We start from the raw sequence: 42,283 nt of genomic DNA, 5'->3' as shown, positions 1-42,283 counted from the left end.
CAAGCCAAGAACATCGGGAGCCGTGTGCGGTGAAAGTCGCACGCACGGATCTAACTGAGAGGTGCGGGAGATAATACTCCCCATCGACTCAACCAGTCGATATGAATATTACTGTAGAGAATACAGCAGAAGAAGCTGCATCCTATGCTGTGATGGAGGTCTTTATAGATTCTGCTATAAAATTATCTAACTTTGCTGGTTTAAAGATGACAGATAATGTCTTTCTTAGTTCCGAGGACGATCAAAAAATAGCTGTTACACAGCTTAGTCAAAACTGGGCTATTCCCGCAAAGATGCCTATATTCAAGGGAACTGAATTTAGAATTACAGATACACCCATTAAGCTTGCTATTCCAAAAGAACATGCTGATTCAGAGATAATGTATTATACCTGTGTATGGCAAATTAGATCACCCGGAATGATTAATAATGGTTCTTTTATATTTGTCCTTAAGAATAATTGTTTGACAGTAACTAAACTTTAAGTACTGCTGATAGAATTTAGCGATCGCTCAACTAAAATGAGGTGATAGAGCCACATGGAGAAGGTGTATAAATTAACAGCGATCGCTCTACTCCAAAATATGTCCTTTCATATCTTCCAACTTTATGTAGTATAATGTATTATATGAATATCCTGCGTGCCCCAACTCTTGGAGCCTACATACTAGTACGAGAGGAAAAGTAACACTGTCAAATACAGTGGGCGTGTGTGAACGGGGAGTACGAAGAACCTGGGAGGTAGGCTTAAAAGTAGCCATCCTTAAAAGAGTGTGTAACAACTCACCAGCAGAGTCCCTCTAGTAACTGAGAACACGCAATGCTCCACCAACTTGCACGCAGAATTATATTAATTCGTAATTCGTAATTAAGAAAGTCAGATTTTATAGGGTTGCATTGGTAGCCTTATTTTTGAAAATTGGTATTAGTTATGACTAACGTATTCAAGCTAATCAACCAAATTGCGATCGCAGAAGCGCAATTACATACCACCCAATTCCTAGCGCCCTGTGTCAAAGGTGGACGAGTTCGCACACGGGTAGCCGGGATGATTTACACTTTCACGCCAAAGCCTAGTAAATTTGAAGGTTGGGGCATCTTTCAAGCTGTGGATGAAAAAACAGCAACGGTTGTAGAAGAAGCAGACTTACCCCAAATTGGGGAATACCTGCAACACTTTCCCCAAATACGACTGCGTTTAGCACACCAACTGCGGGGACAAACTTGGTTAGCATACCCTGTAAATGAAGTAGATATGCGTCAACGGTTGAAGGTAGTTAAGCCGATCGCAGTCCACTTAGTAACCGAGGGTATCGCCTTTGAGCAAATTATTGCCCGATGGAATGGGCATTATTGCTGGTTCGAGGAAGTAGATCGCCGTACCGATCCGGCAATTTCTGAAACTCTGCAATCTGCTGTTAAGCAACTCATTCCTGCTGAAGAATTACAGTTTAAAGGCATGACTCCAGAAATCCGCACAGTGTATCAATTAGCAACTCGGCGCATTGAGGGATTTACTCAACCCCAACAGGATGAAAAGCGATTGAGAAAAGCATTGCAAATGGGTGGCGGGACCTTAAACCAATTCCACGATCGCAACGATTATTGGACAGTCGATTGGACAACTGCTGATGGTGTTCGTCATAGTAGTGCGATCGCAAAAACTGATTTGACTGTTGTCAGTTCTGGTATTTGTCTGAGTGGACGCGATCGCGATTTTGACTTGCAATCCTTAGTGGGTGTCATGGAACAGCAAGAGTAGTGAGAACAATCTGATTAATTAATTACGAATTATTATGAGTATCTTTTTTCACGAACAGCTTTACCGCAGCAATGCTGTGATGACAAAACTAAAAAACTATCCTGTAACAATTTGTGGGGCTGGAGCATTAGGAGCTAACATTGCAGAAAACTTAGCTCGGTCTGGTTTTGATAAACTTACAGTGATAGATCGCGATCGCATTGAGGAGCGTAACCTTTCTACTCAGCCTTACTACCGTTCCGATGTGGGAGCGTTCAAAGCGAAGATTTTAGCGAACAATTTATATCGAGCAATTGGTACTAAAGTTGATGCTAAAACAAAAGAGTTAACACCAGCAAATACAACTCAACTACTCCAAGACAGCCAGCTAATTATCGATGTTTTTGACAATAGTGTGGCACGTCAAGCAGTGAAAGATTATGCTGAAAAATTCAGCCTACCCTGCCTTCATGCTGGACTATCAGCAGATTATGCAGAAGTGATTTGGAATGACGTTTATCGCGTTCCTTCCAAGGTTAATGATGATGTCTGTGATTATCCCCTAGCACGAAACCTGGTGATGTTAACCGTTGCTGTGACGTGTGAAGCGATCGTTTCATTCGTTGCCACAGCAGAACAGCGTAACTTCAGTATTACCCAGAAGGATCTGACTGTTCAATCTCTGTTTTTGTAGCGCTCTTCTATGACTCTGGAGAGAGAATAATCCAGGCGATTGGAAATCGCGGCTACACAAGCGAAGTCCGCCTGCGCGGACTAACGTCAAAATAGGGTTTCAAATTTAATCTGACGAGAGTAATAAAAGAGCGCTATACGCCACAAGGGGAAGCGGTTGATATTGGGGAAATGATGAGGCGGTATCCACTACAGGAGTAACACTACAAAGAATGTCGCACTTAAAACAATCATTTATTCCTCAGCGTAGCTCTGCGCTTACCTCAGCTTGCCTCTGCGTTTAAAAAATAAAAAAGGTGGGCATTACCCACCCGACCAATTTATCCCTTAACACAAAGAACCTGCTTAAGTGTTGCTACAACCTCAACCAAATCTGCTTGATTTTCCATAACTTGTTCTATGGGTTTATAAGCACCAGGAATTTCATCTAACACACCCTCATCTTTGCGGCATTCTATGCCATTTGTTTGCTCTATTAAATCATCAAGTGTATAGACATTTTTTGCCTTATTTCTAGACATCAAACGCCCTGCACCGTGAGAACAAGAACAAAAACTATGGGCATTACCTTTCCCCTTAACGATGAAAGACTTTGCCCCCATCGAACCAGGAATAATCCCATAATCTTCAGTCTGGGCGCGGACTGCACCTTTACGAGTAACGTATACATCCTCGTCAAAATGCACTTCTTTTTCGGCGTAATTGTGATGACAATTAACCTGCAATAAAGCTTTAGTTGCTTTCCCACCTACTAAATGCTTCTCAACTATATGCTTAAAACGCGCCATCATCACATCACGGTTGACACGCGCATAGTTTTGTGACCATTGCAAATCGTGCCAATATGCTTGGAATTCTGGCGTACCAGCCACAAAGTGAGCCAAATCAGGGTCAGGTAATTTATTACCTGCCATTTTTGCTAATTCTCTGGCTGTGTGAATATGACACTGGGCGAGTTTATTGCCGATGTTACGCGAACCAGAATGCAGCATCAGCCAAACTTGGTTCTCTGTATCAAGGCACACTTCAATAAAGTGGTTTCCTCCACCGAGAGAACCCATCTGTTTCATTGCTTTACTTTGTAGGTCTTGCACGCCGCGATGCAAGTCTTTAAAATCATCCCAGTGTTGCCAATTGCTGACAGATTTTTCAACGTCTTTGTTTTCGTTGAATCCAGTCGGAATTGCTGCTTCAATATCCAAGCGGATTTTCTTCAGTTTACCTTCTAGTTGTTCGGCGGTAAATGCTGTTTTGATAGCGCTCATACCACAACCAATATCCACACCGACAGCAGCAGGGATAATTGCCTCTTTCGTCGCAATTACAGAACCGACTAAGGCACCTTTTCCTAAGTGAACATCTGGCATCAAAGCTATGTGCTTAAACACAAATGGTAATGATGCCATATTCTTTGCCATCTTGGTTTCTTCTGAACCCAAAGAGTGATTTGCCCAAGATAAAACGGGTGTTGGTGTGGTAATTTCTAACTTTTCGTAAGGCATAATTTTTCTATTTTTGATTTTAAATTTTAGATTGGGTATAGGGCACTGATAATTATCGGTATGACTTATAACCCATTACCTAGTTAGTTGTAGCAATTTAAATGTTGCATTGTCTTTCATTTGGCTAGCTCAATTTTCGGGGAGCTGAAGAACTACTTTTAGGGAATAGCACGTTTATACTACAAGTGTACTACAGAATCTATAAGTGTCAAGTTGATGCCACTGAAAGAAAATATGTATTAAAATTTGTAAAGAAAATAACGATGATTGAAATAATCCTTTACAAAAACTGACACAACACCTATGGCAGTGCGTCAAGATACAATCTGGGAACGTTTTTTATCCCCTGTAGTGCGTCTTTTGATTGATGAAGACGGGTTGCAGCGTTACGCTGATAGTATTGACTGGGAGAAAGAGTGCGATCGCTTCCAACGAGATGATGTCACAATTCCGCCATACTACAGTAATCAAAACTTTCACGGGATTACAGGTGGATATCTCAACTCCGATGCAGCAGTGACTTACGATCCCATTACCCAATACGTTCTACCGCCGAATGAAACTATTGTCCGTCAGGCTTTAGTTGATGCTGTCAAGGTGAAACCACGGCGCATACTCGATTTAGGTTGCGGTACAGGTTCTACTACTTTCATGTTAAAGCAGGCTTTCCCCGAAGCGGAAGTTATTGGTTTAGATTTATCACCCTATATGCTGGTAAGGGCAGAAGATAAAGCGAAAAATGCTGGTTTAGATATAGTCTGGCGACACGGAAATGCTGAAAAAACTGGTTTGAGGGATGCAACATTTGATCTGGTGACAGCTTCTTTACTATTTCATGAAACACCAGATGCGGTGTGTCTAGCGATTCTGCGGGAAAGCTTCCGGTTGCTGGTAACTGGAGGGCAAGTATTAATTCTGGATGGGAATCAAAAAACTCTGCGTCAGTTAGAATGGCTTAATGATGTTTTTGAAGAGCCATATATTCGTGAGTATGCTGCTGGTAGTATAGATGCGAACATGGGTGCAGCCGGATTTGAAGCTGTGCGATCGCAGGATGTATGGTGGATAAATCAGGTAACTAGCGGCGTTAAACCAATAGCAACTGAAAATGTCCGCCAGTATGCTCCCACATCAATAGATAATAATGATTTGGAGGGACTTGGATCTCCAGTATTTGGCATAATCGCATGAGTTTAAAGGCAGTTCTCTTTGATTTTAATGGTGTCATCATTAACGATGAGCCAATCCACCTGCAACTGATAGATGAGATTCTCGTTAAAGAAAATCTCCAACCTCAAAAAGTGAGTGAGCGTCAAGCTTCTTTAGGACGTAGCGATCGCGCTTGTTTTGGGCAACTACTCGCTAATCGTGGTAGAGTAGCTAACGAAAGCTATTTAACTCAGTTGCTATACCGGAAAGCCCAAGCTTATGCGGTGGAATTAGAGAAAATAGAGAAACTGCCTTTATATCCAGGTGTAGAAGATTTAATATTTAAAGTGCGATCGCGGAATCTGAAACTAGGATTAGTCAGTGGCGCTATTCGCCAAGAAATAGAATTGGTACTGCACCGCGCTAAACTAGCCGAGCATTTTGCAATTATTGTTGCGGGTGATGACATCACCACCAGTAAACCAGAACCCGATGGTTATCTGCTGGCTGTGAAACGCCTAAATAAAGAATATCCTGAATTGAATCTTCAACCATACGAGTGTTTGGCAATTGAAGATACTCCAGATGGTATAGCAGCAGCGAAGCGATCGCAAATGCAAGTTGTTGGGGTAGCGAATACTTACCCATTCCATATACTCCAGCGCTGCTGTAACTGGACTGTTGATTATCTCAGTGAGCTGGAACTCGAACGCGTCCAGAAAGTTTATTCTCAAAAACAGCCTCAGCCATCGGCAACTGAATGTTAAAATAGTTTATGGCGATCATGTATTGAGTTAATGAGTAATATTACTCTTGACTTAGCGCAGATTTTGGGGAATTAGCTCAGTTGGTAGAGTGCTGCGATCGCACCGCAGAGGCCATCGGTTCGAATCCGTTATTCTCCATTTGTCCTGTACATTAACTAATTATTTGTCACTGTTAACAGATTGATGTCAATCTTAACAAATTAATGTCCATTATGCATTCTGGATCAGCCATATCAAAGATGAACTCCTGTGGTAACAATACCAGTTTACAATGTATGACTTATTAACTAAGGATGTCGGCGCAAATGAACTGTACTGGTGAACGAAAGTGCGTCTCCGACCAGAGAGGGTCGTAATTTGTCATTTCTCAATAGTAAGCGTTTGGAGGATATTTGCGTTTCGTAATACAGTTACCTAATTTACCTGCAATCTTCTGTATCCTATAGGCGAAGAAAATTGACAATATTTTGTTAGAAGTATTTTCAGGTAAATAGACCACTTGATAGGGGCGCAAGACCTTACCCCCTACGAGAATTTGTGGTTCAAAGAAATGAAAATTGCTGTAAGTTGACAAGTTTTTGTCCCATTAGTCCAAGAATTCCATGACTTTTACCAATCTTTCAACCCACCTATTTTTAAGAGAAATTTGTAAAACTCTCCCCAAAAAAATTGTCAATTTTCAGAGTTTTCTTTCAGCCCATCTCTAGCTAGGAATGCTTTTGAAACGTAAAAAAGTATTATCGTGCAAAGTCTTATTTTTCCTGATTTTAAACCATCTTTAACTGAGAAGGGTGTTGAAATACTTCTGATTGCTTTTGTTTTTTATGTGTCCACTTCTTTCAAATCGCCTCTAGCTGGGAGGGGTGTTGAAACCGTTGCGGGTCAATGGATCGCCCACAGCTACCGCTTTCAACCCGCCTCTAGCTGGGAGGGGTGTTGAAACTTATAGTCTCAACTTGCTTTCCATCTGCTTCTACTGTCTTTCAACCCGCCTCTAGCTGGGAGGGGTGTTGAAACCATACTTCATTGCGATCGCTACATCCATCTATTTTCTTTCAACCCGCCTCTAGCTGGGAGGGGTGTTGAAACTATTCAAGAAATAAGTCATAAACAATAAAGCCGTTCTTTCAACCCGCTAACCATTTGGCAGATGTTAAATCTCGACCTTTGGGAATTCTTGTTTCTAGCTGTTCTCTGAGGCGTTCAATCTGAATTTCAAGTTTACGACGGCGTTGAGCAAATTTTTTAGCGTCTTCTTCTTTATCGTTTATTTTGCAACCATTTTTGAGCAAATAGCTGATGGCGCAACGAGTCAAGTTATCTTCTGTCTTAGGATAGGACTCAAATAAGTTCTTTGATAAACTCTTGCTATCTGAATTTTGAGCTTTTTTGCGCTTTTTAGCTTTTTTTACATTTGTTGATGGAGTTTCAGCAGTATTGAGGGAAGCAAATTGAGCCAAAATTTCAGCAGCTTTAGTGCGAAGACTATCTAAGCTGACACCACTACTTTCTACCAATTCAACATCACTGTTGAGCATTTCCAACCAGCGAATTTTGCCTTCTAGTTGGAACTGCGATCGCTTCATTAGTGCAAACCATGATTTATATATGTAGTTCACCAATGCGATCGCACTCGTGTAAAACCGTCCAGGCTGACCGATAAAGCGAGGGTCAGTTTTCAAAGGTTCGCAGAGTTCTTTGACAACACTAGTCGGGTGTTTGCCCTTTTGTCGCCAAGTTTCAAACTCTGGATGTTGATTTACCCGATGCAATAGTTCATTAATCAGTGGCGTATTTAACTCCGCCATCAACTTCCATAGTTGGTGGCGTGATGACTCTGAGGCTACAAGACGACACTGAATAGTGATTTGGCTCATTGGCTTAAAACAATATTGTCTAATACTAACACATTTGTATTAAACAAGTCTTCTGTAAAATAAATTGTATGCAGGAGACATTTTTTACAAGCAAGGAAGCTGCTGAAATCACAGGCTGCACCCTTCGTCAGCTACAGTATTGGCGAGAGAGAGGGGTGATTGTTCCTGTAATCAGTGATACTGGGACAGGACGTAGTATTTATTACTCAAAGTCTAATTTGCTGGAACTGGCTGCAATGTCATATTGGCTATCTGTGGGGTTAAGTTTTGACATAGCCAGCACCACGTTGAAAAAGCTGAAAGACCAAGAGCCGGAGTTATTTACTTCAGGTAAAGGTAAGCGGTTTATGTTGTTGTCCCAAGTGCAGGAGCGATCGCCCTCCGGGTTCGGCAGTCCCCCATCGACGGAAACCGCCAAGACGGGGACTGCCTCACTTGAGCTTGTGGAGTTTGACAGAAAAAAAGCGATCGCATCTTTGGATGCAGGTAAACCTGTAATTCCGGTGTGGTTGGACGAAATTTATCAAAAGTTGGCGCTGAAGTTGGGAAAAAGTTAAAACTTCTGGGATAAAGCGGAAAAAGCACTGACGCTGAGGGCTTCGTGCTAACTTTGGTAAGACAGGAGTGATTTGATGAGCGACTTTAGCAAAGAAACAGATGCACGCATTAATATTGATGATCTTCTCCGCCAAGCAGGATGGAACCCGGCTGATAAATCTCAGGTAATGACTGAGGTTTCGGCTCAAATGGCAGATGGAAGGAGAGGTAGAGCCGATTATCTACTGCTTGACCAAAGAGGTCGTCCCTTGGCTGTGATTGAAGCTAAGAAGCGTGCTATTGAGCCTTATGTTGCTAAGAACCAAGCACTTCCCTACGCCCAGCAACTTCAAGCACCATTTATTTTTCTCAGTAACGGCGAACTGATTTATTTCTGGGACTATCAGAACGATGATGCCCGGATTGTCAATTCATTTTTCTCACAGCGAGATTTAGAACGATTGGTTGAAATGCGCTCAACCCGTCAACCTCTGGCCACTATCGAAATTCCTGAGTATTACACTCGACAAGGAGAAATTCGCTTAGTTCGTCCCTATCAAAGGGAAACTATGCGAGCCATTGATCATGCGGTTGAATTGGGCAAACGGCGATTTTTACTCGAACTGCCAACTGGGACAGGTAAAACTGATTTAATTTGCCTGCAATTAAAACGCTTGATTCAATCGGGATATGCAGAAAAAATCCTGTTTTTAGTGGATAGGGAGCAATTAGCAAAACAGGCATTAGAAGCAATTCAAGATGTTTTAAATCAGTATGGTAGCTACTGGCTGAAGCCGAGTGTGATCCGGCAAGAGCAGCAAATTACAGTTTGCTTACTCCAAACAATGATTAGCCGTTATCGGGAGTTTACTAGCGGCTATTTTGATGTTGTTGTGGCTGATGAATGTCACCGTTCGATTTATGGTGTTTGGCAGACGGCACTTACTCATTTTGATGCGTTTCATATTGGTTTAACTGCTACACCAGCAGCTTACATTGAACGTAATACTTTTGATTTTTACAACTGCCGAAATGAGCAGCCAGATTTTACTTACTCTATTCAAACGGCATTTGAACAAAAGTATCTTGTTCCCTATCGTTTCGCTACTGGCATCACTGAAATTATTGCTGAAGGTGCTGAAGTTGATGAGGTTTATTATGACCCAGCAGCCTTTGAACGCAAGTGGACTAATGAGGCGAGTAACCGCCTAATGATGCAGGAGTTTGACAGGCTGGCTTGGGAGAATTATCAAGAATTAGCACCAGGACAAAAGATTGGGCCTGGTAAGTCGATAGTATTTGCTTTGACCAAAAATCATGCGGCGCGGTTGACAAGATATCTGAACGAATTACATCCAGAATGTAAGGGGCGTTACGCTGAAGTAATTACAAGTGATGTTTCTAATGCTGATGATTTAATTCGCCAGTTCAAATATGAGGATTACCCACAAGTTGCAGTCAGCGTTGATATGCTCAATACTGGCTTTGATTGTCGGGAAGTTTTGCATTTAGTTATGTGTCGTACAGTGCGGAGTCCAATTCTTTATCAGCAGATTCGTGGACGGGGGACAAGGACTGCGCCACATATTGATAAACGCAAGTTTGTTATTTATGATTTTTTCAGAAATCACGAATATTTTAATGATAGCGATACTGATATTTATGCTGAAACTGGTCGAGGTCATGTATCAATTAGAAGCAACCAGCAACAATCCTTTCCTCGGTCAGAATTAATTGAATTAGGACTCAGGGATAGATGGCAGCAATATGTCAATTATGTAGAAGTAGGAACAGAAGGGGAACGGGTTGATAGACGGGATTATGTCACTAACTGGGAGCAAACGATTCAATCTGCTGTAACTAATGATCCAATACTCCAGAAAATCCGGGATGGAGAATTGTTGACGGAAACAGAAGAAACGGAACTGGTGCGGCGTTTGAATGCACCGCGATACTACTTTAATGAAGAAAACTTGCGGCGAGCTTACCGCAATTATAATGGCAGCTTGATTGATTTTATTCGGGCTGCATTGGGAACATTAAAGATTAAAAGTCACGAAGAATTACTAGAAGAAAACTTTAGAGCTTGGTTGGTTTCTCATTCTTTCGCACCAGCCCAAGCTCAGTATCTTTCTTTGTTGAAAAATCGGGGTATTGCCAAAGGTCAGCTAACCATAGATGATTTATTCTTGCCACCCCTCTCAGTTCTCAATGCTGCTGGTTTAGGTATAGAACTGTTTGGTGAGCAGGGATTGCGGGATATTTTTGATGAACTAAACCGCTCTGTGTTCGCGGTGGATGCTACAGGTACAGAGGGTTAAGAGAAAAATATGGATTCAGAAATTCGTCGCAAACTCAAGCATATTACTGATACTTTATGGGCTGGTGGGGTAACAAATCCTGTCACCTACATTGAACAGATTTCTTACCTGATATACCTGAAGCTGTTGGATGAAGAGGAAGCAAATCGGGAGTTACGCGATCGCCTCACAGGTAATAATGGTAATGCTAAATTACTATTTCCCCAGCAAGCAGAACGTTATCGCTGGTCAAAATGGCGTTTCAAGAGTGGTACTGAACTGCGTGACTTTCTGCGGGATGAAGTTTTCCCCTACATGGCGAATTCTTTGCTGAAAGATGAGCCAAAAGTGGCAGAGTATTTCCGGGATGCGGTTTTAGAAATTAATGACCCGAATGTTCTCAAGTTGGTAGTTGATGAACTCGATACCTTGGATTTCCTCAAAATGGGTCAGGATGTCAAAGGTGATATTTTTGAGTACCTGTTAACCCATTTAGGTCAATCTGCGCTCAATGGTCAATTCCGTACTCCGCGACAGATACGGGCGTTTATGGTGGAGATGGTTGACCCTGATTTGGGGGATACTATCTGTGATTTGGCTTGTGGAACAGCAGGATTTTTGATTGATAGTATTGAGTATATTTTAGCTAAGTACAGCGAAAATCCCATAGAAGTGCCGATTTACGGTGAAGATTGGCTGGAAAAACGGGGACTGACTTTAGCTGAAGCAAAACAGCAAATCCCCAATCTCCAGACTTATCGCAAAGGAAATGGGGATAGATTACCTGACTGGAAACTGTTGGAAGAGTCGATTTATGGCTTTGATGTCTCCCGCCAGATGATGCGAATTTCGATGATGAACTTGGTGCTGCATGGAATTCGCAATGCCAAGCTGAAAGTAGCAAATGTGTTGTCAGATATGGGGGGACTGACAGAAGATGATTTGCGCCGTCGCTATAAGGTGATGTTTGATAATCCCCCTTTTGCGGGAACGTTACCCAAAGATTCTATCCGTGCGGATTTACCGACGAATTCCAAAAAAAGTGAATTGCTGTTTTTGGCTGCAATCATGAAGTCTTTGGTAGCGGGTGGAAAGTGTGCGGTGGTTGTACCAGAAGGGTTACTATTTGGTTCTACTGGCGCTCATGTGGATTTGCGGAAAAAACTGGTGACAGAATTTGATTTATTGGCGGTGGTTTCTTTACCTGCGGGGGTGTTTAAGCCATATACGGGGGTGAAGACGGCGGTGCTGGTAGTTCGCAATCCAATGGAATCTGCGGTGCGTCAGGTGAATCAAGTTTGGTTCTATGAAGTTAAAAATGATGGTTACGATCCTGATAAGATTTCCGGCGGGGGTAGACCGGAAACGCCAGAACTTAACGATATTCCCAATTTATTAAAGCAGTGGAAGGTTTATCGGGAGTCGGGTTTTGTGCAACCTCCAGGTTTTGAAAAGGGGGAGTTGCTGAAGCCGGGAAGTGATGAACCCCGATGCTGGTGGGCATCTTTGGAAACTATTGCCGAAAATGATTACAATTTAGCTGCTGGGCGTTATAAGCCACAGTTAACTGAGGCTATTTCTGATGATGATCCGGTTGAGTTAATTCGAGAAGTGTTGGAAATTGAGAAGGGTATTGCATCTGGGTTAGAAAAGCTGCTTCATGATGTGGAGGCAGTTTCATGAAGTGGCTTGAAGTCAAACTATCTGATATTGCCGTTATCAATATGGGGCAATCACCTCCTGGCAATTCTTACAACGAAGATGGGAAAGGAATTCCATTATTTCAAGGCAAAGCTGAGTTTGGTGATATGCACCCTACCCCTGTTAAATGGTGTAGTGAACCAACAAGAATTGCTGAAAGTGGTGACATTTTGATGTCTGTAAGAGCGCCAGTTGGGCCTACTAATATTGCTGATCAACTTTGCTGTATAGGTCGTGGACTGTGTGCTATTCGAGCTAATAAAAAACTAGCTGTTCAAAAATATCTGTACTTTTTATTCAAGTACATTGAGCCTTCTATATCTCGTCAAGGTCAAGGAAGCACATTTCAATCTATTAACCGTTCTACTCTTGAATCTATAAATATTCCACTCCCTCCTGTCTATGAACAAAGTCGCATAGTCAAGATTTTAGATCAAGCTGATACACTGCGAAGAATGCGGGCTGAGGCTGATGTAAAAGGCGATCGCATTTTGCCTGCGCTATTTATCAAAATGTTTGGTGATCCGGCAAAAAATCCGATGGGGTGGGATATTGTATTAGTAGAAAAATTATTTTCAAGAGAACGCGCAGGTACTAAGTGCGGCCCCTTCGGAAGCGCACTTAAAAAACATGAATATGTTGATAAGGGTATACCCGTTTGGGGAATTGACAATATAAAGCCGAATCAGTTTGTGGAATCAGGTTCATTATTTATAACTCCAATTAAATATGAAGAACTTAAAAGTTATTCAGTAGAACCCGGAGATATTATAATTTCCCGTGCAGGGACTGTTGGACGTATGTGTGTAGCCCGACCACAACAGTCACATTCCATTATTAGCACAAATCTAATTCGTCTTACTTTAGATAAAAAAGGTATTTTTCCTGAATATTTTACATCTCTTCTTTCATACTTTCCAACATCAGTTAATCAATTGCGTGCAAGTGGTGATGATGGAGCTTATTCATTCATGAATACTACCATTTTAAAGTCATTAAAAATTCCATTGCCACCATTCGATCTTCAAAATGAATATACCCGTCGTATGGCAGAGATCAGAAGATTGAATGAAAAGCAAATTGAATCTCAAGCTAAATTAAATAATATTTTCCAATGCCTACTTTATCGTGCTTTTTCTGGTGAACTCACAGCAAAATGGCGAGAAGCACATATAAAAGAACTGCTTGTAGAAATGGAGGAACAAGCAAAACTATTAAAATTGGAAACAGAGAGCAATTATAAACAATTAACACTATAATAAAATATGGTCTTTGAACGTCCAGAAAATCAAACATCTTCAAATTCATCCCATTTACCAGGCATCCTATTAGTAAACGGTGACAATATCATTGAAGGTTGGCCTGTTTTGCAGAAAACTAGTGAGACTGCTGGATTAAAGTCAGCACGTTCAGAACTGGTTGAAGCGTTGATTAGCTACATCTCATTTCAAGGCTATGAAACTCAAATTTTATTTGATGCCCAAGATGAAACCGAAAGTAAAAATAAAGAAAATATTACTGAAATTTTATCAGTACATTACACTGAATTGGGGGAACCCGCAGATAGTTATATTGAAAAATTTTTACAATATTTCCAACCAGAATTAACTCAAGGCACAATTTCTCGCCTAATTATCGCCACATCAGATAGAGCGCAGCAACTGATGGTAGAGGAGTATGGATCTGAATGGTTGTCTGCACAGCAACTATGTAGCGAAGTGGAAATGACAGTTTCTCGAATGCGACATAAGTATCAACCACGCAAACAATCTAAGAGTAGATTTTTAGCTAATGCTATCAATGCCAAATCCCGCCAAAGATTAGCTGAATTACGTCTAGCATTCTCTGGTGGGCAAACATCTAAAATTCAGCAACCTAATATTGGTTCTAGTAGTTATAGTCAAAACTTTCCTTCGCCATCAGAAAAAAATAATATTCAATTTACCAATAATTATATAGAGGAAAATCAGCAGCCAATTTTTCCTCAATCTACAGATGATAGTCAACAACAAACACAGACAGATTTTTTGTTAGAACCTACTTATACACAAGTATCTAAAAATAAAAAGCACATAATAAATAGTAACGCTTTAACTGCTCTACGAGTCGGTAACTTCAAAGCTTTCGCTGATCAACAATACATCCCGCTTCGTCCCCTAACCTTGATTTTTGGAGCTAACAGTTCAGGAAAATCTAGCATCATTCACAGCCTTTTGTTAGCACATCACGCTATTAAAAATGGGGAATTGGACATACACCGGACAGAAGCCGGAGGTGAATCTGTTGATTTGGGAGGTTTTGGGCAATATGTTCATAAACGCGATCGCCGTAGTCAGGTAGAGTGGTCAGTAGATATTGACCCTAAACAGCTAAATACACCAGATCAGGGTTTAGTTGATCTGTTACAACCAATTAAAAAGCTGACTGTAGGTGTTGGGATTGGTACTCGTTTAGGAAAAGGAAGGGTAAGAGTACGGTCTTTCTTTATCGAAGCCGATGAAAGACGAGTTTTAAGCATGAGTTCTCGCCCTCAAGGAAAGCTTCAGTTAGATCACCTCGATTACCAACACCCAATTCTCACCAACTTGATTCAAGCAATTTTAGAGGTGAGTACATTTACCCTGAAAGTAACTCCAGAGGATCGGCAGGAAATTGAGAAAGCGATCGATGAACTTGTCCCAGAGATTACAGCACAAGTTTCTCGCTTACTACCAACAAAAATTCAAGTTGGAGACGAGGGGGACATCTTAATTCCCAAACTTAATCCCAAGCCGGGACAACAAGAGGATTTAGCTGACACTCTGCGTCTGATTCTACCTTACAGACTCAGCCAATTGATTGGAGCAATTACCGAGACTGTAGAACGAGATATTGGAAAACTAAGATATTTAGGGCCATTTCGCACCTATCCACCCCGGCATTTTGCGTTTTCTCGGCAACAAGATGCTAACTGGTATGCTGGCGGTGGTTATGCTTGGGACATCCTCCTAAATAACGCTGAAGTTCGCCAAAAGGTGAATGCTTGGCTGGGAGATAGCAACAGGATGAAGTCCCCTTATGAGCTAGTGGTGCGTAGTCTTTTACCAGATTCACAACTTGCTGCTGAACTTTACCCTCGAATTGCCAAAACTTTACACGATTTAACCACTAAGCTGATTGTTCATGCTGCTGGATTTGGGAATGATATTCAAGAAGAGATTGAAAGGCTAAGAGGTGATTTTGAAGCTGCGGGTATTGACCTGAATTCTGATAATGTTCTACCCGAAGTTGAACAACTGGTTTCCATGCTCACTGATACTGATAGCTTATCAGAAACCTGGGTACAGGAGATAGCTTCAGGAGGCGATCGCATTTCAGATTTAGTTTTAATTGACAAGAGAACTAAAACAGCAGTCAGTCACCGGGACGTAGGCATTGGCATTAGTCAAGTTATTCCCATTCTAGTATCTTGTTATGGTCTATCGGATGCGTTGGTTGCCATTGAACAGCCAGAAATTCATCTACATCCTAGACTCCAGGCTGAACTAGGTTCTGTATTTGCAGAAAGTATTAAACCTCCATATAACAACAGATTTATCCTGGAAACTCACAGTGAGCATCTCATGCTCAGGCTACAAAAATTGATTCGTGAAGGACAGCTAAAACCAGAAGATGTTTCAGTGATTTATGTTGATTCCAACTCAGAAGGCTCACAATGCTTAGAATTAAGGCTAGACGAAGAAGGCGACTTCATCGATGAGTGGCCAGACGGATTTTTTGAAGACGATTTTAGAGAAATATTTTCTTAATATGCTTTTTAGAACTATTGTTTCACCCACTGTATTCGATGGAGTGCCTGAAGATGTTTCAGCACAGAAATCATTTTGTAGCACCAACATTCAATTGCTGTATGATTTGACAGAAAATTGTGTTGTTCTGTTAGATAGTGATAAATATATATCGAATGCAATCATTGAAGCCATAGAAAAATGGCCAGTTAAATTTAGAAAACCTGCTAAAGAATTAATAAAGGAACTGAGAATCAAAAATCGTCTTGTTATATCACCCAAAGAGTATACATTATGTTCACAGTGTAATATTGATTATTGTAAGCAGTGTATTGGTATTGCCTTAACTTGTTCCCCCAATGCTATTTTCACAACAGAAGATTGCTGTCAATGCGTAAAAAATCAAAGTTTACCAATTCGACCGATTGATACTGCCGAATATTCAATATCAAAATTTTTTCAACAGAGAAGGAAAATTTCACCACTGACACTGAATAATAGAGAATGGAATCAAGAACAATTTGAAGATAGAATATTAATACCATTATTCAGAGATGCTAAACATATTAAAATCTATGACCGGATGATTGGACGAGCAACTAATAACTTTATTCCTGAACATTATAAAAATACTTTAGAATGGGTTTTCGATATTTTCCTACAAGAATCATCGTCTCGAAATGGACGAATTTTTGAGGTGTATAGCGGTCTAGATATTAGATATTTATCTCATCAGCAAATAACTGATATCAAGAATTTGCTACGCCAGTTTGAGGCTGATATGAAACGAAGATATAGCTTTGATTTTACGCTAAAACTCAAAGAAGAGTCTGGACGTGAGCAAGAGATGCCTCATGCTAGATACTTGATTACAGATCAGATAGGAGTCTTGATCGAACGTGGATTTGATCTACTGTGGACTGATCAACAGATGAGAGACAATGGGCTTAATCCCCGTAACGATGATCGTCCTATTCGGGATGTAACAATTTCTAGGATTTCAGAACCTAATAAAATAGAGACAGCAGTACGGAGATTGCCGGATTTGTAATAATTAGGATATTAATATAATTGAGAAATATTTAGTTACTATGAGTCTAAATAGTTAATTAATACTTCTATTGCTAAATTTTTTGTATCTTCAGGCAGATAATCAAAGACTTTTTTTAAAAGTTCTGGAGACGCATTTTGAATAAACCAGTCTTCACTAGGATTATCTTGAATATTCAATAAATACTTTAACCGTTCTTCTATAGCTTCTTTATCTGGTCTATCTAATTGTCCAATTCGATTTAACCAATTTTCTGATGAATCTTTGAAGCAATTAGCATCAACAGTAGAGATTTGGTGAACTAAAGCGTATGAACTTTTATCAAGACCATTTCTAGTTGTGGAGTTAATTGGATATGTGGTTGGTAAACCCTTAAATGTTGTTTGTGAAGTCAGAGGAATAACGCAAAACGTTGCTATATATCTAGATTCATCTTGAAATTGATCGCTTGTCCAGATGATATAAGGATGTATCCCTCTGAAAACCCTACTTGAATTAATATTCTCAGTGCAAGTTTGACATTCTACTTCACCTGGCTCATCTAAACTATAAATATGGACATGACCCAGTTTGCAACGAAGAGATATCCTATAGGGATTTATGGAATAGATCCAACCTTGTCTAGGTCTTTGTCCAGCCACTTTACAGTCCTAATTCACTAACTAATTTTTCTCTCTCTGCTTGTAAGTTAAGTCTAGCTTTTTCTTCTGGTCGATGGGTATTTTTTGCTTCCACCATTGGAGCAGTGCTATATACGTAATCTAGTAACTGATTCAGTTTATCTGAGCCAGCCCATTCTCTGCGAATATTATCCAGCACAAACTTAACACTGAGAGGTATTTCCAAATCATCTGCCTGAGCAGCTTGATTAACAGGTCTAATATATGTTGCATTGTACTGAGATTCTTGAATAATCTCTTTCCCATTCATTTGATTTAAAGCAACATCTATACCCTCATTCCAAGGTCCAAATTGATAATAACGCCAATCTAGATCAGTCAGCTGCTTTCCTGTCCACTTAACAGAGTAAAGATCCGCTAAATACAAAAACTTAATTAGCTGTGTTTTTGTAATATACCCTTTTGTCGCGTAGACAAAATATTTTATTAGTTTATCCAACATGACCTTTCTCTCTGCTAACTGCCACAAAATAGTCTAATTAATGAACAAATATAAATGTTTATAAAGATTCATAATCTTTTTCATTTAATAAAATATAAAGATTTTATACAATGTTTATATCGGTTAATTATAGTTGTTTTTTTGCAATCTTTAACACTTTTTGGCTTACTCATCGTAGACCACAGTATAATTGTACTAATATAATAGTACACGATTAATGTAACTCACACAATCTTTGACTAAAATCTCATGTGTTGTTGGTGTCTCATGGACTTGTCGCATCTCGCTGAATAACCTTTTGCCACTTTACCATTTCCGTAGACGACAGAAAACACCTTTGACACCAAGCATCCACCCACAATGCTGCAACTTTGAACCTTGCCCCACAGTTTGGGTACTCTGAAAGTAAGCTTTACCCTAAGCTGATTGTTTCAGCAGGGACTAGGAAGACGAATTCATGGAGCGATCGCTTGAACCTGTAGAGTTTCAATTAGACGCATCTATTTAGATAAAGGTAAACCTGTGATTTCGGTGTGCTTAGACGATATTTATCAACAATTGGTGCTGAAATTGGAAAAACAAAGCATGAAGGAATTAGTACCGCAAAACGAAAGTCAAAAGTCAAAATGATTACGGTGTAAGGTTTTCATTTATTTTGAATGGTAGTTTTATTTCCGTCGCGCTGTACTAGCCATCAATAATAAAGCTAATACATACCATAAGTTATGTAGAACTAGACCTTTCAGGGCTAATAGAGTGATATCCAGGGCTTTGATATGAATAATTCTTATTTTAAAAAGGGATTAGCCCTATGATTAGTCGAAATTTATAGTTCATTGCTTTCTGTGATTTTTTATAGTACAATTGTACTTATAAAAACATACATTTTCCTCTATCTATCCGCTAAAGATGCTTTTTAAAGTTGTAAAATGAAATGTTCTACTTTATGAGAGCCTAAAAAACTTGTCAGATAAAATGCTTTATGTCAACAGCTCGCCACATTATTGCGCTCTTGAAGAGCTACCTAGAAGGTGAGGAGCAACAATTTTTCTCTGTTGCTTTACAGATAGCTGCACATGAAGCAAGACAAGGACACACCAAAGTTGCTCAAGACATCCAAATTCTCATTGATAAAGCAAAAGAGCGTAAATCTGTTATTGAGCGTAAAGCTTTCCCTGAAACGCTCACCCAAGCCAAGGGAGAACTAGTAAATCTTGTATCGGTTCAGTATTCAGACACAAGATTTATTGACATGGTTCTTCCTCCAGTTTTAGAAAAAAGATTACAGCGTATTCTTATAGAACATATCAAGCAGCATCGTTTAGCTGAGTATAATCTCAAACCTCGTCGCAAAATACTTTTAGTTGGCCCACCAGGTTCAGGTAAGTCGATGACTGCTGCTGCTCTTGCTGGAGAACTACAACTTCCTCTTTTCACAGTTCTTTATACTGGTCTAATTACAAAGTTTATGGGTGAGACAGCTAATCAGCTTAAACTCATATTTGATGCAATGCTGGTGACAAGAGGTGTTTATTTTTTTGACGAGTTTGATGTCATTGGCTCACAACGTGCTTCAGTTAATGACGTTGGAGAGATTCGCCGGGTTTTAAATTCCTGCTTGCAGTTTTTGGAGAATGATGACAGCCAAAGCCTAATCATTGCTGCGACTAATCATCCTGATTTATTAGATAAGGCTCTTTTTCGACGTTTCGATGATGTTATTGAATATGAGCTACCAAATCAAGAAGTTGTTCGCAAATTACTAAAAACACGTCTAGCTCCTTTTTATACTGAGTGGCAAAATTGGGAACATATTATTGAGAGTGCTAATGGTCTAAGTCAAGCAGAATTAGTTCGATCCGCAGATGAAGCGGCGAAAGTAGCTGTGATTTCTGATCAGGATTCAATTTCTGAAGAAAACATGATTTCTGCGATTCTAGAGCGTAAAAACACCATCTTTAAGTGAGTACGGTATTATTTTATAAAGATGTGTTTAAATTAACCTCTGTTTAAATTAACCTCTCGACACAATGCCAGACTACCAAAGGAATCTCCCTAATTTTTACATAGTGGTAAAGGGAGATAGCCAAGATTACACATATCCTGGAGGGGGAGGAAGTAAAAAATCCTTCCCACATCGCAATCGTATAGAACACGCCGAAACGTTGCAGCAAGCTTTTGAGAAAGCTCTTGAAAATTATCAGCAACAAAAATTATTGCGCGAACCAGAACTCGCAGTTGGAGAAGCTGGTTTTTATTTAGAGTTCCAGGTACAAAAAAGCGAACTGAAAGCGATCGAGTTGTTGGAGAACAAGCCTAAGCACATCGAGTTACTTGCTGTTCACTCATCTGATAACGCAGACGAAACCGTATCAGTAACCGTCTTTGTACCAGAGAAAGCATCGGATTTTTTCGCTTCAAAAATCGAAGCTTACCGTGATGAAGAAACAAAAACAGGCAAACCGAAAAATGAGCCTTTAATCGCACGGTTGGAGGATATTAGCTTAGGTACAGTGCGTGCGCTATTCACAGATAATTTGGAATTATTTCCTTCAGAATCTCAGGAGGTTTGGTGGGAAGTTTGGTTACGTCATGGTGTTCGTGAATCTTTCAACCAAGTAGCTCAAATACTTGATATCAGAATAACAGGAAACTCAATTACTTTCCCTGAAAGAGAAATAGTTTTGGTATTAACATCTGTAACAATTTTATCTCGAATTATTAACAATACTGGCTTAATCGCTGAACTTCGCCTTGCTAAAGATTCACCATCGATGTTCTTTGAGATGGATATGCAAGAACAGGTTAGTTGGGTTCAAGAACTTGCAAATCGTACTATTGTAGCATCGAATAATAATTTAGCTGTTTGTTTATTAGATAGCGGTGTTACACGCTCTCATCCTTTAATTAAGCCAGCTCTTGCTCCTGAAGATTGTTTAACTTGCGATCCAAACTGGGGAGTGGCAGACAGTAAACGTTGGGGAGGGCATGGTACTGACATGGCTGGCATAGCCCTTTATGACAACCTTTACAATGCACTAGCAACATCAAATAAAGTATATCTTACCCACCGATTAGAATCCGTAAAAATACTTCCAGACCAGGGAGAAAACGACCCTAAGCTTTATGGAGCAATTACGAAGGAAGCTGTTTCTCGTGTAGAGATTAACAACCCCAAGCGCCAGCGTGTCATTTGTATGCCTCTCACGAGTAAAGGCGACAATAATAGGGGAGTTCCTTCTTCTTGGTCAGCAGCAATAGATCAAATCTGCTTTGAATTTCAGCAACTTATGGTTATTCCAGTTGGGAATATTCCCAAGCCTATTATATGCAGTGAGTATCCCAGTCGAAATGATTTAAGCCCAGCAGAAAACCCATCACAAGCATGGAATACGCTTGTTGTTGGTGCTTATACGGATAAAGTCAATATAGTTAATCCAAATTATGCTCAATGGCAAACTATTGCTCCTGCTGGCGACCTTTCACCTGGAAGTAGAACTTCTCTTTTATGGACTGACCAATGGCCTATCCGACCGGATGTGACTTTTGAGGGGGGCAACCTAGCAACTGATGATCCTCATTCTTCTGGTATGGATATTGATGACTTACGACTTCTGACAACTTATTATCAACCTAATGTACGGCAATTTAACCTTTCTGGAGATACTAGCGCCGCAACAGCTTTGTGTAGCTATATGGCAGCACGTATTTGGGCTAAACACCCCGAATACTGGGCAGAAACAGTTCGCGCCTTAATAGTCCACTCCGCAGAATGGACTACTGCAATGCTTAGTAATTTACCTAGAAATCCTTCGCAGAGTAAAAAAGTATCTATATTATTGCGTCGATACGGTTATGGTGTTCCTAGTCTGGAGAGGGCGCTTTTAAGTAGTAAAAATGACTTAACAATGATTTGTGAAGATCAGTTGCAGCCTTTTCACAAAAAGGATGGTAAAGGTTCGGTAAAAACAAAAGAAATGAACCTTCACATACTGCCTTGGCCAACACAAGAGCTAGAAAATTTGCGTGAAGCAAAAGTAGAAATGCGGGTAACACTTTCATATTTTATCGAACCTAACCCTGGAGAGCGAGGATGGGAAAATAAACATTCTTATGCCTCTTATGGTTTAAGGCTTGCTGTTAAGCGCTCTACAGAGACTTTGGCTGATTTTAGAAAACGAATTAACAAGCAAGAGCAAGAAACTGAAGAGAATGTTACATCTACTGGAAGTAGCGACAGTGGATGGTTCTTAGGCCCCAAAACATGGAATCGCGGTTCTATTCATTCTGATATTTGGCAAGGTACTGCGGCTGAATTGGCTCAGAAAGATTCTATTGGTATATATCCTGTTAGCGGTTGGTGGAAATATAATCCGAGGTGGGAAGGATGGAATAAAACAGCTAGATATGCTCTGATTGTTTCGATCCGAGTTATAGATGAAGTCGAAGTTGATATTGATCTTTATACTCCTATTTCTATTTCCCCCAAAATTAAACAGACTGTGCCTATTAATCTGTAGGTTCTAAGCCGGATTTTGTAACTCTGCCATTTCCCCAAACGTCATAAAACACCTTTGACACCACGCATCCAGCCACAGTGCTGGAATCTTAAACCTCGCCCCACAGTTAGGACATTCTGAAAGCAAGCCTAAATTGTGGCGATCGCACCCTTGCGTTATCTTCAACTGCCATTCAATCTTGTGACAAGGTGACTCAACATAACAAGCAGCACATAACCGAATCGGCTCAAGCTTCATCCCCACCCCAGCAGGCGGTAACATCTGCGCTAGCCTATCAGCATCAACCTCCACAACCTTAGCCAATGCCTCTAATTGCTGGCGAGACGGTAGGGGATTAAACCGAAATTTTTCCCATCGGGCGATCGCACCCCCAAGTCCTGCGGCTTTACCTAACCCAGTTGGGGTTAAATCATTTGCCCGTCGAAAGCGTCCCAAAAAATGACTCAGGCTTTCTCCTTGATATGGTTGAACTCTAAACAGCCAAGGCTTAATATTTTCTACTTCCATCACTTGTACTCAGCAGCTACTTCCTTCAAAGTTTCCAAATCAATTTTTTGCAGTCCCTTTTTTAAAGCCCGGATTGCAGTCTCTCGCAGAATCATATCCATCAAACCGATATAACCTCCAGTTGCTTCCCCTAACGTCTTCAACATCGTCTTACTCGAAAGGTTGGAAGCAACTGGCAATCTCAGTATTTGCTTCTCCCAAATATCCACCGTTCGCTTAAAATCTTCCCCTGACATCTTTCCAAAACGGTGACAAGACCGAAAACGGTTGTAAACCTGCTCATCCCTCTTAATCACTGCATCTAAGCGATCAGTTCCTACCAAAATCACTGCTATTTCCAACCTGTCAAAAATATCACGCACTTCCGCAAAAGTTTTCGGCTTAAAGCGGTCAGCTTCATCAATAATCAACATCTCTACCCCGCAACCTTTAAGAACCCGCAGTGTTCTATCTCGAATTTCTGCCACTGTTCCTTTAGTTACTTGATATTTTAAATGCTCCATAATTACCCCAAAGAATTCCTTAGCACCGCACTCCTGGGGAATTTGGATATAAGCCACAGGTACAGTTGGGGGTTTTCCTGCAACTTGAGAGGGTTTATTCCTAAGCCTATAGGCATCACAACCCATTGTTTTTCCCGTTCTCGACTCACCTACCACACGCCCAGATTGTCTTGATTGGCGCTTTCCTTCCAACCAATCATGGAGAATTTGCACTTGTTCAAGTGGGACAAAACCTTTACGATTTAATCGTTGAATCTCTGTCTGTAATTTTTCACTATTAACGGGAATATCACCCAATTGTTGGGCGACTGCTTGGGCTTCTTTTGAAGTCATTTTCTAAAATCCGTAATCTTCACGCATTTGTTCGTAATCAAAAACTTCCGGCATCTCTGGCTCAGATTCGCTATCAATAGATACTGCCTCTACTGATGACTCTGGCTCAACAGGTATAAGTTGTTTAGATTTTTTGACCTCAGCCTGTTCTACTTTCTGACGCTCTTTTTTAGTTTTCTTTTGAGTTTGGAATGTTTCGCGTTCCCTAACTTCAGCCAAAATTGAGCGATTGCTCACAGCTTTACCCGCTTCTCTGACCTTACGACTACTAGCTTTTGCCTCATCTAGAGATAGTTCTTCTGTCTCCAAATCTTGAGCATAAGCACGAGCAATAAATACCTCTTTATCCCCTTCTATGCGATAAACCAAAATCGTTGTGATGTCTCTGGGGTCATATCGCAACACAACACTTTCCCCCGCATAACCCGCTAAGAGTTCACCTCTATACATCAAGTTTTCAAATTGCAGATATCCCCCGCGTTGAATTTGTCGCCGTGTTTGCTTCATTAAGCAAATATCCAAATCCCTCTCGGAAAGTAAATCGGGTGCAGCAATTAAACCAGATTCCCAGCGTTGAAATCTTGTCTGGTCGCCCATTCGAGCATCAAGTCGCTGGTTATAGTTATCAACGATATAACGCACCAACATTTGCTCTAACTGCCGCAACGTTAAGCAAGCTTCTTTCTCCGCTTCCTCTGGTCGCTCTTGAACGTTTGAACCTGTATATCCCTGTAAAGTTGAGAATAATTCTGTATTTAGAGTTTTAAACGGACGCTCAACACTACCACCTTCAGATGGGCGATCGCGTAAATGACAAACAAACCCTAACTGCACTCCTATTTGCTGTAAATGGTTGGAACGAAAATCTTTACCCCCATCTGTATAAAAGTGTTGCGGCAAACCAGAAGTACCCCATTCTTCGTGAAGTCCATATTCTGAACTATATTGCTTGGGTAAAATTGCATGACGTAGCGCCAAAGCTACAACTTGAGAACTTGGTGCATCGTAGCCTAAGTTAATCCCCATGATGCAGCGTGAATAGCTATCAATAACCGTTGTTAACCAAGGACGACTAAGAATTTTGCCATGCTGATCTACTAATAACACATCAACAAGGGTGTGGTCGCACTGCCAAACTTGGTTACTATGTTCTATTTGTAAATCTTTTCCATCACGGGTTTTCACTGATAAGCGCGAACCACGCCAACCCGGACTGCGAATACTTTTAGCTTGCTCAATTTTATCTATTAACGGCTGCAAAATTCGGTAAACCGTCATGTGGGAAGGAGGCTTAACTCCCAGTTCGTCTGCTCTGGCCTTCACTCTAATAAATACCTGCTGGCGAGTCATTCTTTTACTTCCCTTATTGCCCTCCTGATAAGTGTTCAATACAAACTCTTGCCAGTCTTCATCAACTCGATGCTTCCCTTTATCCACCCGTTGATTTTGCGCCAGTCCAGCCAAACCCTCTTGTTCCCATTTCTCTACAAGCCGTCGCACTGTACGTACTGACTTATTTAGCTTTTCTGCTGCTTCCTTGAGCTTTTGAGTATATGTAGTGCGTTGGCGCAGCCCGCCGTAGGCATCGCTATTTTCTAAAAGACTTTGAATCACCTCCATTTTCAGCAAAGCTTCATCTGAAAATTTAGAAACTATAACGTTTGGTTCAGCAAGATCGTTGTTAACATCTGCGGAGCTTGCCCAAGTCGTAGAGGTTGTAGAAAATTCTGCATCTTGCATATAGTGTTTGATTAAAACATAGTTGTATTATACTAATACTTTGACAAATAATTTGTTAATTTATGAAAACTCATGATTTTTCCAGGTTTCTGGAAATTGACAATTAAATTGTGAAATATCTGGTATTTGACATCTAATTAGTGAATATTGGCTTGGATGGGTATAACTGTCTTAAATAGGAAAAACCCTGACATAATCCTTGCTATGTCAGGGTTTTAGGTATTTAGAATATTGTGACAATATTTTGTTAAATTGACAAATAATTAGTTAATGTACATAAAACTTGCGAGAGAATAATAAAAGCAGAAATATAGCTCAAACAGTCTTATAGTAAGGCTTTGAGCTTGTTAGACAGCTATCGTAAAACTGGACAATAATTCTTTAAAATGGACAATAATTATTTAATGGACAGAAATCAATGTCTCTCAACCCAACCTACACCAGAGTCATTTTTTAGCCAAAACCTACGCAGTATTGACAACTAAGTAATTTTACTGGACTTTTTGATAAAGTATTAAACAATTTCTCTTTAATACTTTATTTATAGTCTTAGTTTATCAAATTTGTGTAAAAAAATTACTGAATCTCTGAAGAATAGATTATGCTACTGTTCACCAAGGTTAAACTGGTAATAATATGAGCAGGAAGTCTTTTTGTCCTGATAACTGGAATGACCGCTAATAGTTTACCAATGAGTCAGGAAGATCCCCGTTATTTTACGTCTAACTCTAGACAGCTAAATGTGCGAGCTGCACAAGAGGAGGTTTATAGCTTCTTTGTGGAAATTGTCAAAAAATTGCCCCCAGAGGATGTTTTACAAGAATTCAAAGGTTTATTTATAGACGGTCTTGATTCACAAGATTCCGATTATATACCTGGAATATACAGCATTTTTTTAGATGATAATGAACAGGAGTTATTTAACACAATTAAGCGGTGTTGCTACATTATAATTAATAATTGGAAAACCAACCGAAAAGACAAATATATTCAAGAATTAGTTAATTTATTTGTTAATGAAAATCTGAAGATAAAGACGAATAATCCTCCAGTAGTAAAAACTTGTAAAATTTGGCTAGAGAATTTTGTCAACAGCAAAGACTACAATGATCTTAAATTATTTACTACGAGATATGAGGAATCATCTAAAGGTCATTGGGCTAATCGCTACACATCCTATTTATTAATTGATCAATCTGTTAATGAAAAGAATCCCAGAGAGCAACAAGAAGCTGCTAGAAGACTTTCTAAAGAGATAAAAGACAAATTTAAGTTTGAACTAGCAATGTATGTTGCTCGTTCTCAATCTGCTGTTTCCAGCACAACGCGCTACAAAAATCCAAGTGTTTTGGGAGATCAAGCACTGCGTTTAATAAAAGCAATTGTCTTAAAACGAGGTGCATTTAGTCATGAAAATATTGCCCATATATTCATCAAGCAAACTCAAAATCAAACTCTGGAAGAGTTTAAAATAAATCTGGAAAAATATCTATTTTTTTCTGTAGTAATTCAAGAATCAGTTGAGATTTTGCGGCAGCAGTTTTCAGAGAGTTTATCCTTATGGAAAACGGATTATAATCAACAAAATATCACTAAAGAATTATTTTTGAGAACCTGTAATCGAGTGATTGACTGCTTGACAACAGAAAATGGCAAAGAACCTTCGTCATTATTTATATTATTGCTTAACCAAGGTCATGCTCTAACCTTAGTAATTATACTGTTAAAGATTATTTTGATTTGTAAAAATTGCCGCAGACATTTAGAAACTCGTATTGCTCATCTGATTCGGTTTTACGAAAAGTATTCGGAAGAAGAATGCAAGGGAATAATAAATTTTATCGAGATTTTTAATATCACCTTTGCAATTTACGCAGAAAACGTAGAATATAACTTGATTAAAATGGAAGAAGAGGAACAAAGCAGTAATCAGCAATTAAATCTGGATGGTTATCGCGTGTTTTCACAGATGAAGGTAGATAGACAAAAATGAGTGTCGCCTGATTCATGATTTAGCAAGGCGTTCGTCTAACCAAGCGAGGGTAGCACCCGCAGTTTCAGCTAGAATACTAATGAGGCGATATAGAGCGATCGCACTAAATACTAAAGCTGCTGGAAAGTGATGTTGTAAAAGTTGATATGCAGTCGCTTCAAACACACCTAACCCACCAGGCGCACCTGGTATGACAAACCCTAACAACCAAGCGCAACTAAAAGCCCCTAACAACAAAGGAATTTGATTCGCATTCAACGAACCCAGGGCGAACATAGTTAATATAAATCCTGTGGCGCGTAGTCCCATAAAGCCCAATTCTCCTAGCAAAGGGCGTAGAGGATAGCTTTTAAGACTGAAGGGAACAGCTTGCTTAGTGGTGACAGGAGACTTTCTTGCTTTCAATCTGTACAAAAGGCGAATAACTGGGTTTAAAAACCAGGGATGAATCGCACAAAGAACTAAAGCTAAACTCAGCAATTGTAGTATTTGTATAACAAAAGTAGTATTAGCTGCCGCAAATTGGCTACTGCATAAGACAATGATGATTAAAGCAGCCGCCAGCATGAGTAGCGGTTCCAGCAAAACGCTTAAGGTGGCTGCACCAGTAGAAATATTGGCATTTTTGGCGGCGACAATTCGCCCGTAGTGATGCCAGATATTACCTGGTAAATACTTAGCGATGTTTGTTTTTAGGTAAACTTGGATAAATTGGGGAGATGATACAGGTTGATTTAACTCTTTTAAAATCCAAGTCCAGATCCAGCCTGCCCAAGTATGCGCTAGTAAAGTTACCCCTGTAGCGATCGCTATAATTGCCCATCCTACACCATCAATGCGGATAGCAGTCACCTCAATCCAATTATCCTTCAGAGCTTTCCCTAAAAAAAACAGCGTTCCCCCCAAAATTATCCAGCGTAAAAATTGCTTCATATATTTAGTAATATTAACGGTGAGAGCAGCAAAGGCTAAATACCTCAAATCTTATGGGACATCAGCTACATATCCAAAGATTTTGAAGTCTTAAACAGGTTGATGTAGCTTTTTTTACAACAACCATATTATTTTAATTTATATCTCCCTAGAGTTAGATAAAGTTATTCCTTTTGTGCTATCTAGAATGTGACTTACGCTAGAGATAAAACTCATTTGATTATTTATATCCTTAATTAAGGTTATTATTTTATCTGAATGCTTGGGATACAAAAATAATTCCAAATGCTATCTTGGTTGAAGTTTAACTTAGTCACAAAAATGCAAGGAGTAAGAACTATGAAAAAAGCAATGAATTGGCTGAAAAATATTCGTCCGTTGAAAGTTTTGACTGTTTTTTTAGCAGGAATCTTTCTATTTGTGGCACAGGCTTGTGGCGCTTCAGGAGTAGCAGCACAGCCACCACAGCCAGGTTCCCAAGCACCTAATGTCAAGCAATATAATCCTACAAAAGATTATCCTCTTAATTCTCCCTCTGGTGGGATGAATAACTTTAGTGATGTAGATCCCAGAGCAAAGGATGAAAAGGCAGCCAATGATAGAGCTGAGGCGCTAGTAAAAAATGCTCAAAAAAATATCGAGCAGAAGGGAATTGACAGCAGAGAGCAATATGGCCGGAATTTTCAACAAGGTACACCCCTTGGTGAAAGAGTAAAGAACCTGGGTGAAGATATCGGCAGTTCTGCTGATGAAGTGCGGGAAGGTCTTGTTAAGGGGACTCAGCGTGGATTTGAAAATCTCAAAGGAAATGCCCAAAATGCAGGCGAAGACTTGAAAACAAATGTTCAGCGTGGGGCTGAAAACGCTGGTAAAAATGTTCAGCGCACAGCTGAGGATGCAGGGGATGCAGTGAAGAGAATAGTCAAAGACGTTAATTGAAATTTGCAAAAACCTGAAATTGCCCACAGACTAAATTCTGGGGATACCTAAAGAAAGCCTGCGTAAGCAGGCTTTTATGAGTTTAAAGCGCAGTTCAAAATATTATCAACCCAATTTCTGATAGTTATCGGCGATATTCGTCGCCACAATCGCCGATTACCTGGTACAAATCTCGTGACTGGTGAGATACTGCATTGATGCGATCGCGATCGTCAGCATCTAAACTAAAATTAAATACTTTGGCGTTATCTTCTATATGTTCAGATACACCAAGTCTTGCACCAACTATCACACCTCCCACAGTTGGCTGATCTAAAATGTAACGCACTGCGACGTTAGAAATACTTACCCCATGCTTATTAGCTATTTCTTTCAGAATAGCCAGCAACTCTTGAAATAATTGCCAACCACCCCAAGCATCGATCATATTTTTATATTTTTTCAAACTAGCAGTAGCTAGCTCAAATCCTTGCGGTTCCGGTTTCCCTAAATAGTTTTCTGATAACAAACCACCGCACAGTGTCCCGTAGGTAAAAAGCTTTATATTATGCTGTTGACAAAACTCTACCATATTAACTTCGGGACGGCGGTCAACAAGGGAAAATTGCACTTGGTTAGAAACAATCTTGATACCTGCTTCGGTAATAATCTTTAAGTTTTCCGTGTCAAAATTAGTTAAACCTAGATGCTTAATTTTACCCTCAGTCTGAAGTTCTGCCATATATTTCAGGGCATCCAGGTAATTTTTATCCTGATATTCCCACCAGTGGAATTGCATCAAATCTAACGATTGCACATTCATTCTTCTCAGGGAAATATCAATATTTTCTTCGACGAGTTTTTTCGTCATTTTCCCTGGACGAGGCACCCATTTTGTAAAGGCTTGTACCTGAGATAAAGCATCTTTCCCACGAGTATCAATTAATTGACAGCGAAACTCACCAATAAAGTCTTCTGCAGGGCCATAATGATCTGCTAAATCCCAAGTGGTAAAACCTGCATCTAAATATTGGAACATAGTCTCAATGGCAGCTTGGGGATTGATCTGTCCGTGTGCGCCGGAGACTTGCCACATACCATTTAAAATGCGGCAAATGTTTAAATCGGGAGTGAATTGAAGACGGCTAGCTGCGGGTAAGTTCATATTCGAGTTTAGGAGTGAGAAGAATTAATAATTAGTGAGTTGCCAAGCGGGTTTTTACAGCCTCCTCAATTTTATTATGAATGATTTAGGACTGCCAGAGTTAATAACTGCTAAAATCTTAACTCCTAACTCATAATTTTCTAACGCCAGCCTTTTTCAGCTTGTTCGAGAACGTAAGCAGCAACGTCTTGAATTTGCTGTTCAGTCAGGCGTTCTTTGTAAGCTGACATATTATTTTTACCATTGGTAACTATAGATGTAACTGCCTCGATTGAATCCATGCCATACTTTTTCAGTGCTTGCTTTTTGAGATTTTTACCTCGCCTAATTATATTGCTACCGTTGATATGACAACCAGCACAATGAACACTAAATATTTGTTCGCCGTTAACTGTGTCTGCGGCACTAGCAGGTAAAGTAAAAGTACTGATTAATAACACAAATGTTACTAATACTAATGTGAGTAGTTTTTTCAATTAACTTCTCCCGATTTTGACATTCTGGTTGCAGGTATAAGTGTCAGAAGCAATACTAGAATGATTCAAAGTCAGTTGTAAATCCAGCAAAATTTGCACAATCTTCTTGAAAAGCTTCTGCATCACTAACATCCTCAATTTTATAAGACATGATGCGCGTACCATCTGGCATTTTTTTGGAACCAATCAATTCACCTTGATATTTCGCGGCGATCGCTTTAAAATCAGTACCATAAAGCTTCCAAGCATCACCCGAACAAGTAATATTTACTCGCCACATATTTCACCCCCAATTACTACCACCAAATATTCATCATCTCACAAATGGGCAAGTTCTTACATATCACCTCTTTGGGACTGGAATTTTCTATCTAAAGGAAGTGCCTAGCCCAATGAGGTTGCGCCATAATGTGGGTGTAGGAACACGTCTATAAACTTTTATCCCAATTAGTTAAATTTCAAGAGTTGAAAATGCCTAACAATATCAAACAACAAATTCAAGCCGACTTGCAACAAGCGAAAGAAACTGGACAATTAAGAACTGATCGGATTCGAGAAATTGTGAAATCCGCAGTTTCTCAAGTAGGTTCTGAGTTTAAACAAGGTTCTAGTGAACTTCGTAGTCTTGTTAGAGATGCCGTTTCTGCTGTAATTGAAAACTTCCAAGAAAAAGGCAGTGAACTTAAAGATGAAGTGACAGCTTCCATTGAAGGTGCGCTGGAAGGAATTAATAGTCAAAGACACGAAGCCATTGCTAAAACTCAGACAGATATCAAGCAGCTACAGGCTCAACTAGATGGCCAAGAAGAACAATTACAGCAAGAGGTTGATGTCATCTTGGCAGAGATTGAAGACACAGGTAGAGAAAAATCTGCTAGTACTAAAACTGCCATTGATTCTGCTGTAAATACGATTAAAGATAGTGAAGAAGTTGCATTGTTAAAAAAACGTTACGCGCAACTGCAAGCACAGCTAGCCATTGTCCGAGCTAACTTAGCTGCACGCTATGGTGGACGATCTTTAGAGGTTCAAGATTATCTAGACGAGGCTAAACACTGGTATGATAAAGCTCGTCCCCAAGCGGAGTCTGTAGCTGTACAGGTAGAACAGAAGCGATCGCAGTTAGAAGATAAATTAGGTGAAGCTGGTACATCTCTAGCTAGAAAAGAGCGCCAAATTAAACAAACGTTGAGAGAGTTACTCTTAACGGCGGCTGACTTATTCAAAGATAAAGATAAGGAACCTGCTGAGAAAGAACGAGAAACTATTCATAAATAGACTACTTTGATGTTTGTTGATTTAGCTCAGTAGATTTTAAGTAGGGTGCGTTACTGCTAAAGCCGTAACGCACCATGTTGTATAACGGTGTATTAAGTGCTTTCCAGAAATGTTTTTCTTTAAAAATCATATCGAATTATGCGCCTAATACAACGGCAGATTGCATATATAAAAAATTGTGCGTTAGGTGTTTCACCTAACGCACCCTACTTAATTGGAAGTCTTTAAAGTTATCCTGGCGTATTAGTAAATACGCCCTTGTTCATTAAGTTGTTCGTCATGCTTGGCTATAACCCAAATTGCATGAATACTACCGGGAAGCCAACCTAGAAAGGTGAGCAAAATGTTAATAAACAAAGTGGGGCCAACTCCAACTGTCAAGAAAACGCCTAAAGGAGGTAGTAACAAACCTAGAAGAAAACGAACTAGTTTCATGATTTTACAACTTGGTGATTTTGTTTAATTACATTCTTTTGAAGATGCCGAATTAGGAAATCGACCTTCGGATATTTTTTGTAGCCTAGAAAGGCAATGTAACTGACGTTTCTACTCCCTCTAATACTTATCTAGAAGGTAATTCACTTTGGTTTTTTACACCACCACTGCCTGTTAAAAGGCTTCTTTCAACAAAGTAGTTGTTAATGAAGGTGTTAGCAAAAGTTAAAATTACTGGGCCGAGAAGGAAACCAATAATTCCGCGAACTGCGAACCCAGGAACTAGCACTGCTGCTAACCAGAAACACAAACCGTTGACGATGAGCGAAAATGCTCCAAATGAGAGAAAGGTAAGTGGTAGGGAAAGAGCAGACAGAACTGGTTTGACTGAACCGTTAATTAGACCAATTACTAAAGCGGCAATCAAAGCTGCGGGAAAATTCGCAATGTTAACCCCTGGAACAACTAAATCAACAATCAACAGGCTCAAAGCTGTAGCTAGGGCGGTTAATAATGGTGTCAACATTTTTTTGACCTACTAAATATTTTTTGTTTCTTACTTCTTATCTCATCTTTAACTATGTGCGAGAGTTTCACCTCTCTTGCAAGATAGAATTTACTTCTACCATTAGGTCTATCATTGATAAAGCGCTTCTCTGTTGAGTCTAATACAGACCTAACCCCCAGCCCCTTCCCTACAAGGAAAGGCTACGGTGTACACACATCTTTTTACAAAACCAAAACCGTTAAAGATCCTCCTAAATCCCACTTTTTAAGGCTTGATCGGGGGGATCTGGAAGTACTTAAAATCACAGCCAAACACTTTTCAAACAACCTCTAAGAATCAGGTAATTAAGTTAGTCAATAGTAATAATTATCGCCAAGACTGAATACCAGCGTCTCAGTATTTACCGGAGAGCGCTATTCCGGGTTAGGATGATGACTAGCGATGCCTTGATTTAGATATCGATATTGAATTGTTGAAATTTTATGGGCAATAGTCCACCAGATGGCAGTATCAACCTCCTCTGAGTTGGCGAGGAAGTCTCCCAGCGCGGGGGAGACTTAGGAGATATATCTCATGCTCACACAGGATATTCGTGATTTGCTGACTGATACTACCGATTTAAACCAGTTGAAATGGGATTTAAATCGCTTGCAACCTGTGGATGTGGGAGAATACATTACACAATTGCCTAAGAAACAACGCGCGATCGCATTTCGTTTACTCAACAAAGCTCAGGCAATTGATGTATTTGAATATCTACCCACAGAAGTCCAAGAAGAACTACTTAATTCTCTGCATGATGTCCAAGTAGTGCAACTTGTAGAAGCCATGAGTCCCGACGAACGGGCAGAATTGTTTGATGAACTACCTGCTGGGGTAATCAAACGGCTATTACAAGAACTGAGTCCAGAAGAAAGGCAAGCAACAGCAACGATTCTCGGCTATCCAGAAGGCACGGCTGGGCGGGTGATGACAACCGAATATGTCCGGTTGCGCCAAGGATTGACTGTAGGTGAAGCCCTAAGCAAAATCCGCCGTCAGGATGAAGACAAGGAAACGATTTACTACGCCTACGTCACAGATGATAACCGGACACTGGTAAGAGTAGTTTCACTGCGTCAATTGCTATTTACCTTTCCTGAGGTTTTCATTAAAGATATTGCTAGCGATCGCGTCATTAAAGTGAGAACTGAAACCCCCCAAGAAGAAGTGGCGCGAATTATGCAGCGCTACGACTTAATCGCTATCCCTGTAGTTGATCGGGAAGACAGATTGGTGGGCATTGTCACCATTGATGATGTCATGGATATTTTGGAAGAGGAAGCCACAGAAGATATCCAAAAACTGGCGGGTGTGAGTGGTGATGAAGCAGCTTTATCCTCTCCATTACTCACCATCCGCAACCGCTTGCCTTGGCTGTTGGGCATTATGGCACTATATATTGGTGCCGCCAGTGCGATCGCGCCTTTCCAATCTGTAATAGCCGCAGTGCCAGTTCTAGCAGTCATCATGCCGATTTTTTCTAACACAGGTGGTACTGTTGGTATTCAATCATTAACGGTAACAATTCGCGGCTTGGGAGTGGGAGAGGTAACACCTAAAGATACCTTAAAAATTCTCCGCAAGGAACTTCTAGCTGGTTTAGGTACAGCCCTAGCTTTAGCCACCACCATGATCCTGCTTTCCTTAATTTGGGCGCAACCCCAAGAACGATGGGTGGCTTTAATTGCCGGCATGGTAATGGCAACTAATACAATTGTGGCTGTTACACTCGGCACTTTACTGCCAATGGGTTTGAAACGCTTAAAACTTGACCCGGCTTTGGTTAGTGGCCCTTTAGTGACTACAATGCTAGATACAATTGGGTTTTTAACGTTCCTTTCCTTGATTTCCTTTGCTTTGCAGGTATTACATTTACCAAGTTAATCGTCAGTTTTCACATTCCCCCGCTAAAAATAAATTAAGAAGCCAGAGGAATCGGTAAATATAGCGTTTCTTACTTTACTGAGGTAGATAATAGCCCTCTCTCGAAGAGCGGGGAGGGGGTTGGGGGTGGGGTTCTTGTACCTCACTTAACTGGGAACTGCTATATTTGATACCCTCAGCTATTTTTGTGATTGCAAAATTACAGGTTCCTGACAATTAGAACTATAACCCGGTAAAACTTTTACCTCTGGCTGAGTCAACCGTAGCGTTAAAGAAAGTCGGACTTTACCGCTACTATTACGTACTGAACGATGTAATAGTTCATTACTAAATAGTACAAATTCACCAGGACGTAGCACCACAGGAATGGCTTTTTGGGCGACTTCATCACTGATTTCAAAAAAGTGATTACCACTAAAAGGATCGGTTCCTTTTATCTGGCAATCTTTTAAGTAAATATTAGGTATATACTCAAATCCATTATATTCATTAACTTCTGTCAAAGCTATATAAGCATGGATAGTTTTACCATCTCCTTTCAGCAGTTTAGGATAAGAGTCTTGATGCCAAAAAGGAATTAATTGCTGTGCAGGATAATTTACCCACAACTCTGATCGCCATAATACTAAATTTTCTCCTAAATGAGCATTAAGCCTTTCTAATAAATTTTTATCTTGACATAATTGCCAAATCACAGGTGAATCTAAATGTCTTTCCATGTAAAAAGATTTAGTAAAAACTTGAAGTAATATAATGAACAATGACCCAATATCAAATCTAATAAATGATTTAACTACCTGTTTTAATAATATTTTTATTGGTAATTTTCTTAAAACTTCATCAAAAATATATTGGGTAATATCAGCTATTTCATTACTGGTTAAAAGGAGAGAGTTTGGCCCCCAAATTTCATCAGCACCATCATAATTAATTTTTCTTGTATTCTGCTGTTGGTTGCAACCAGCCCATAATAAACTACGTTCCCATAATTGCTCTGATAATTCTTGATTCTGTGCTACTTTCGGTAATATAATTTCTTGAGCATGACTATCTAAAAATTTTCCACTAACATTTTGATAATCTGGGGAAGTAGCACAAATAAGGGTACTATATGCTCCGGCTTCCGAGGAAATACCTAAACCTAAATATTTACTGAGACGATGCCATATAGTAATATTTGATTGCACAAAGCCTGGATGTATTGCGTTAACAGTGACTTGAGAATTATTTAATCGTTGAGAAAGTTCTCTTGTTAAAAGCAATAAAGATAGTTTAGAAACGGCATATAATTTGATAAAATTTAATGGTGTTCTTTTAACTAATAAATTCCAGTCAATACCACTTGGAGATAATGCCAAATCTGACGCTAACATCATAATGCGACTAGGGGCAGATTCTTGCAATTTTTCTAGTAATAAATAAGTGAGCAAAAAATGACCTAAATAGTTAGTCCCCCAAATCAGTTCAAAACCTTCTTTTGTTGTGCCTCGGCGGTTGAATATACCCGCATTGTTGACTAATATATGTAATGGTAAATTTTTGTCATTAAATAGTTTCACACAGTTACGAACTGAATCTAAAGAAGCTAGATCAAGAGGTAAAAATGTCACATTTTGATTTCCGGTAGTTTGGCGGATATAGTCTATAGCTTTTGCAGCTTTATTTGCCGAACGACAAGCAATAAATACATGATTGCCTAATTTGGCTAAACCTACAGCCGTCATTAAACCTACACCAGAGTTACCACCTGTAACCAGACACACTTGCATAATTTACGATCTCTCAGTATTTATTGGTAAAAATGGGAGCATCCCCCGAACTAAGTGTCTAGCAGACAATCATCAAGGGTATGAATTATTTTCTGTATTTTCTCCCGATTTAAAGGTCTAAAAACAGACAAAGAGGCACTAATACGGGCATTAGTATCAGCTTTACCCAAGTGTCGGCATTTACTTAATTTTTCAGATGTGGTGCATTGAAAGTATAGCTGGGTTCCGTGCAATTTTTGCGATTTGTACCCTGAAAAGACGCACCAAGGGCAAGAGTAGCCAGTAAGAGCATCAGTTTGTCTATCTTTAACCAGTTGCTCAAAGCAACTTGTTTGAGATATTAGCTGGATTTACGCCGTGCTGTACTATAGGAATCCGATTTGATTCCTGAAAAAATCTAAGTATATGTAGTGGCGTGGCAAGCTTAAAATAGTGCATGAGACGTAGGTTGGGTGGAGCGGAGCGCAACCCAACAGATATCAGGATGTTGGCTTACGCAAAGCCTCCACCCAGCCTACAATTTTTTTGCTTAATGGACGTATGAAAGACCAAGAAAATCTAAAGTACCCTGACGTTTTGAAGCACATTCAGGCAGAGTCTGAAGCCCTAAATTTTCCTATGGCTTCAGACTTACTGACAGGTTCTTTTCTAAGAACACTTGCTGCAAGCAAACCTGCTGGTATGTTTCTTGAACTGGGCACAGGAACTGGCGTGTCTGCTGCTTGGCTTTTGAACGGTATGGATCGGGAATCCAAGCTGATCTCAGTTGATCAAGATGACAAAGTGATAGCTGTTGCCAGAAAGTATTTGGGTCAGGATCGGAGAGTAGTTTTCCATACAGAGGATGCGACGATTTTTTTAGGTAAAATAGCTGCTCAAAAGTTTGATTTTATATTCGCTGATGCATGGGTAGGAAAATATAGCTGCCTTGAGGATACGCTCAATTTGCTTAAGTTGGGTGGCTTGTACGTTATTGATGATATGTTGCCTCAAGCCATGTGGTCTGAGGATCAGGCTTCAAAAGCTAGCCAACTCATTTCAAACTTAGAATCCAGGAGCGATTTGACGCTTTCAAAAATTAACTGGTCTACAGGCTTAGTAGTTGCAGCGAAAGTTAGAGGACAGACAGATGGGCAACAATTAAGGTGATTTCTGTAATACCTTATCCAATTGACAAGCGCTATATAAATCCTTGATGCTAGAAAGAACAAGTAGCTAATTTGATAGAAGACAGATGATATCATTTCCTCTGCATCTGTAAATTAAAAAGCTGTAGAGAGACGATGTCTGACGACAAGCCGCTTTGCGTCTACGCTTGTATCTCTATGCAGGAAACTGATTGCTATTTATGCCTACTAACACCTGGAATCGTCATCACATTCTTTCCCTAGCTGACTTCACTACCACTGAATATGATACTGTTTTGCAAACTGCTGCCAGTTTTCAAGAGGTGCTATCACGGCGGACGAAAAAAGTACCAACCTTACAAGGACAGGTAGTGGCGAATTTATTTTTTGAATCGTCTACCCGCACTCGCAGCAGTTTTGAACTCGCAGCCAAACGCTTAAGTGCAGATACGCTAAACTTTGCTGCCGCCACATCTTCTATGACTAAGGGAGAGACAATTCTCGACACGGCGAAAACCTATTTGGCCATGGGAACTGATATTATGGTAGTCCGCCATCGAGAGGCAGGAGTACCAAATGCGATCGCGGCTGAAATGGATCGTCTAGGTGTACGAGTTAGCGTCCTCAATGCTGGTGATGGTCAACATGAGCATCCTTCCCAAGCACTGCTAGATTTATTTACCATAACTACTCTAATTGACCCAGCTAGTCCCCGACTAGAACTTTTAAAGGGGAAAAAGATTGCCATTGTTGGGGATATTCTCCATTCTCGTGTGGCGCGATCGAATATTTGGAGTTTAATTGCCAGTGGTGCCGAAGTGCATCTCGCAGCCCCACCAACCCTGTTACCCAAATTATTTGCCGAGTATATCTTGGAAGAGGCAGGAGTCAGGAATCAGGATTTTGTTATCTCCTCATCCCCCACTCCCCATTACCCCTTATCCCCAGAGGGGGCCCCACCTTCCCCACTCCCCACTCCCCAACTATTTCTCCACTGGCAACTAGAACCAGCTTTGCAGAATGCCGATTTTGTCATGACTTTGCGCCTGCAAAAGGAACGTATGACGGCTCACTTACTACCAAGTTTGCGAGAATATCATCAGCTATTTGGCATTACACGCACAAAGTTGCAACTTTGTAAACCCAATGTCAAAGTTTTGCATCCAGGCCCAGTTAACCGTGGTGTCGAAATTAGTTCTGATTTGATGGATGACCCAGAATTTAGTCTCATTCAATCGCAAGTTACTAGCGGTGTCGCCGTTCGGATGGCGCTGTTGTATTTGATAGGAAGCGGTAAGGTTTAAGGAATTTAGGGATTACCAAGAAATAAATTATCCAATTTTTTCCCCCTGCACCCTGCGCCCTGCCCCTCTGCTGCCAAAGGGATAGGATATTTTTTTATTTGGAAGTCCCTTAACGGACAAATCCCAAATTGAGTGCTGAATATCATCTACGTGGTTCTAACTACACAAGCCAGATAAAAAGAGTATAACATAAGACAGCCCTTTCAAAGCGAGTATAAATTATCGAAAATGAATTCCTCTCTAAACCTCTGTTCTCTGTCTGTAAAGCCTTATGCCTGAGGCGGGCTGCGCCAATGGAGGTTTCCCTACCCTCAGGCTTTTCTCTATCCCCGGTCAGTTAAATAAATAACTGATAAACCACTTTGCACACAGAGATAGCTCAGAGAAAAAGAGATTTTACGAGTCATGTTGAAAGGGCTAGTTCTATAAGTAGAGCGACGTGAATAATTCAAGGTTTGTAGTGAGGGCTTCAGCCCTCATAAGAGACGCTACGCGTAGCTTGCTTCCCCAAAGGGGTACAGTACAAACTAATCTCAATATTATTTACATTACTTAATCTAGTTTGATTTATTCTCACCGACTTACTTAACTTGTTACTACCTGATACCTATGCCGGAGATTTGCCGATGAAAACTATATCTAGCCTTGATGCGGTAACTAAAAATTTAGAACAGCATGAAAACTCAAAACGGATTAAAAAATTAATATACTCGGCTTGTAAAAATATTTGGGAGAATGAGGAAGATACGCTAGAACGGGTTAAATTACAAGAATTAATTCAAGAATTGTGCAGATTGAATCCAAGTATAAATAACTTAAATTATACTTTGTCTAAAGTTGTAAAAACCCTTAATAAACAAGCTGAATACGCCCTAATCGCTAGTGTCATTTCTGAGGAAATGCAGAACCTATATATAACACCTGAAGAATCAACAGGAATATTACTAAACCAACCTCATCAAGAAGAATCAACAGGAATATTACTAAACCAACCTCATCAAGGGGAACAGATATTTTATAATCTTGGACAAATATCATCAAATTCTATAGATAAATCTCCAAACAGTCAAATCAAACATCAATATAATCAGTTTGATTTACGGCAAAATATTATGAAGTATACTAACCCACTTAGGGCTAAGATAGTTCTATTTTCTGCCATTTACAAGAAGTTTACTTTCAATGAAGAAGACTGGTTGAAACTGAAGGCTGAAAAACTTGATGATTTATTGCTGAAATTATTTGATACTTGTCCAACTATCATAGAGCTTGAATCTAAACTAAATAGTGCTGTTATATCTCTTGGCAAGCCGGATGAAAATATTCAAGCAGCTAGTGCAATTATCCAATCAATGCGAATTTTATATGGGAATATATCATCCACCAGTGCCAACGGATAATTGTTAAACCTGGGAAAGTTTGGAAAGATTATGGTAATTGAGATAGAAAAATATGGATGCCAATGAACTTCTTCAGCGATATGAGAATGGAGAAACAAAATTTATTGAAGCAAACTTAAATGGGGTAAATTTGTTTGGTGCAGACTTGATTGGTATAGCTTTGAATAAGGCAGATTTGCGTCATGCCATTCTAATTTTTAGCTATCTAAATCGAGGAATCCTGGATAAGGCTAATCTAGTTTGTACAAAACTAAGTGGTGCGAACCTAAATCAGGCAAGTTTAATCGGTGCCAACTTGCATGATGCTAATTTACATGGTGCAACTTTGCAGGGTGCTGATTTGCGTAATGCCGATTTAACTTTGGCGTATATGCTGGATGCTAACTTGATGGATGCTGATTTGCGTGGTGCAGATTTGAGTGGTGCAAATCTAACTGGTGCGTGCCTGCGTGGTGCGAACCTGCGAGAAGAAAAGAGAATGTATTCTGCTAGTCTACGGGGTGCTAACCTCCATAAGGCTGACCTGCGGGGCACTGATTTAACTGGTGTAGACTTATCTAAAGTTGATTTGAGTGGTGCTAACTTGAGTGAGGCAACGCTACGTTATGCCGATTTGAGTGATGCCAATTTGAGTGAAGCGATTTTGCATAATGCATCTCTGGCAGATACTAACATCGGGCGTGCTAATTTGAAAGGTGCTAACCTGATGAATGCTAGACTGCAAAGGTCAAATCTCATTGATGCTGAACTTACAGGTGTTAACTTGTATGGTGCAATGATGGCAGATGCTAAACTGACTAGATGCCAGATGAGTGGAGCAAACCTGAGTTTTGCAAGGCTAAATAGAGTTGACTTAAGTCGGGCTAACTTGCGTGGGGCTAACCTCACTGAAGCAGACTTGGTTGATGCCTATCTTGCTAGGACAAACTTGACTGGTGCTAATTTAAGTAAGGCAAATCTAATCAGAGCAGAAATGAGTAGTACAAATCTGACGGGTGCAGATTTGCGTGGTGCGGTAATGCCTGATGGAACAATTAACGACTAAAAATATAGCATTTCCTAATCTGCTGAGGTACTTAAGTAGGGGCAATTCATGAATTGCCCCTACCACGGTCTATACCTTATACCATTTCTTTGTGAGGCTGCGCCAAACCCTTTTAACTTCTTTCTTTCTTTCTTTCTTTCTTTCTTTCTTTCTTTCTTTCTTTCTTTCTTTCTTTCTTTCTTTCTTTCTTTCTTTC

35 protein-coding genes, 1 tRNA gene and 1 pseudogene are annotated in these 42,283 nt (G+C 40.0%); 23 read left to right on the top strand and 14 right to left on the bottom strand.

Annotated features, from left to right (window positions below; all coding sequences use genetic code 11):
- Positions 1-101: 101 nt before the first annotated feature.
- The 3 genes from V7K97_RS28595 (at position 102) to V7K97_RS28585 (ending at position 2,435) form a co-directional block, all read left to right on the top strand.
- Positions 102-485: a hypothetical protein gene (locus V7K97_RS28595; RefSeq protein WP_334804350.1), complete on the top strand. Its 384-nt coding sequence runs from the start codon at positions 102-104 to the stop codon at positions 483-485.
- Between the two features lie 446 nt (positions 486-931).
- Positions 932-1,762, top strand: a complete 831-nt coding sequence (locus V7K97_RS28590; protein WP_334804349.1) for a hypothetical protein — start codon at positions 932-934, stop codon at positions 1,760-1,762.
- A 34-nt stretch (positions 1,763-1,796) separates the two neighbouring features.
- Positions 1,797-2,435, top strand: coding sequence for a ThiF family adenylyltransferase (locus V7K97_RS28585; RefSeq protein ID WP_334804348.1), 639 nt, complete (start codon positions 1,797-1,799; stop codon positions 2,433-2,435).
- A 319-nt stretch (positions 2,436-2,754) separates the two neighbouring features.
- Here V7K97_RS28585 and V7K97_RS28580 read toward each other — a convergent pair whose 3' ends face one another.
- Entirely contained in the window at positions 2,755-3,936 is a 1,182-nt protein-coding gene (locus tag V7K97_RS28580) for an RtcB family protein (protein ID WP_334804347.1), read from the bottom strand.
- Between the two features lie 303 nt (positions 3,937-4,239).
- Here V7K97_RS28580 and V7K97_RS28575 point away from each other — a divergent pair, with 303 nt between their 5' ends.
- The 3 genes from V7K97_RS28575 (at position 4,240) to V7K97_RS28565 (ending at position 5,990) form a co-directional block, all read left to right on the top strand.
- Complete coding sequence (locus tag V7K97_RS28575; protein WP_334804346.1) at positions 4,240-5,127, top strand: class I SAM-dependent methyltransferase; 888 nt, start codon at positions 4,240-4,242, stop codon at positions 5,125-5,127.
- Positions 5,124-5,852: an HAD family hydrolase gene (locus V7K97_RS28570; protein ID WP_334804345.1), complete on the top strand. Its 729-nt coding sequence runs from the start codon at positions 5,124-5,126 to the stop codon at positions 5,850-5,852. Before V7K97_RS28575 ends, V7K97_RS28570 begins: the two co-directional genes overlap by 4 nt.
- A gap of 65 nt (positions 5,853-5,917) precedes the next feature.
- Positions 5,918-5,990 (top strand) — tRNA-Ala (locus tag V7K97_RS28565).
- A 989-nt stretch (positions 5,991-6,979) separates the two neighbouring features.
- On the opposite strand, the gene cas12k is transcribed toward V7K97_RS28565, so the two are convergent.
- Positions 6,980-7,729 (bottom strand): type V CRISPR-associated protein Cas12k, encoded by a 750-nt coding sequence (cas12k, locus tag V7K97_RS32190; protein WP_442938935.1) that lies wholly within the window; start codon positions 7,727-7,729, stop codon positions 6,980-6,982.
- Positions 7,730-7,797: 68 nt separating this feature from the next.
- On the opposite strand from cas12k, the gene V7K97_RS28555 reads away from it, so the two are divergent.
- From V7K97_RS28555 to V7K97_RS28525, 7 genes and pseudogenes are all read left to right on the top strand, one after another.
- Positions 7,798-8,286, top strand: coding sequence for a MerR family transcriptional regulator (locus V7K97_RS28555; protein ID WP_334804343.1), 489 nt, complete (start codon positions 7,798-7,800; stop codon positions 8,284-8,286).
- 75 nt (positions 8,287-8,361) lie between these two features.
- A complete protein-coding gene (locus tag V7K97_RS28550) occupies positions 8,362-10,587 on the top strand; it encodes a DEAD/DEAH box helicase family protein (RefSeq protein WP_334804342.1) in 2,226 nt (741 codons plus the stop codon).
- 9 nt (positions 10,588-10,596) lie between these two features.
- Positions 10,597-12,249 carry a type I restriction-modification system subunit M gene (locus V7K97_RS28545; RefSeq protein WP_334804341.1) on the top strand — a complete coding sequence of 551 codons (1,653 nt, stop codon included), beginning with the start codon at positions 10,597-10,599 and terminating at the stop codon, positions 12,247-12,249.
- Complete coding sequence (locus V7K97_RS28540) at positions 12,246-13,526, top strand: restriction endonuclease subunit S (protein ID WP_334804340.1); 1,281 nt, start codon at positions 12,246-12,248, stop codon at positions 13,524-13,526. Before V7K97_RS28545 ends, V7K97_RS28540 begins: the two co-directional genes overlap by 4 nt.
- Before the next feature lie 6 nt (positions 13,527-13,532).
- Positions 13,533-14,105: pseudogene (locus V7K97_RS28535) on the top strand (NYN domain-containing protein); the annotation flags it as partial.
- 189 nt (positions 14,106-14,294) lie between these two features.
- Positions 14,295-16,055 (top strand): AAA family ATPase, encoded by a 1,761-nt coding sequence (locus tag V7K97_RS28530; protein WP_334804351.1) that lies wholly within the window; start codon positions 14,295-14,297, stop codon positions 16,053-16,055.
- Complete coding sequence (locus V7K97_RS28525) at positions 16,024-17,085, top strand: hypothetical protein (protein ID WP_334804339.1); 1,062 nt, start codon at positions 16,024-16,026, stop codon at positions 17,083-17,085. The genes V7K97_RS28530 and V7K97_RS28525 overlap by 32 nt, the downstream gene beginning before the upstream one ends.
- A gap of 38 nt (positions 17,086-17,123) precedes the next feature.
- On the opposite strand, the gene V7K97_RS28520 is transcribed toward V7K97_RS28525, so the two are convergent.
- A complete protein-coding gene (locus V7K97_RS28520; protein WP_334804338.1) occupies positions 17,124-17,726 on the bottom strand; it encodes a type II toxin-antitoxin system PemK/MazF family toxin in 603 nt (200 codons plus the stop codon).
- A gap of 1 nt (position 17,727) precedes the next feature.
- Entirely contained in the window at positions 17,728-18,207 is a 480-nt protein-coding gene (locus tag V7K97_RS28515; RefSeq protein ID WP_334804337.1) for a type II toxin-antitoxin system antitoxin SocA domain-containing protein, read from the bottom strand.
- A gap of 982 nt (positions 18,208-19,189) precedes the next feature.
- Here V7K97_RS28515 and V7K97_RS28510 point away from each other — a divergent pair.
- Entirely contained in the window at positions 19,190-20,173 is a 984-nt protein-coding gene (locus tag V7K97_RS28510; protein WP_334804336.1) for an ATP-binding protein, read from the top strand.
- 64 nt (positions 20,174-20,237) lie between these two features.
- Positions 20,238-22,727 (top strand): S8 family peptidase, encoded by a 2,490-nt coding sequence (locus tag V7K97_RS28505; RefSeq protein WP_334804335.1) that lies wholly within the window; start codon positions 20,238-20,240, stop codon positions 22,725-22,727.
- A gap of 3 nt (positions 22,728-22,730) precedes the next feature.
- Here V7K97_RS28505 and V7K97_RS28500 read toward each other — a convergent pair whose 3' ends face one another.
- Genes V7K97_RS28500 through V7K97_RS28490 form a run of 3 tightly spaced genes read right to left on the bottom strand, consistent with a single transcriptional unit; the run spans position 22,731 to position 25,810 of the window.
- Positions 22,731-23,234 carry a TniQ family protein gene (locus V7K97_RS28500; protein WP_334804334.1) on the bottom strand — a complete coding sequence of 168 codons (504 nt, stop codon included), beginning with the start codon at positions 23,232-23,234 and terminating at the stop codon, positions 22,731-22,733.
- Positions 23,234-24,070, bottom strand: coding sequence for a TniB family NTP-binding protein (locus V7K97_RS28495; protein WP_334804333.1), 837 nt, complete (start codon positions 24,068-24,070; stop codon positions 23,234-23,236). The genes V7K97_RS28500 and V7K97_RS28495 overlap by 1 nt, the downstream gene beginning before the upstream one ends.
- 3 nt (positions 24,071-24,073) lie before the next feature.
- Positions 24,074-25,810 carry a Mu transposase C-terminal domain-containing protein gene (locus V7K97_RS28490; RefSeq protein WP_334804332.1) on the bottom strand — a complete coding sequence of 579 codons (1,737 nt, stop codon included), beginning with the start codon at positions 25,808-25,810 and terminating at the stop codon, positions 24,074-24,076.
- Between the two features lie 670 nt (positions 25,811-26,480).
- Here V7K97_RS28490 and V7K97_RS28485 point away from each other — a divergent pair.
- A complete protein-coding gene (locus tag V7K97_RS28485) occupies positions 26,481-27,803 on the top strand; it encodes a hypothetical protein (protein ID WP_334804331.1) in 1,323 nt (440 codons plus the stop codon).
- 12 nt (positions 27,804-27,815) lie between these two features.
- Here the strand turns inward: V7K97_RS28485 and V7K97_RS28480 are convergent, their stop codons facing one another.
- Positions 27,816-28,736 carry a lysylphosphatidylglycerol synthase domain-containing protein gene (locus tag V7K97_RS28480; RefSeq protein WP_334804330.1) on the bottom strand — a complete coding sequence of 307 codons (921 nt, stop codon included), beginning with the start codon at positions 28,734-28,736 and terminating at the stop codon, positions 27,816-27,818.
- A 339-nt stretch (positions 28,737-29,075) separates the two neighbouring features.
- Here V7K97_RS28480 and V7K97_RS28475 point away from each other — a divergent pair, with 339 nt between their 5' ends.
- The gene (locus V7K97_RS28475; protein ID WP_334804329.1) at positions 29,076-29,675 is read left to right on the top strand and encodes a hypothetical protein; all 600 of its coding nucleotides are present in this window, start codon (positions 29,076-29,078) and stop codon (positions 29,673-29,675) included.
- A 124-nt stretch (positions 29,676-29,799) separates the two neighbouring features.
- On the opposite strand, the gene V7K97_RS28470 is transcribed toward V7K97_RS28475, so the two are convergent.
- From V7K97_RS28470 to V7K97_RS28460, 3 genes are all read right to left on the bottom strand, one after another.
- Entirely contained in the window at positions 29,800-30,819 is a 1,020-nt protein-coding gene (locus V7K97_RS28470) for an aldo/keto reductase (RefSeq protein ID WP_334804328.1), read from the bottom strand.
- Between the two features lie 140 nt (positions 30,820-30,959).
- Positions 30,960-31,295, bottom strand: coding sequence for a cytochrome c6 PetJ (gene petJ / locus V7K97_RS28465; RefSeq protein WP_334804327.1), 336 nt, complete (start codon positions 31,293-31,295; stop codon positions 30,960-30,962).
- A 55-nt stretch (positions 31,296-31,350) separates the two neighbouring features.
- Complete coding sequence (locus tag V7K97_RS28460; protein WP_334804326.1) at positions 31,351-31,575, bottom strand: hypothetical protein; 225 nt, start codon at positions 31,573-31,575, stop codon at positions 31,351-31,353.
- Between the two features lie 191 nt (positions 31,576-31,766).
- On the opposite strand from V7K97_RS28460, the gene V7K97_RS28455 reads away from it, so the two are divergent.
- Positions 31,767-32,573 carry a histidine kinase gene (locus tag V7K97_RS28455; protein WP_334804325.1) on the top strand — a complete coding sequence of 269 codons (807 nt, stop codon included), beginning with the start codon at positions 31,767-31,769 and terminating at the stop codon, positions 32,571-32,573.
- 243 nt (positions 32,574-32,816) lie between these two features.
- On the opposite strand, the gene V7K97_RS28450 is transcribed toward V7K97_RS28455, so the two are convergent.
- Both V7K97_RS28450 and V7K97_RS28445 read right to left on the bottom strand, forming a co-directional pair.
- Entirely contained in the window at positions 32,817-33,008 is a 192-nt protein-coding gene (locus tag V7K97_RS28450; protein ID WP_334804324.1) for a YqaE/Pmp3 family membrane protein, read from the bottom strand.
- A 127-nt stretch (positions 33,009-33,135) separates the two neighbouring features.
- Positions 33,136-33,534, bottom strand: a complete 399-nt coding sequence (locus V7K97_RS28445; RefSeq protein WP_334804323.1) for a phage holin family protein — start codon at positions 33,532-33,534, stop codon at positions 33,136-33,138.
- 555 nt (positions 33,535-34,089) lie between these two features.
- Here V7K97_RS28445 and mgtE point away from each other — a divergent pair.
- Positions 34,090-35,442 carry a magnesium transporter gene (mgtE, locus tag V7K97_RS28440; RefSeq protein ID WP_334804322.1) on the top strand — a complete coding sequence of 451 codons (1,353 nt, stop codon included), beginning with the start codon at positions 34,090-34,092 and terminating at the stop codon, positions 35,440-35,442.
- A gap of 179 nt (positions 35,443-35,621) precedes the next feature.
- On the opposite strand, the gene V7K97_RS28435 is transcribed toward mgtE, so the two are convergent.
- Positions 35,622-37,211, bottom strand: coding sequence for an SDR family NAD(P)-dependent oxidoreductase (locus V7K97_RS28435; RefSeq protein WP_334804321.1), 1,590 nt, complete (start codon positions 37,209-37,211; stop codon positions 35,622-35,624).
- Between the two features lie 540 nt (positions 37,212-37,751).
- Between V7K97_RS28435 and V7K97_RS28430 the strand changes: the two genes are divergently transcribed.
- From V7K97_RS28430 to V7K97_RS28415, 4 genes are all read left to right on the top strand, one after another.
- The gene (locus tag V7K97_RS28430; RefSeq protein ID WP_334804320.1) at positions 37,752-38,360 is read left to right on the top strand and encodes an O-methyltransferase; all 609 of its coding nucleotides are present in this window, start codon (positions 37,752-37,754) and stop codon (positions 38,358-38,360) included.
- Positions 38,361-38,559: 199 nt separating this feature from the next.
- Positions 38,560-39,642, top strand: a complete 1,083-nt coding sequence (locus tag V7K97_RS28425) for an aspartate carbamoyltransferase catalytic subunit (RefSeq protein ID WP_334804319.1) — start codon at positions 38,560-38,562, stop codon at positions 39,640-39,642.
- A gap of 626 nt (positions 39,643-40,268) precedes the next feature.
- Entirely contained in the window at positions 40,269-41,042 is a 774-nt protein-coding gene (locus V7K97_RS28420; RefSeq protein WP_334804318.1) for a hypothetical protein, read from the top strand.
- 52 nt (positions 41,043-41,094) lie between these two features.
- Entirely contained in the window at positions 41,095-42,087 is a 993-nt protein-coding gene (locus V7K97_RS28415) for a pentapeptide repeat-containing protein (RefSeq protein WP_334804317.1), read from the top strand.
- Positions 42,088-42,283: the final 196 nt, after the last annotated feature.

Origin of the sequence: Nostoc sp. (genome assembly GCF_036917815.1) — a bacterium.
Lineage (GTDB): Bacteria > Cyanobacteriota > Cyanobacteriia > Cyanobacteriales > Nostocaceae > Nostoc.
Note: the sequence above shows the minus strand (reverse complement) of the source record. Positions and strands in the feature narration are given on the sequence as shown.

Coding starts and splice junctions, on each gene's coding strand:
- cas12k (WP_442938935.1), bottom strand. CDS start 7,729: ATGAGCCAAATCACTATTCAGTGTCGTCTTGTAGCCTCAGAGTCATCA.
- V7K97_RS28540 (WP_334804340.1), top strand. CDS start 12,246: ATGAAGTGGCTTGAAGTCAAACTATCTGATATTGCCGTTATCAATATG.
- V7K97_RS28460 (WP_334804326.1), bottom strand. CDS start 31,575: ATGTGGCGAGTAAATATTACTTGTTCGGGTGATGCTTGGAAGCTTTAT.
- V7K97_RS28495 (WP_334804333.1), bottom strand. CDS start 24,070: ATGACTTCAAAAGAAGCCCAAGCAGTCGCCCAACAATTGGGTGATATT.
- V7K97_RS28595 (WP_334804350.1), top strand. CDS start 102: ATGAATATTACTGTAGAGAATACAGCAGAAGAAGCTGCATCCTATGCT.
- V7K97_RS28430 (WP_334804320.1), top strand. CDS start 37,752: ATGAAAGACCAAGAAAATCTAAAGTACCCTGACGTTTTGAAGCACATT.
- V7K97_RS28550 (WP_334804342.1), top strand. CDS start 8,362: ATGAGCGACTTTAGCAAAGAAACAGATGCACGCATTAATATTGATGAT.
- V7K97_RS28505 (WP_334804335.1), top strand. CDS start 20,238: ATGCCAGACTACCAAAGGAATCTCCCTAATTTTTACATAGTGGTAAAG.
- V7K97_RS28450 (WP_334804324.1), bottom strand. CDS start 33,008: ATGAAACTAGTTCGTTTTCTTCTAGGTTTGTTACTACCTCCTTTAGGC.
- V7K97_RS28575 (WP_334804346.1), top strand. CDS start 4,240: ATGGCAGTGCGTCAAGATACAATCTGGGAACGTTTTTTATCCCCTGTA.
- V7K97_RS28475 (WP_334804329.1), top strand. CDS start 29,076: ATGAAAAAAGCAATGAATTGGCTGAAAAATATTCGTCCGTTGAAAGTT.
- V7K97_RS28545 (WP_334804341.1), top strand. CDS start 10,597: ATGGATTCAGAAATTCGTCGCAAACTCAAGCATATTACTGATACTTTA.
- V7K97_RS28480 (WP_334804330.1), bottom strand. CDS start 28,736: ATGAAGCAATTTTTACGCTGGATAATTTTGGGGGGAACGCTGTTTTTT.
- V7K97_RS28570 (WP_334804345.1), top strand. CDS start 5,124: ATGAGTTTAAAGGCAGTTCTCTTTGATTTTAATGGTGTCATCATTAAC.
- V7K97_RS28470 (WP_334804328.1), bottom strand. CDS start 30,819: ATGAACTTACCCGCAGCTAGCCGTCTTCAATTCACTCCCGATTTAAAC.
- V7K97_RS28435 (WP_334804321.1), bottom strand. CDS start 37,211: ATGCAAGTGTGTCTGGTTACAGGTGGTAACTCTGGTGTAGGTTTAATG.
- V7K97_RS28510 (WP_334804336.1), top strand. CDS start 19,190: ATGTCAACAGCTCGCCACATTATTGCGCTCTTGAAGAGCTACCTAGAA.
- V7K97_RS28580 (WP_334804347.1), bottom strand. CDS start 3,936: ATGCCTTACGAAAAGTTAGAAATTACCACACCAACACCCGTTTTATCT.
- V7K97_RS28425 (WP_334804319.1), top strand. CDS start 38,560: ATGCCTACTAACACCTGGAATCGTCATCACATTCTTTCCCTAGCTGAC.
- V7K97_RS28590 (WP_334804349.1), top strand. CDS start 932: ATGACTAACGTATTCAAGCTAATCAACCAAATTGCGATCGCAGAAGCG.
- V7K97_RS28490 (WP_334804332.1), bottom strand. CDS start 25,810: ATGCAAGATGCAGAATTTTCTACAACCTCTACGACTTGGGCAAGCTCC.
- V7K97_RS28500 (WP_334804334.1), bottom strand. CDS start 23,234: ATGGAAGTAGAAAATATTAAGCCTTGGCTGTTTAGAGTTCAACCATAT.
- V7K97_RS28455 (WP_334804325.1), top strand. CDS start 31,767: ATGCCTAACAATATCAAACAACAAATTCAAGCCGACTTGCAACAAGCG.
- V7K97_RS28585 (WP_334804348.1), top strand. CDS start 1,797: ATGAGTATCTTTTTTCACGAACAGCTTTACCGCAGCAATGCTGTGATG.
- mgtE (WP_334804322.1), top strand. CDS start 34,090: ATGCTCACACAGGATATTCGTGATTTGCTGACTGATACTACCGATTTA.
- V7K97_RS28420 (WP_334804318.1), top strand. CDS start 40,269: ATGAAAACTATATCTAGCCTTGATGCGGTAACTAAAAATTTAGAACAG.
- V7K97_RS28515 (WP_334804337.1), bottom strand. CDS start 18,207: ATGTTGGATAAACTAATAAAATATTTTGTCTACGCGACAAAAGGGTAT.
- V7K97_RS28485 (WP_334804331.1), top strand. CDS start 26,481: ATGACCGCTAATAGTTTACCAATGAGTCAGGAAGATCCCCGTTATTTT.
- V7K97_RS28445 (WP_334804323.1), bottom strand. CDS start 33,534: ATGTTGACACCATTATTAACCGCCCTAGCTACAGCTTTGAGCCTGTTG.
- V7K97_RS28555 (WP_334804343.1), top strand. CDS start 7,798: ATGCAGGAGACATTTTTTACAAGCAAGGAAGCTGCTGAAATCACAGGC.
- V7K97_RS28415 (WP_334804317.1), top strand. CDS start 41,095: ATGGATGCCAATGAACTTCTTCAGCGATATGAGAATGGAGAAACAAAA.